This window comes from Planococcus circulans (assembly GCF_020023385.1).
Lineage (GTDB): Bacteria > Bacillota > Bacilli > Bacillales_A > Planococcaceae > Planococcus.
This window is the reverse complement of the sequence record NZ_JAIQCL010000010.1, coordinates 57,672-115,342: the sequence shown is the minus strand read 5'-3', so window position 1 is coordinate 115,342 and position 57,671 is coordinate 57,672. Positions and strand designations below refer to the sequence as shown.

The 57,671-nt window shown below is 46.5% G+C and carries 55 protein-coding genes, 1 riboswitch and 1 other annotated feature (2 of these 57 cut by a window edge); of the genes, 14 read left to right on the top strand and 41 right to left on the bottom strand.

Annotated features, from left to right (window positions below; all coding sequences use genetic code 11):
• The 4 genes from accD to K8U60_RS15810 all read right to left on the bottom strand — a co-directional run.
• On the bottom strand, positions 1-781 hold the 5' portion of the coding sequence (accD, locus tag K8U60_RS15825; RefSeq protein WP_223642314.1) for an acetyl-CoA carboxylase, carboxyltransferase subunit beta. 92 nt of this gene lie to the left of the window's left edge; only the first 781 of its 873 coding nucleotides appear in the window; its start codon is at positions 779-781; its stop codon lies off the left edge, out of view.
• Positions 765-1,415, bottom strand: a complete 651-nt coding sequence (locus K8U60_RS15820; protein ID WP_223642312.1) for a FadR/GntR family transcriptional regulator — start codon at positions 1,413-1,415, stop codon at positions 765-767. The genes accD and K8U60_RS15820 overlap by 17 nt, the downstream gene beginning before the upstream one ends.
• 113 nt (positions 1,416-1,528) lie before the next feature.
• The gene (gene dnaE, locus K8U60_RS15815) at positions 1,529-4,585 is read right to left on the bottom strand and encodes a DNA polymerase III subunit alpha (protein ID WP_263298715.1); all 3,057 of its coding nucleotides are present in this window, start codon (positions 4,583-4,585) and stop codon (positions 1,529-1,531) included.
• A gap of 18 nt (positions 4,586-4,603) precedes the next feature.
• The gene (locus K8U60_RS15810; protein ID WP_223642302.1) at positions 4,604-5,548 is read right to left on the bottom strand and encodes a DHH family phosphoesterase; all 945 of its coding nucleotides are present in this window, start codon (positions 5,546-5,548) and stop codon (positions 4,604-4,606) included.
• A 92-nt stretch (positions 5,549-5,640) separates the two neighbouring features.
• Between K8U60_RS15810 and K8U60_RS15805 the strand changes: the two genes are divergently transcribed.
• A complete protein-coding gene (locus K8U60_RS15805; RefSeq protein WP_223642293.1) occupies positions 5,641-5,946 on the top strand; it encodes a YtpI family protein in 306 nt (101 codons plus the stop codon).
• A gap of 104 nt (positions 5,947-6,050) precedes the next feature.
• Here K8U60_RS15805 and K8U60_RS15800 read toward each other — a convergent pair whose 3' ends face one another.
• Both K8U60_RS15800 and K8U60_RS15795 read right to left on the bottom strand, forming a co-directional pair.
• Complete coding sequence (locus K8U60_RS15800) at positions 6,051-7,358, bottom strand: DRTGG domain-containing protein (RefSeq protein WP_223642291.1); 1,308 nt, start codon at positions 7,356-7,358, stop codon at positions 6,051-6,053.
• 1,123 nt (positions 7,359-8,481) lie between these two features.
• Positions 8,482-9,162 carry a metal-dependent hydrolase gene (locus K8U60_RS15795; RefSeq protein ID WP_223642282.1) on the bottom strand — a complete coding sequence of 227 codons (681 nt, stop codon included), beginning with the start codon at positions 9,160-9,162 and terminating at the stop codon, positions 8,482-8,484.
• A gap of 259 nt (positions 9,163-9,421) precedes the next feature.
• Here K8U60_RS15795 and K8U60_RS15790 point away from each other — a divergent pair, with 259 nt between their 5' ends.
• Positions 9,422-10,519, top strand: a complete 1,098-nt coding sequence (locus K8U60_RS15790; protein ID WP_223642280.1) for a M24 family metallopeptidase — start codon at positions 9,422-9,424, stop codon at positions 10,517-10,519.
• A gap of 45 nt (positions 10,520-10,564) precedes the next feature.
• On the opposite strand, the gene ald is transcribed toward K8U60_RS15790, so the two are convergent.
• Positions 10,565-11,680 carry an alanine dehydrogenase gene (gene ald, locus K8U60_RS15785; protein ID WP_223642278.1) on the bottom strand — a complete coding sequence of 372 codons (1,116 nt, stop codon included), beginning with the start codon at positions 11,678-11,680 and terminating at the stop codon, positions 10,565-10,567.
• Between the two features lie 252 nt (positions 11,681-11,932).
• On the opposite strand from ald, the gene K8U60_RS15780 reads away from it, so the two are divergent.
• The gene (locus K8U60_RS15780) at positions 11,933-12,439 is read left to right on the top strand and encodes a universal stress protein (protein ID WP_223642269.1); all 507 of its coding nucleotides are present in this window, start codon (positions 11,933-11,935) and stop codon (positions 12,437-12,439) included.
• A gap of 48 nt (positions 12,440-12,487) precedes the next feature.
• Here the strand turns inward: K8U60_RS15780 and K8U60_RS15775 are convergent, their stop codons facing one another.
• Together K8U60_RS15775 and K8U60_RS15770 are read right to left on the bottom strand one after the other, a co-directional pair.
• Positions 12,488-13,429, bottom strand: coding sequence for an NADP-dependent oxidoreductase (locus tag K8U60_RS15775; protein ID WP_223642267.1), 942 nt, complete (start codon positions 13,427-13,429; stop codon positions 12,488-12,490).
• A 92-nt stretch (positions 13,430-13,521) separates the two neighbouring features.
• A complete protein-coding gene (locus K8U60_RS15770; protein ID WP_223642265.1) occupies positions 13,522-13,929 on the bottom strand; it encodes a DUF4362 domain-containing protein in 408 nt (135 codons plus the stop codon).
• Positions 13,930-14,070: 141 nt separating this feature from the next.
• A riboswitch (PreQ1 riboswitch) is annotated at positions 14,071-14,114 on the top strand.
• A gap of 6 nt (positions 14,115-14,120) precedes the next feature.
• On the opposite strand from K8U60_RS15770, the gene queC reads away from it, so the two are divergent.
• Genes queC through queE form a run of 3 tightly spaced genes read left to right on the top strand, consistent with a single transcriptional unit; the run spans position 14,121 to position 15,912 of the window.
• Positions 14,121-14,786, top strand: a complete 666-nt coding sequence (queC, locus tag K8U60_RS15765; protein WP_223642263.1) for a 7-cyano-7-deazaguanine synthase QueC — start codon at positions 14,121-14,123, stop codon at positions 14,784-14,786.
• On the top strand, positions 14,783-15,205 hold the full coding sequence (queD, locus tag K8U60_RS15760; RefSeq protein WP_223642261.1) for a 6-carboxytetrahydropterin synthase QueD: 423 nt from the start codon (positions 14,783-14,785) through the stop codon (positions 15,203-15,205). Before queC ends, queD begins: the two co-directional genes overlap by 4 nt.
• On the top strand, positions 15,202-15,912 hold the full coding sequence (gene queE / locus K8U60_RS15755) for a 7-carboxy-7-deazaguanine synthase QueE (protein ID WP_223642253.1): 711 nt from the start codon (positions 15,202-15,204) through the stop codon (positions 15,910-15,912). Before queD ends, queE begins: the two co-directional genes overlap by 4 nt.
• Before the next feature lie 134 nt (positions 15,913-16,046).
• Here the strand turns inward: queE and K8U60_RS15750 are convergent, their stop codons facing one another.
• The 15 genes from K8U60_RS15750 to ezrA form a co-directional block, all read right to left on the bottom strand.
• Complete coding sequence (locus K8U60_RS15750) at positions 16,047-16,388, bottom strand: zinc ribbon domain-containing protein YjdM (protein WP_223642251.1); 342 nt, start codon at positions 16,386-16,388, stop codon at positions 16,047-16,049.
• A 94-nt stretch (positions 16,389-16,482) separates the two neighbouring features.
• The gene (locus tag K8U60_RS15745) at positions 16,483-16,902 is read right to left on the bottom strand and encodes a universal stress protein (protein WP_223642249.1); all 420 of its coding nucleotides are present in this window, start codon (positions 16,900-16,902) and stop codon (positions 16,483-16,485) included.
• Positions 16,903-17,142: 240 nt separating this feature from the next.
• Complete coding sequence (gene nhaC, locus K8U60_RS15740; protein ID WP_223642247.1) at positions 17,143-18,528, bottom strand: Na+/H+ antiporter NhaC; 1,386 nt, start codon at positions 18,526-18,528, stop codon at positions 17,143-17,145.
• Between the two features lie 348 nt (positions 18,529-18,876).
• Complete coding sequence (locus tag K8U60_RS15735; RefSeq protein ID WP_223642245.1) at positions 18,877-19,143, bottom strand: RDD family protein; 267 nt, start codon at positions 19,141-19,143, stop codon at positions 18,877-18,879.
• Positions 19,144-19,185: 42 nt separating this feature from the next.
• Positions 19,186-20,043, bottom strand: coding sequence for a pentapeptide repeat-containing protein (locus K8U60_RS15730; RefSeq protein ID WP_223642243.1), 858 nt, complete (start codon positions 20,041-20,043; stop codon positions 19,186-19,188).
• Between the two features lie 152 nt (positions 20,044-20,195).
• The gene (locus K8U60_RS15725) at positions 20,196-20,381 is read right to left on the bottom strand and encodes a hypothetical protein (RefSeq protein WP_006830008.1); all 186 of its coding nucleotides are present in this window, start codon (positions 20,379-20,381) and stop codon (positions 20,196-20,198) included.
• 73 nt (positions 20,382-20,454) lie between these two features.
• Complete coding sequence (locus K8U60_RS15720) at positions 20,455-21,378, bottom strand: class I SAM-dependent methyltransferase (RefSeq protein WP_223642241.1); 924 nt, start codon at positions 21,376-21,378, stop codon at positions 20,455-20,457.
• A 52-nt stretch (positions 21,379-21,430) separates the two neighbouring features.
• The gene (gene tpx / locus K8U60_RS15715) at positions 21,431-21,937 is read right to left on the bottom strand and encodes a thiol peroxidase (protein WP_223642239.1); all 507 of its coding nucleotides are present in this window, start codon (positions 21,935-21,937) and stop codon (positions 21,431-21,433) included.
• A 35-nt stretch (positions 21,938-21,972) separates the two neighbouring features.
• Positions 21,973-22,551: an RDD family protein gene (locus K8U60_RS15710; protein ID WP_223642237.1), complete on the bottom strand. Its 579-nt coding sequence runs from the start codon at positions 22,549-22,551 to the stop codon at positions 21,973-21,975.
• A 12-nt stretch (positions 22,552-22,563) separates the two neighbouring features.
• Positions 22,564-23,577: a signal peptide peptidase SppA gene (sppA, locus tag K8U60_RS15705; RefSeq protein ID WP_223642235.1), complete on the bottom strand. Its 1,014-nt coding sequence runs from the start codon at positions 23,575-23,577 to the stop codon at positions 22,564-22,566.
• A gap of 76 nt (positions 23,578-23,653) precedes the next feature.
• Positions 23,654-24,571 carry an EamA family transporter RarD gene (rarD, locus tag K8U60_RS15700; protein ID WP_223642226.1) on the bottom strand — a complete coding sequence of 306 codons (918 nt, stop codon included), beginning with the start codon at positions 24,569-24,571 and terminating at the stop codon, positions 23,654-23,656.
• A gap of 222 nt (positions 24,572-24,793) precedes the next feature.
• Entirely contained in the window at positions 24,794-26,368 is a 1,575-nt protein-coding gene (gene mbcS / locus K8U60_RS15695; RefSeq protein WP_223642224.1) for an acyl-CoA synthetase MbcS, read from the bottom strand.
• A gap of 356 nt (positions 26,369-26,724) precedes the next feature.
• Positions 26,725-27,927 (bottom strand): tRNA uracil 4-sulfurtransferase ThiI, encoded by a 1,203-nt coding sequence (gene thiI, locus K8U60_RS15690; RefSeq protein ID WP_223642222.1) that lies wholly within the window; start codon positions 27,925-27,927, stop codon positions 26,725-26,727.
• A 6-nt stretch (positions 27,928-27,933) separates the two neighbouring features.
• On the bottom strand, positions 27,934-29,037 hold the full coding sequence (locus K8U60_RS15685; protein WP_223642220.1) for a cysteine desulfurase family protein: 1,104 nt from the start codon (positions 29,035-29,037) through the stop codon (positions 27,934-27,936).
• A 59-nt stretch (positions 29,038-29,096) separates the two neighbouring features.
• A complete protein-coding gene (ezrA, locus tag K8U60_RS15680) occupies positions 29,097-30,800 on the bottom strand; it encodes a septation ring formation regulator EzrA (RefSeq protein WP_223642217.1) in 1,704 nt (567 codons plus the stop codon).
• Positions 30,801-30,954: 154 nt separating this feature from the next.
• On the opposite strand from ezrA, the gene hisJ reads away from it, so the two are divergent.
• Both hisJ and K8U60_RS15670 read left to right on the top strand, forming a co-directional pair.
• Positions 30,955-31,755, top strand: a complete 801-nt coding sequence (gene hisJ / locus K8U60_RS15675; protein ID WP_223642209.1) for a histidinol-phosphatase HisJ — start codon at positions 30,955-30,957, stop codon at positions 31,753-31,755.
• A gap of 123 nt (positions 31,756-31,878) precedes the next feature.
• Positions 31,879-32,358 (top strand): GAF domain-containing protein, encoded by a 480-nt coding sequence (locus K8U60_RS15670; protein ID WP_223642207.1) that lies wholly within the window; start codon positions 31,879-31,881, stop codon positions 32,356-32,358.
• A gap of 72 nt (positions 32,359-32,430) precedes the next feature.
• Here the strand turns inward: K8U60_RS15670 and megL are convergent, their stop codons facing one another.
• Positions 32,431-33,639 (bottom strand): methionine gamma-lyase, encoded by a 1,209-nt coding sequence (gene megL / locus K8U60_RS15665; protein WP_223642205.1) that lies wholly within the window; start codon positions 33,637-33,639, stop codon positions 32,431-32,433.
• A 329-nt stretch (positions 33,640-33,968) separates the two neighbouring features.
• Here megL and rpsD point away from each other — a divergent pair, with 329 nt between their 5' ends.
• Entirely contained in the window at positions 33,969-34,571 is a 603-nt protein-coding gene (gene rpsD / locus K8U60_RS15660) for a 30S ribosomal protein S4 (protein WP_008429073.1), read from the top strand.
• Positions 34,572-34,851: 280 nt separating this feature from the next.
• Here the strand turns inward: rpsD and K8U60_RS15655 are convergent, their stop codons facing one another.
• Positions 34,852-35,619, bottom strand: a complete 768-nt coding sequence (locus K8U60_RS15655) for an STAS domain-containing protein (RefSeq protein ID WP_223642203.1) — start codon at positions 35,617-35,619, stop codon at positions 34,852-34,854.
• Between the two features lie 420 nt (positions 35,620-36,039).
• Between K8U60_RS15655 and K8U60_RS15650 the strand changes: the two genes are divergently transcribed.
• Positions 36,040-36,846: a cobalamin-binding protein gene (locus K8U60_RS15650; RefSeq protein ID WP_223642201.1), complete on the top strand. Its 807-nt coding sequence runs from the start codon at positions 36,040-36,042 to the stop codon at positions 36,844-36,846.
• Between the two features lie 98 nt (positions 36,847-36,944).
• On the opposite strand, the gene K8U60_RS15645 is transcribed toward K8U60_RS15650, so the two are convergent.
• Complete coding sequence (locus K8U60_RS15645) at positions 36,945-37,526, bottom strand: general stress protein (protein WP_223642199.1); 582 nt, start codon at positions 37,524-37,526, stop codon at positions 36,945-36,947.
• A 154-nt stretch (positions 37,527-37,680) separates the two neighbouring features.
• Positions 37,681-38,946 (bottom strand): tyrosine--tRNA ligase, encoded by a 1,266-nt coding sequence (gene tyrS / locus K8U60_RS15640; protein WP_223642197.1) that lies wholly within the window; start codon positions 38,944-38,946, stop codon positions 37,681-37,683.
• A gap of 75 nt (positions 38,947-39,021) precedes the next feature.
• Positions 39,022-39,210: a binding site (T-box leader), on the bottom strand.
• A 104-nt stretch (positions 39,211-39,314) separates the two neighbouring features.
• On the opposite strand from tyrS, the gene K8U60_RS15635 reads away from it, so the two are divergent.
• Positions 39,315-42,299 (top strand): transglycosylase domain-containing protein, encoded by a 2,985-nt coding sequence (locus tag K8U60_RS15635; protein WP_223642195.1) that lies wholly within the window; start codon positions 39,315-39,317, stop codon positions 42,297-42,299.
• Positions 42,300-42,392: 93 nt separating this feature from the next.
• Here K8U60_RS15635 and acsA read toward each other — a convergent pair whose 3' ends face one another.
• On the bottom strand, positions 42,393-44,111 hold the full coding sequence (acsA, locus tag K8U60_RS15630; RefSeq protein WP_223642193.1) for an acetate--CoA ligase: 1,719 nt from the start codon (positions 44,109-44,111) through the stop codon (positions 42,393-42,395).
• Positions 44,112-44,280: 169 nt separating this feature from the next.
• On the opposite strand from acsA, the gene K8U60_RS15625 reads away from it, so the two are divergent.
• Genes K8U60_RS15625 through K8U60_RS15615 form a run of 3 tightly spaced genes read left to right on the top strand, consistent with a single transcriptional unit; the run spans position 44,281 to position 46,729 of the window.
• Positions 44,281-44,913 (top strand): GNAT family N-acetyltransferase, encoded by a 633-nt coding sequence (locus K8U60_RS15625; protein WP_223642191.1) that lies wholly within the window; start codon positions 44,281-44,283, stop codon positions 44,911-44,913.
• A 23-nt stretch (positions 44,914-44,936) separates the two neighbouring features.
• A complete protein-coding gene (locus tag K8U60_RS15620; protein WP_223642181.1) occupies positions 44,937-45,581 on the top strand; it encodes an acetoin utilization AcuB family protein in 645 nt (214 codons plus the stop codon).
• Entirely contained in the window at positions 45,578-46,729 is a 1,152-nt protein-coding gene (locus tag K8U60_RS15615; RefSeq protein WP_223642336.1) for an acetoin utilization protein AcuC, read from the top strand. The genes K8U60_RS15620 and K8U60_RS15615 overlap by 4 nt, the downstream gene beginning before the upstream one ends.
• Before the next feature lie 189 nt (positions 46,730-46,918).
• On the opposite strand, the gene ccpA is transcribed toward K8U60_RS15615, so the two are convergent.
• The 12 genes from ccpA to K8U60_RS15555 form a co-directional block, all read right to left on the bottom strand.
• Entirely contained in the window at positions 46,919-47,917 is a 999-nt protein-coding gene (ccpA, locus tag K8U60_RS15610; RefSeq protein WP_223642179.1) for a catabolite control protein A, read from the bottom strand.
• 100 nt (positions 47,918-48,017) lie between these two features.
• Positions 48,018-49,103 carry a bifunctional 3-deoxy-7-phosphoheptulonate synthase/chorismate mutase gene (locus tag K8U60_RS15605; RefSeq protein ID WP_223642177.1) on the bottom strand — a complete coding sequence of 362 codons (1,086 nt, stop codon included), beginning with the start codon at positions 49,101-49,103 and terminating at the stop codon, positions 48,018-48,020.
• Positions 49,104-49,272: 169 nt separating this feature from the next.
• On the bottom strand, positions 49,273-49,602 hold the full coding sequence (gene ytxJ / locus K8U60_RS15600) for a bacillithiol system redox-active protein YtxJ (RefSeq protein WP_223642175.1): 330 nt from the start codon (positions 49,600-49,602) through the stop codon (positions 49,273-49,275).
• A gap of 16 nt (positions 49,603-49,618) precedes the next feature.
• Positions 49,619-50,398 (bottom strand): YtxH domain-containing protein, encoded by a 780-nt coding sequence (locus tag K8U60_RS15595; protein ID WP_223642173.1) that lies wholly within the window; start codon positions 50,396-50,398, stop codon positions 49,619-49,621.
• 37 nt (positions 50,399-50,435) lie between these two features.
• Entirely contained in the window at positions 50,436-50,927 is a 492-nt protein-coding gene (locus tag K8U60_RS15590; protein WP_223642171.1) for a DUF948 domain-containing protein, read from the bottom strand.
• A 134-nt stretch (positions 50,928-51,061) separates the two neighbouring features.
• Positions 51,062-52,375, bottom strand: coding sequence for a UDP-N-acetylmuramate--L-alanine ligase (murC, locus tag K8U60_RS15585; protein WP_223642169.1), 1,314 nt, complete (start codon positions 52,373-52,375; stop codon positions 51,062-51,064).
• A 178-nt stretch (positions 52,376-52,553) separates the two neighbouring features.
• The gene (locus K8U60_RS15580) at positions 52,554-55,148 is read right to left on the bottom strand and encodes a DNA translocase FtsK (RefSeq protein WP_223642167.1); all 2,595 of its coding nucleotides are present in this window, start codon (positions 55,146-55,148) and stop codon (positions 52,554-52,556) included.
• 6 nt (positions 55,149-55,154) lie between these two features.
• Positions 55,155-55,763, bottom strand: coding sequence for a YtpR family tRNA-binding protein (gene ytpR / locus K8U60_RS15575; protein ID WP_223642165.1), 609 nt, complete (start codon positions 55,761-55,763; stop codon positions 55,155-55,157).
• On the bottom strand, positions 55,760-56,575 hold the full coding sequence (locus tag K8U60_RS15570) for a DUF1444 family protein (RefSeq protein WP_223642164.1): 816 nt from the start codon (positions 56,573-56,575) through the stop codon (positions 55,760-55,762). The genes ytpR and K8U60_RS15570 overlap by 4 nt, the downstream gene beginning before the upstream one ends.
• A gap of 65 nt (positions 56,576-56,640) precedes the next feature.
• A complete protein-coding gene (locus K8U60_RS15565) occupies positions 56,641-56,958 on the bottom strand; it encodes a thioredoxin family protein (protein WP_223642162.1) in 318 nt (105 codons plus the stop codon).
• A gap of 12 nt (positions 56,959-56,970) precedes the next feature.
• Positions 56,971-57,492, bottom strand: a complete 522-nt coding sequence (locus K8U60_RS15560) for a hypothetical protein (protein WP_223642160.1) — start codon at positions 57,490-57,492, stop codon at positions 56,971-56,973.
• A 53-nt stretch (positions 57,493-57,545) separates the two neighbouring features.
• Positions 57,546-57,671 carry the 3' portion of a DUF84 family protein gene (locus K8U60_RS15555; protein ID WP_223642158.1) on the bottom strand. The gene runs 393 nt beyond the window's last position, so 126 of the gene's 519 nt are visible here — the last part of the coding sequence; its start codon lies off the right edge, out of view; it ends in the stop codon at positions 57,546-57,548.

Here is a 57,671-nt window from a genome sequence, read left to right as displayed (position 1 = left end):
GGCCATGAGCCAACAGGAATTCCGCTGTCTGGAAGTCTTCCGGTAATTTCTCGCGGACCGTTTGTTCAATGACGCGTCGACCTGCGAAACCGATCAATGCTTTCGGTTCAGCGATATTGATGTCTCCTACTGATGCGAAACTTGCCGACACCCCACCTGTTGTCGGATGTGTCAGGACCGATACGAAAAGCAGGCCTTCATTGCTATGGCGCTTAAGGGCTACGCTGGTTTTCGCCATCTGCATCAAAGACAGGACACCTTCTTGCATACGTGCTCCGCCACTTGCTGTAAAAATGATGAACGGCAATTTGCGGTCAGTAGCCGCCTCAATTGCACGCGTAATCTTCTCCCCCACAACTGATCCCATTGACCCCATCCGGAAATGGGAATCCATCACAGCGAGAACGATATCCTGCCCCTGCAATTTACCGGATCCCGTCAAAACAGCTTCGTTCAAACCGGTTTTTTCGCTGTCTGCTTGAACTTTTTCCGTATAGCCAGGAAAACCGAGCGGATTCTCCGATTTTAAATGGTCATCCATCGACTCGAAGCTTCCCTCATCCAGCAGACTGTCTATGCGCTCATAAGCGGTCATCTTGAAATGATGATCACATTTCGGGCAAACTTTATTGTTTTTCTTCAACTCTTTTGTCAAAGTGATTTCCTTGCAGGAAGGACATTTGGTCATCAATCCCTCCGGAACATCTTTGGCAGATTTCGAAGGAATAGTTGCTTCTTTGCTGTCTTTATTGCGTTTAAAAATATCACGAATCATTGCCATTGCGTATTCTCTCCTTTTGCAGCCATTCACTCCAAGCCTTGAACCCATGAATGGCTGTATCTGCGTCTTGTCGTTCAATTGCTGCCAATATATCGTTCATACTGCCAATTTCCTCGGATGAAACGGTCCCGTCGTATGGATTTCCGCTGTATTGCTTCAGCAAGAACCAGATTTTCAATGATAAACGGTTGCCGGACAATACCATCAGTTCCCGGACAAAGTCTTCCCGCAGAAAACTTTCATCTTCAAGACGAAGCCGCAAACTCTCCCAAACTTTCATTTGGCTGGCTGCTTCGTTTCGGCAGATTGCCTGGATGGCCGCGACCTCATGGAGCAGGCGCGTTTCCCAAACATCCTCATGTGACTGATTGTCCTGTAGAACGAAAGTTGACAGGACTTCAACTAATTTTTGGTTTCTGTGGTCAGACAGGAAAGTTCCTTCGCCTCTGCGGGTTTCAATCAACCCTAATAACTCCAAACTGCGCAGCGCTTCCCGTAAAGTCGAGCGGCCGACTTGCATGGTTTCAGCCAGTTCCCTTTCAGATGGAATCCGGTCACCCGGCTTGATTTTTTCCTGCCGAATCATATCACGAATGTCCCGTACTATATCCAAATATCGTTTCGATTGATTCATGACAGTTCCTCAGTTCCCATTTTTTTGAAAGTGGTCTGGCCACTCATATCCTATACCTTACAAAAAAAACAGTGCCACGTAAAGAAAAAACTGCTTTTCTTTTAGAAAAGCAGTCAGGTTTCGATATTTTTGCAGATAATAGCTGTTTTTTGGTTGCGATTTTCGACTACGCCCTGGATTTCAAGGATGGCATGCGGTTCCAGAAGAAGGTTGTATTTGGCATACTCCACCGGAAACAAAGTAATGGAAGCCGGACCTGTTTCATCCATCAACGTCAGAAAGGCCATCGCGTCCCCTTTCTTCGTCCGGATCCGTTTGATGTCTTCCACCATGCCCAGTACCCTCACAGATTCCCGGTCCTTTTTCGTCTTCAGCAGTTTCAGCTCAACGAAGGATTTTTGGCGCTCTTCTTTCTCGCGTTCAATCGGATGCTTGGACAAATAAAACCCAAAGACCTCTTTTTCGAAATCGAGTTTCAGGCTTTCAGGTAGCTCTGCTGCTTTTGTGTATTTCGGTTTCATGAAGCTCGATCCCATATCATCAAACAATCCGGGATCTTCATTCGGCTTGACGAGCTCTGCATGCTTGATGGCGCTATCCAGCGAAGCCAATAAAACTCCCCGGTCATAGCCGAAATCATCAAGCGCTCCTGCTTTGATCAGCGGTTCAAACGATTTCCGGTTAAAATGCAAAGCCGAAATCCTCTCGGCAATATTGAACAGGCTGGTGAACGGACCATCTTCCCGGGCACCCATCAAAGCTTTCACGGTCGTTCCCGGCACGCCTTTTACCGCGTTCAAGCCAATCCGGATCTGGCCATCTTCAACTGAAAACGAATGGCGGCTCCTTTGGACAGAAGGCGGCAGCAGCGGAATTTTCTTTTCTTTTATCTCCTGCAACAGCTGTTTGGTCTTTTCGGCATTGCCTGAGCTATTGGTCAATAGGCCTGTATAGAAGTAGACCGGATAATGGGTCTTCATATAGCTCAACTGATATGAAATGAGGCTGTAAGCGACAGCATGGCTTTTCGGAAAGCCGTAATCGGCAAAACGGACGATCAAATCATAGACTTCCGATGCCTCGGCTTCAGTAAATCCTTTGGCTTTGGCTCCGCGGGTGAAATGCGCCCGTTCTTCATCCAGAATTTCACGTTTCTTCTTGCTGACAGCACGGCGCAACAGATCGGCTTCCCCAAGCGAAAAACCGGCCATCTTCGCCGCAATGTGCATGATCTGCTCCTGGTAGACAATGACGCCATAAGTTTCACTTAAAATCGGCTCGAGAATCGGATGGACATATTTTACAGCTTCCTGTTTATGTTTCCGTCTTGCGTATAAAGGAATGAATTCCATCGGGCCTGGCCGGAACAGCGCGTTGACCGCGACAATGTCCCCAAAGGCTGTTGGTTTGATCTGCTGGAGCGCACGCCGCATGCCGTCGGACTCCAATTGGAAAACCCCGGTCGTATCACCCAAAGCCAACAACTTATAGGTGTCTGCATCCTGGAGCGGAATGCTCCGGTAGTCGACGCGTTTTTTAGTATCCCAATACACCAGACCGCGGATCTGCTCCAGGATCGTCAAATTACGCAACCCCAGAAAGTCCATCTTCAGCAGACCGATCGCTTCCAGTTCCTGCATGGGCCATTGCGTCAAATAAATGCCTTCATGGCCTTTTTCGATCGGTACATGGTCAACTAACGGCGACGGACTTAAAATCACGCCTGCTGCATGGGTGGAGGCATGGCGCGGCAGGCCCTCCAATTTCAAAGCTGTCTTGAACCAGGATTTGCGTTCTTCCCGCTCAATGATCCAATCGTTCAAAGCTGGAGACTCTTTTAAGGCAGAGCGCAGCGTCGTGCCTGGCCGGTTCGGAATCATTTTTGAAATGGCTTCAAGTTCTTCTGCTTCGAAGCCGAAAACACGGGCAGTATCCCGGGCAACTGCTTTGGCTGATAAGGTGCCGAATGTAATAATCTGCGCCGTTCGGACTGCACCGTATTTTTTCGCTACGTAGTCCACCACTTCATGACGTCTGTAATCGGCAAAATCAATGTCGATATCCGGCAGTGTAATCCGCTCCGGATTCAGGAACCGTTCAAACAGCAACCCATGTTCAATTGGATCTACATCCGTGATCTTCAATGAGTAGGCAACCAGCGAACTGGCAGAAGATCCACGGCCCGGACCTGTCAGAATATCCTGGTCTCTCGCATACTTCATGAAATCTGCAACAATCAGGAAATAATCGATAAAGCCCATCGTCCCGATCACCGACAGTTCATAATCCAGTCGTTCCTGGTAGCTTTGTGAATAGCCTGGAACCCGCTCTTCCAACCCTGATTTGCAGAGTTCTGAAATAAAAATTGCTTTATCGGTTTCTGCCGGCAACGGAAACACCGGAAGCAGTTGGCGGTCCATGGGAATCGTCACCTGGCAGCTCTTCAGCATTTGGGCCGTACGCTCCAGCCATTCCGGTTGATCGGCAAACCAGGTTTCGAACTCCTGGCGGCTTGGGACATATGCATGGGTGTGCTCAGGCTTTTTCCTTTCCGGATCATTCATCTTCAGGCCTTGGCCGATTGCGGATGCCACTTCATAGGCAAAGGCATCCTGCTGATGCAGATAACGGCTTTCATGCGATGCGATGATCGGCAGTTCTGCCTGATCACAGAGTTCGGCAAATGCCTGTTCCTGTTCAGATGAAATCCCACCAGGCCGCTCTAAACTTCCGAATGCTGCTGAACCGAACAACTCTTTTATGTATCGGAATACAGGACTGCGATCTGTCAGCAGCCATTCGGGTTTGTTTGGAACCACGCAAATCAAGCCGTTCCGATAGGCTTTCAGCCATTGTTCCGGTATCGCCTCTTTATCTCTTGTCGAAAGGGCGCTGGAAATCTTCAACAGATTCCCGTAGCCGCTATTCGACTGAGCATAGAAAACCACCGGATACTGCTGTTCTTCAAACTCGATAAATGCCGAAAGGCCGATCACCCCATGGATGCCGGCACGGCGGCACGCTTCCCAAAATGGGAGAATGCCATATAGTTTGGTGTTGACGATTGCGGCTGAAGCGGCTCCCTGCTCTTTCAAATACGGGAAAAGTTCGTCAAGGCGCACCGTGCTTTTTAGCAAATCAGCCGATGTGCTTATATGCGGATAAACCATTGACACACTACTCCCTTCTTAGTTTGCAGCAGCACAGATTTCAGCGAGGCGCTCGATTACCCGGTCAGCTTCCTGCCAGGAATAAGCCGTTGCCCCGGAAGCCATCGGATGGCCACCGCCGCCGAATTCCTTCGCCAATGTATTGATGATTGGGCCTTTCGAACGCAGACGCACACGAATTTCCGTATCTTCTTCTATTAAAATGACCCAGGCTTTCATGCCTTTGACATTACCGAGTGAGCCCACAAGTAAAGAGGTATCGGTCGCCGTAACATCAAATTCCTTTAAAATGTCTTTGGTGATTTTGACGTGGGCAGCGCCATTTTCATCCATTTTGAAATTCTGGTACATGTATCCCTGCAAATGCAATAAGTTACGGTTCATTTCATACATGCCATTATGCAATGCATCGCGATCGAAATCGTATTTGATGAGTTCGCCGGCAATCGCAAAGGTCTTTTGCGTTGTGCTTGGGAATAGGAAGCGACCGGTGTCACCGATAATTCCTGCATACAATAAACGCGCCGCTTTTGCAGATAAGGTCCATCCCTCGTTTTCCCGGCCATATGTATAGAGATCATAGATCAATTCAGAAGCGGAGCTGGCTGTCGTGTCGACGGATACAATATCACCGTAGACATCGTCATTGGGATGGTGGTCGATTTTGATGAGTTTAGCGCCTCTCTTATAACGCTGATCGTCGATTCGCTCGGTGTTTGCGGTATCGGTCACAATCACCAATGCCCCTTCAAAGTCCTGATCCGTTACGGTATCAGGAAAATCCAGAAAGTCCATCGTGTAATCATGTGCGCCGGCACCCAAAATACGCTTATCCGGATAATTCTGTTCCAATAGATATTTCAATCCCAACTGGGAACCATAAGCATCCGGGTCTGGCCGTACATGACGGTGAATAATGATGGTGCTGTATTGCTTAATTGTGTCGACGATTTGACTGTTCATTTCCGAGTTCCTCCATTTATAAGGAAATCCATTCGCAATTTTGCTCAGTTCTCAGTACAATGATAATGAGTTTTGGAATTCAGGAGGTCCTTATGTTAATATTCGTTGTTTTAATCATTGTATCATTTGTCATTTATTTTTATAACAAAACAAAGCAATTCCGGACACGCAGCGTCTTGCCAATCCGAAAGAAATGGTATGCCGCACGTGCGTCCATGGCTCTAGGAAGTTTTGTCACCTTTTTTGGAATCAACCAGCTGTTCGTTTTCCAATCAACAATTACGTACATCGTTTCAGCCATTTTCATCGTACTCGGCTTGGCGTTGGTATACTACAACTACAAAGCAGCAAGGCATTACCACGTATTCCTTGAAGAAGAAGCAGACTTGAACCCTTAAACGCCTTTCTTTGCACATAAGAATGCTCAAGCAGGAGCTGGACTCGTTTACCGAGTCCGGCTCCTGCCTTTTTAATGTTATCTATTGATTCCGCTTGATTTAGATTAACGATCCAATAGTTGGAAAGTCAGCATCGCCTTGCCAACGATTTCGTTTTCCAAGGAAACGTCCACTTCGACTTTTGCGGATTTTCGGCTTATGTCCAAAATATTGGGCCTGACGAACACCAGTGCATCCAATTGAACCGGTTTCAGGAAATAGATTGCAATATTTTCCAATACACTATCCTTCCGGTTTCTTGTTTTTAAGGCCGCTCCTGCCGCCTCTGTCAGAATCATTGTATATGCGCCATGGGAAATCGATCCATAGGCATTGGTCATTTGAGGCGTGACACGGAACTCCAGGATCAGCTTATCGCTTGCCTGTTGGTGAAGCTGGCTTTTGATAATATCATCGATTGTTTCACCTTGTTGGGGCTGCCGTTGTGCAGTTTGTATCGCCTTCAGCACATCCTGCCTGCTGATGACGCCTTTCAGTTTGCCGTGATCATCCGCTACCGGCATTAAGTCGATGCCTTCCCAGATCATACGATGCCCCGCCGCCGCCACACTTGTTTGCATAGAAACGGTAATCGGATCTTTGGTCATCGCCTTTTCCACCAATTCAGTAGGCGGATGGCCAATCACATCCCGAGACGTGATGATGCCTACAAGTTTATTGGCTTGATCGACCACAGGGAATCCACCATGCGTCGTTTCTTCATTCAGGTCATGATAGCGGCTGATCGGATCTTTCAGATTCAAATGCGCCGTCACTTCCAATGGAATTAAAATATCTTCAATCAAAAGAATCTCTTTCTTGATCAACTGATCATAAATCGCACGATTGATCATCGTCGCTACTGTAAAAGTATCGTAGCTCGTCGAAATGACCGGCAACTCAAATTCGTCCGCCAGTTTTTTGACCTGTTCGGACGCTTCAAATCCACCCGTCACCAACACAGCTGCTCCGGCACGAAGCGCGTACTCATGTGCTTTATAGCGGTTGCCGACAATCAGCAGATTGCCCGCCTCTGTATAGCGCATCATATCTTCCAGCTGCATGGCTCCGATAACGAATTTGTTGAGGGATTTATGCAACCCGGCTCTGCCGCCCAATACCTGACCATCGACGATATTGACGATTTCCGCGTACGTCAGACGTTCGATATTCTCTTTTTTCTTACGTTCAATCCGGATCGTCCCGACACGTTCAATCGTCGACACCAAGCGTTTGGTTTCCGCTTCTTTAATCGCCCGGTAAGCAGTACCTTCACTCACCTGCAGATCTTTCGCAATGCGCCGCACCGAAATTTTCTCGCCCACTGCCAAAGTCTCAATATAATCCAATATCTGTTCATGTTTAGTCGCCATGATTTCACCCATTCTTTCTACGTTCCTGTACATTATAGTGTAGCATAATTACAAGAAATGTGGAGACGGGCGTTCTGGTCCGACAGGCGTAAGACGCTCTGGCGAAGCGGCGTTTCTTCAGCCGCACAGTCCGAGTGGCTTACGTCCCGAGGACCAGCCCGTCGCAACTGGACAACTAGAAATGTGGAGACGGGCGTTCTGGTCCGACAGGCGTAAGACGCTCTGGCGAAGCGGCGTTTCTTCAGCCGCACAGTCAGAGTGGCTTACGTCCCGAGGACCAGCCCGTCGCAACTGGACAACTAGAAATGTGGAGACGGGCGGTCTGGTCCGACAGGCGTAAGTCGCTCTGGCGAAGCGGCGTTTCTTCAGACGCACAGACAGAGTGGCTTACGTCCCGAGGAACAGCCCGTCGCAACTGGACAATTAGAAATGTGGAGGTGGCCGTTCAGTTCCGACAGGCATAAGGCGAATCGGCGAAGTGGCGCTCTTTGCCACACAGCCGAGTTGACTTATGTCCCGAGGAATTGGCCACCGCAACTGGACAATACGAAAAGTGGAGACGGGCGTTCTGGTCCGACAGGCGTAAGCCACTTTGGCGAAGCGGCGTTTTTTCAGTCGCACAGCCAGAGTGGCTTACGTCCCGAGGAACAGCCCGTCGCAACTGGACAAGTAGAAATGTGGAGGTGGCCGTTCAGTTCCGACAGGCATAAGGCGAATCGGCGAAGTGGCGCTCTTTGCCACACAGCCGAGTTGACTTATGTCCCGAGGACTTGGCCACCGCAACTGGACAAGACGAAAAGTGGAGACGGGCGTTCTGGTCCGACAGGCGTAAGCCACTTTGGCGAAGCGGCGTTTTTTCAGTCGCACAGCCAGAGTGGCTTACGTCCCGAGGAACAGCCCGTCGCAACTGGACAACTAGAAATGTGGAGACGGGCGTTCTGGTCCGACAGGCGTAAGCCACTTTGGCGAAGCGGCGTGTTTTCAGTCGCACAGCCCGAGTGGCTTACGTCCCGAGGAACAGCCCGTCGCAACTGGACAACTAGAAATGTGGAGACGCACAATAAAAACTCACTCTAGAAAACACAAAACCCGAAAAGCCTCGACTCTTCGGGTTTTCTGCCTATTATAATTCGATGCTGCCACCTGGCTGCAGGATGTTCACTTCTGCGCCTTTAATCATTGATTTGAAATGCTCAGGATCCTGCTTGATCGGCGGGAAGGTATTGTAATGGATCGGCACAACCACTTTCGGCTTCAATAATTCCACCGCGTAAGCCGCATCTTCCGGTCCCATTGTGAAAAAGTCGCCGATTGGCACAAATGCCACATCGATATCGTTGCGTTCCCCGATGAGCTGCATGTCACCGAAGACTTCAGTGTCACCGGCATGGTAAATCGTTTTGCCTTCCGCTTTAAAGAGGATTCCTGCTGGCATGCCGCCATATACCACTTCGTCTTCTTCAGTCGTATAAGAAGAACTATGGAAAGCTTTTGTGAACTTCACTACACCAAAATCGAATTCATGGGCCCCGCCCAGATTCATACCGGTTGCATTCAATCCCTGGCTGCCCAAATAATTGGCAAGTTCGACCGGAGCCACTACTTGTGCATTATTGCTCTTTGCCAATTCAACCGTGTCACCGACATGGTCGTTATGGGCATGTGTCAATAGAATGGCAGTAGGCTTTTCATCGGCAACTTTTAAATCTGTCAATTCGTTGCCGTTGATGAACGGATCAATGAGAATCGTGTGTTCTCCAGTTTTGATTTTTACAATTGAATGTCCGTGATACGAGATGTGCATGAAATCCCTCCAATGATTTTTTTAACGATCGATGAAGAAAATGAATTATTCCTTCCTATCTCTATAATAGCAAGCTTGAAGAAATCACTGCAGGCAAGAGTTTGGCTGAATACCGTTAGAAACATGCTTCAGCTATGAAATGACGGTGTCAGCGCAATTTCCTTTATCCACTGGAAGTGATGAAGCTTACTAATTCAACTCACATAGCTGTTTTATACCCTGATTTTTGATATGCTACACATGTAGAGGAGGAATACATATGACCAAAATCAAGCAATTACAGAATTATTTAAAGGAACAATCGATTGATGCAGCGTTCATCACAGATCCCTTTAACGTCTTTTACGTGAGCGGTTTCCAGAGCAATCCGCATGAGCGCCTGTTGGGTGTCATGGTTTTCGCTGAAGCTGAGCCGTTCCTGATCTGTCCGAAAATGGAAATGCCGGATGCGAAGAATGCCGGATGGACCGGCGAAATCGTCGGCCATGAAGACACGCAAAATTCCATGGAGATCTTATACAACACTGCCCAGTCCCGCGGAATTGAATTGAGCACCATGGCAATCGAAAAAGCGCATATGACGGTGGACCGTTACGACGCCATCCTATCATTGTTCAGCTCACTGAAAATTGTCCAGTTGGATGATCAGCTGAATGCGATGCGCGTCATCAAGGACGATGCCGAATTGGAGATTTTGCGTGAAGCGGCGGCATTGGCTGATTACGCCATTGAAGTTGCGGCCAAAACAATCAAAGAAGGCATCACGGAAATTGAAGTGATGACGGAAATCGAATTGGCCTTGAAAAAACGCGGCGTCACCCATATGTCGTTCGATACGACCGTGTTGACAGGAGATAAAGCTGCCTCACCGCATGGCAAAACCGGGGACCGCAAATTGCAGAATGGCGATTTGGTTTTATTCGACCTCGGCGTTGTCCATAAGGGCTATTGCTCAGACATCACCCGCACATTGGCGCTCGGCGAACCCGGCGAAGAACAGAAAGCCGTCTACGATATCGTCTTACAGGCTGAAACGGCAGCACTCGAAGCAGTCAAGCCGGGCGTTACGGCAGCTGAACTCGATCAGATTTCACGCAAAGTCATTGCCGATGCAGGATATGGCGAGTACTTCACACACCGCCTAGGTCATGGTCTCGGTATTTCCGTGCATGAGTTCCCTTCAATCCATGGCGCCAATCCGATGAAGATGGAAAAAGGAATGGTCTTCACTTTGGAGCCCGGCATTTATGTTCCCGGAAAAGTCGGCGTCCGCATCGAGGATGACGTAGCAGTAACTGACAACGGCTATGAAGTTTTGACGAAGTTCCCGAAAGAACTTCAGATCATCAACAATTAATAGCAAAAGCGGCATCGGATTTTTCCGATGCCGCTTTTTTGTTTATCAGCCCAATATGTCGTCGACTGATTTGTATTCCAGTCCCTGGTCGACGGCCACTGCCTGATAGGTGACATGGCCGCTTAAGGTATTGACTCCTTTTTTCAAAGCTTCATTGGCAAGGACTGCCTGTGCAAATCCTTTATTGGCAATCTGCACGGCATAAGGCACAGTCACATTCGTCAAACCGATAGTGGATGTCCGCGGAACCGCTCCCGGCATATTCGCTACGGCGTAATGGACAACTCCATGCTTCACGTATGTCGGCTCATCATGCGTCGTGATGCGGTCGCTGGTTTCAAAAATCCCGCCTTGGTCAATCGCGATATCCACTACGACAGAGCCCGGCTTCATGGATTTGATCATGTCTTCCGTCACCAACTTCGGTGCTTTAGCTCCGGGAATTAAAACCGCTCCAATGACCAGATCCGCATTCTTTACAGATTCTGCGATATTCAAGGGATTGGACATCAACGTTTGGACATCCTGCCCGAACTGGTCATCCAATTGGCGCAGCCGATCCGGATTCAAATCCAGAATCGTCACATTGGCACCCATGCCAATTGCCACTTTTGCAGCATTGGTGCCCGCCACTCCAGCTCCGATAATGGTCACATTTCCGCGTCCGACCCCTGGAATTCCACCAAGCAGAACCCCTGCTCCACCGTGTATCTTCTCAAGGAATTGGGCTCCGATCTGTGTCGACATCCGACCGGCCACTTCGCTCATTGGCGTCAGGAGTGGCAAGGAACTATTAGGCAATTGCACAGTTTCGTATGCGATTCCTGTCACTTTCGCATCCAACAGCGCCTGCGTCAATTCCTTTTCAGGAGCTAAATGCAGATAGGTGAACAGGATCAGCCCTTCCCGGAAGTAACGATATTCATCTGCTTCGGGTTCTTTGACCTTCATGACCATTTCCTGCGCCCACGCCTCATCGGCGGACTCAACGATGACTGCTCCAGCAGCACTGAAATCTTCATCTGTAAATCCTGAACCCAGCCCGGCTCCCGATTGTATAAATACCTCATGTCCATAAAGCTTTAAGTTGACCACTCCAGCTGGAGTCATCGCTATTCGGTTTTCGTTGTTTTTCACTTCTGTCGGTATACCAATTCGCATCTCGAAACCCTCCATTTTGTGTTGGTTGGAATCATGTTCTGGGAATTGAAGTTTTCTGAAATTACTATCATTTTAACAGACTGGACTAGTTTCTGCCCTCATTTCATACTTTTCTCCTCTTCTCAGTCTAGTTTGACGGGAGAATAGTCGCCATTAATTAGACAAAAAATTCTTGAAATTAACTTCAATTCAGCAGGAACTTCAAAACTTATAGCGAATGGTTACAGTGAGAGACAAAAGGAGGAATTTAAGATGACATTAAAGTACAGTCAAATTCTTGTTGCAGTAGATGGATCAAAAGAAGCAGAATGGGCATTCAAAAAATCAGTCGGCATTGCCCAACGGAACAACGCAACATTAAACTTGGTAAATGTAATCGATACCCGTTCATTTGCAGCAATCGAAGCTTATGATCGCTCCATTGCTGACCGCGCTCAGAAATTCGCAGAAGATTTATTGGATGAATACAAAAAAGAAGCTTTAGCCGGCGGTGTTGAAAAAGTGAACATCGTAGTCGATTACGGTTCTCCAAAAACGATGATTTCAAGAGATTTAGCTCAAAAAGTGGAAGCTGACCTTATTATCTGTGGTGCTACTGGATTGAATGCTGTTGAACGTTTCTTGATCGGCAGTGTTTCCGAGCACATCGTCCGTTCCGCAAAATGTGATGTGTTGGTGGTACGTACTGAAGAAGCTCAGAACGATGCACCGAAAGAATATTATTCTGAAGACAAATCAGGCAAACCTGAAAATTTCTAAACCAACTAAACAAAAGCCCTTCACATTCGTGAAAGGCTTTTTTACATATCAGGAAGATTTTACTTTAATGACGATTTTTCCACGTGCATGATGGGATTCACTTAGTTCGTGGGCATCTTTCAACCCCTGTTCGGTAAAATCAAAAACATGGCCGATTGAAGGCTTAAATTCACCTGATACATAGAGATTAGCCAGCTTTTGCAATTGTTCACCGCTGGGCTCGAGCCAAAAATCACTGGCCGTCACGCCATGCTCTTCAGCCTTTTCAGCAGAAGGCTGACCGGCAATCGAAATCAATTTCCCGCCTTTTTTCAGGACTTTAAAACTTTTTTCCAGAATTTCTCCACCCATGGTATCCAATACCGCATCAAAATCCTCCAGCAATTCGCTGAATTCCTCTTCCCGGTAATTGATGACCCGGTTGGCTCCGAGAGATTTCACCAGTTCATCATTTTTATCGCTCGCCGTGGTTGCTACATAAGCTCCAATGCTGTTCGCAATCTGTATGGCCATACTGCCGACTCCACCTGCTCCGGCGTGAATCAACACTTTGTCGCCTTTTTTCAATTCTGCAAAGTCAACAAGGCATTGATAAGCAGTCAACCCAGTCAGTGGAATTGCTGCGCCTTCTTCGTAAGACATGCTCTCCGGCATATGGGCAAGCAGGTTTTCTTCAACCGGAACAAATTCAGCATACGTTCCTTGCCGTGTTGTAGCCGGTCTTGTAAAGACCCGGTCTCCTACACTGAAGTTCTTCACCTTGGCGCCGACTTCGGCAATGACCCCTGCTGCATCCCATCCTAAAATAATCGGGAATTCCCATGGCAGCATCTCTTTCAGGTAGCCTTCACGCAATTTCCAGTCGATCGGGTTTATGGAAGTCGCGTGGATTTCAACCAGCACCTGATTTTCATTGATGGTCGGCTTTTCCACTTCCCGTTCTTTCAATTGTTCACTGCCTCCGTAATTATCGATGACTATCGCTTTCATCTGACATCTCCCCTTCCGTTATTATCAAATATACCCTTATCTCCAAATAGTACTCATCAAAAAAACTGGAGATGTCTGGAGAATAAAACAATTTATTCCGTTTTCATTAAGATGGTATTCATTCCATCTTCAGGATCACAGCCTTCCAGCACATAAACCAGTTCCGTTTCAGAAGTTAATAGGATGATTGAATTGCATTGTCTGGTTATTACTTCTCCTGAACCGAATTCGTCTTCTCTGGAATCCTCCACTGATTCAATCTCATTGCCATTGTATGTCAGATCCTGATAGATCGGATCCCCTTCTGTTGTGTAGGTAATCACCCTAACCGCATCCTCTTCTCCACTTACCGTATTTTCATAGAACTGGTATAAGCGATCTCCATTTGTCACATCTCCATGTGTGTTTTCAATAATGTCCGCTTCATCAAAGGATTTCCGGTCGCATGCAACTCCCATCAACAGCAACATCGATACCAGTACTGCCAGGATTTTTTTCATCTCCACACCTCCCGTTGCAGATTAGACGCTTTTGTCGTAGAAAGATTACAGAATGCCCGTTGCTCGGTGCCCTGGTTCTTCAGTCTTGCGGAAGCCAAGTGCTCCCTTTACGGTCCAATATGTTATCATTAATGCTGTTCGCTAAAAGAGGTTCGCAAACTCCCTCTCTAAAAAACTAAGGAGTGTTTCAGATGAAAAATGAAAAAGCAGTTGTCGTCTTCAGTGGCGGCCAAGACAGTACCACTTGCCTGTTTTGGGCAATCAAGAACTTCAAGGAAGTTGCAACCGTAACGTTCGATTATGGCCAGCGCCATTTAGCTGAAATCGAATGTGCCCGGAAAATCGCTGACGAACTTGGCGTTTCCTTCAAAGTATTGGATATGACTTTGATCAATCAATTATCCGCTAACGCTTTAACGCGCAATGACATCGAAGTCACAGCAGAAGAAGGCGAATTGCCTTCCACGTTTGTGCCTGGCAGAAATCATCTGTTTCTGTCTTTTGCGGCCGTTTATGCAGATGCCATCGGTTCGCGGCATTTGATCACCGGTGTCAGCCAAACGGATTTCAGTGGCTATCCCGATTGCCGCGACACCTTTATCCGGTCATTGAATGTTACTTTGAACTTGGCGATGGATAAGCAATTCATCATCCACACGCCGTTGATGTGGCTGGACAAGTCCGATGTTTGGGAGCTTTCTGATACCTTGGATGCCCTCGATTTCGTCCAGGAAAAAACCTTGACTTGCTATAATGGCATTCCGAGTACTGGATGCGGTGAATGTCCCGCCTGCATCTTACGCAATGAAGGACTAGCCCGCTACCAAACGAAAAAAATGGCAGGTGCTGTTAAGTGATGCAGCAATTTTATCCACAAGCCAGCCATGATTACCAATTCGAGCTCAATAAAGACCTGCATTTTTCTGCAGCTCACTTTATTCCAAGCGAGGATGCCGGAAAATGCCGGATGATGCACGGCCACACCTACCATCTCAACATCACCATTGCCGGAAATGAGCTCGATGCGACCGGATTCCTGATTGATTTCAAATTAGTGAAAGAATTGATCCATAAGAAATACGACCATAGTGTCCTGAACGACCATCCGGAGTTCAGGACTAAATTTCCGACCACGGAGCTTCTTGCCCAACAGGTTTGGCTGTCGATCCAAGAAGTATTGAAAACGAGAAGCAATCAGCCAAATTGCCTGCAGGTCATCGTTCGCGAAACACCGACAAGCTATGTGGTCTACCGTCCGCGCAAGGGGGACTTATGATGAAAATTCCCGTAATGGAAATCTTCGGTCCCACTATTCAAGGAGAAGGCATGGTCATGGGCCAAAAAACCATGTTCGTGCGCACTGCCGGATGCGATTATTCCTGTTCCTGGTGTGATTCGAAATTCACCTGGGACGGGACAGGCACCAGCATCTCCAAACAGCCCGCAGAAATTGTCGAAGAATTGATCCAAATCGGCGGCGAGGCGTTTTCCCACGTCACCATCTCCGGCGGCAATCCCGCTCTCCATAAAGGCATCGGTGAATTGGTCGAGCTGTGCCACGAGCAGGGCTGGAAAGTTGCTGTTGAAACACAAGCGTCCATTTGGCAGGATTGGCTGATCGACATCGACGACATTACTTTATCGCCGAAGCCACCCAGCTCTGGCATGGAGACGGATTTCTCGAAGCTTGATTTCTATATAGAGAATCTGCAAAATGCCAATGTCAGCCTGAAAGTCGTTATTTTCGACCAGAATGATTTCGCCTATGCAGAAAGTCTCCATCAACGTTATCCAGCTGTCCCATTCTTCCTGCAGACCGGCAACGAAGACACCGCGACAACGGATGATGCACAATTGGTCACTGATTTGCTGCAGCGGTACGAACAATTGATCGAGTACCATGTGCGCTCGCCGATTATGAACGATGCGAAAGTGTTGCCGCAATTGCACACCCTCGTTTGGGGCAATAAACGCGGCGTTTAATCCAATAGTTGATTGCTTCTTCTTTCATCTGTTGAAAGAAGAACTATACATCCACGTTTCAAATTGAGCCAGTCAGGATAAATGGAAAGACCCCATCCAAACTTTTCACTAAGTTTTGGTGGGGTCTTTTCATGCTACGCTTTTTTGACAAATTCAGACTTCAGTTTCATTGCGCCAAAGCCATCAATCTTGCAGTCGATGTTATGGTCGCCTTCAACCAATCGGATGCTTTTCACTTTCGTGCCGATCTTCAATGTCGAGGAACTGCCTTTGACTTTCAAGTCTTTGCTGACAGTGACGGCATCTCCATCCTTCAAAGGCGTGCCATTTGCATCTTTGACAAGCTGTTTTTCTTCAGTATTTTCCTTGTCAGCAATCAGGCTCCACTCGTGGGCACATTCCGGACACACCAGCAGACTGCCATCTTCATAAGTATATTCAGAATTGCACTCAGGACAATTCGGCAAAGTTTTCATTTGTTTTCCTCCAGCAGATCTTATGCTCTATTGAGCAATCGGCAGACCGGTCTTTTTTTCCAGTATACCAGAACCAGCTGTTGTCCGGCAGTCATTATTTGACGATCAGCACTGGGCAACGGACCTGATTGACGACTTTATGGCTGACACTGCCCAACACCATTTCAGATATTGGATTCAACCCTCTGCTGCCGATGACCACCAAATCAAAATTCCCGTCGTTCGCCACTTCAATGATGACCGGCGCCGGCCGCCCATGCATAACCTTTGTTTCGTAAAAGACTTTTTCGCGGTCTAAAGCTTCTCTGACAGGTTGGGTTTTTTTCTTCCGGGATAATTCAAACTCTATCGAGCCCCCGTCATGAAATTTTTCATTGCTGTCTTCATCGAAATCGGAAACGTAAAGAACGGTCACTTCCACGCCTTTTATCAAAGACGCCAGTTGTGCGGCTTGTTTGCCTGCCCGCATCGAATTCTCTGAACCGTCTACGGCCACTAAAATCTTTCGATACATATGATCCACTCCTTCGACTGTTTTTTCCGCTCCATGGCGAAAAGTCTTCCATACTTAATACTATTCGACTTTTCTGTCAATTACCCTTTATCTAAATAAGCCGGACTATTGATCTTTCCCTCCCGAAGTTCGATAGCCAAGTCTTTGCGGTGCAGCTAAGGGAAAAGGGATGTGTAATAATTTTTTTCACACAAATAAAAACAGGTGATCATGAGCATCACCTGTTTTTGCTTTAAAATTTTATTTTACCTGCTTATAAGTCAAGGTTTTACCGGTAAATCCGAACAACACTGTCAGTATCGGCGACAGCAGGCAAAAGAATGCGAACGGCAGATAGTCGAGCGTCGAAACGCCGATGACTCCTGTAATGAAAATTCCGCAAACACTCCATGGGACAAGCGGATTGACCACGGTGCCGGCGTCTTCCATGACACGGCTCAAGTTTTTACCGGCCAGCCCCACTTTGTCATAAGGTTCTTTAAAGGCCTGCCCTGTCAGCAGAATCGACAGGTATTGCTCACCGATCAGAATATTGATACCGATTGCCGTCAAGGCAGAAGCAGCGATGACAGACGATACTTTTTTCAGCAAACTTTCCACTTTGGCCAACAAACACTGGACGATCCCCAGCGTAAACAGCAAACCGCCCATGCTGAGCGCCAGCAGCACTAAAGCTACGGTGAACATCATGCTTTCCATTCCGCCACGGGACAGGAGGGAATCGATTTCCGCTATGCCGGTGGTTGATGCGTATCCACTGAACAGAACTGTAAAAAGTTCAGAAGCTGTAGAAGTCTGATGAAAAAAAGAAATAAGGATTGCCGACGCCGAGCTCAAGGCCAGCGTCATCAAAGCCGGTATTTTCATAAGCGTCAAGAAGATCAGCACAACAAGCGGAATGATCGTATACCAATGAATCATCCCAGTGGCCAAGAGCCCTTCCTTAAAGATGGCTACGTCCTGGACACTGGCACCTCCAGTTTCAGGTGACAGAAAAGCAAACAAGATCAAGGTGATCACAAAAGCGGGAATCGTCGTCCACCCCATATTACGGATATGTTCGAACAGGTCCACTCCGACAATCGTCGAAGATAAATTTGTTGTATCCGACAACGGCGACATTTTATCTCCAAAGAAAGCACCGGAAACAATCGCACCTGCCGTGATGGCAAGCGATAGATCCATCGCTGTCGCCATGCCGATAAAGGCTACACCAATCGTTGCGACAGTCGTCAGGGAACTGCCGATGGACAAACCGATCAACGAGGTCACGATGAAGACGATCGCATAGAAGAAGGTCATGGAAATCAGTGTGAATCCTGTAAAGATCAACGTTGGAATGGTGCCGCTGATCATCCAGCTGCTGATCAGGATTCCGATGAAGAAAAACAGGAAAACAGCGCTCATGCCTGCTCCTGCTCCTTCCACCAGTCCTTTTTCCAGCGTACGGTACGAGACTTTTTTCGATAAACCATAGCCGAACAGCAGCAGAATCGAAATCAGGATGGGGATATGCGGAACCGATTCATATTTGATGATGCTGACACTGATCATTAGAAAGATAATGCCAGTTAGAAGGATGGCTTCTGAAAACCTTGGCGTGATGACTGATTTGATGTTGTGCATGACAATCTCTCCTTTTCTATCTATAAAAAAAGAGAAAACCGCCCATCCCCATAAAGGGACGAAGGTTTTCTCCGCGTTACCACCCAATTTGATGCTTCGACTGAACAAAACATCCACTTCTTTACGTGACGATCAAACTGATGGTGTATTTCATCCAATTTGCTGCCTGAATTCACACCTGCCATCCAGTCTCTTGCTGCTGCGCACAAATTGCCTACTAAATCATCGATCGAATTATATATGAACTAAATAGCTGGAAAATCGTTTTTTAAAAACTCACTTGCCTAATCGTTTTTAAAAGTATATTGAAATAGATTCTACCAGTTCCCTCCCACAAGTCAATACTTTTCAAGAAAAATTTGATTTCACCATCTGGGATTTTGCTAACCGGTCATAAAGTGATTGTTTGTTTTTCGTCAAGATGAAATACAGCGACACCGGAAAAGTGACCAACAGGAATCCCGTCAGCTGAGCGATGGGCCGAGAAGCTTGAAACAATTCCTCAAGTGACGGAATCAAAAACAGCGAAACAATCATCACCAACAGCAGATACCCAAAAATCAGCAGATAATCAACAGCAAAAGCCTTAAGGCGAAGCCAGAATCCTGCATACATCAGAGCCCTCCTCACAGACAGTTCATGTCACCGTTTGGATCGTTATCCCGCTTTCCAATGAGCCGGCTTCGACAGTAAAGCAGGAACCTTCGTCTGGTCATCTCCTTTTGCGGAATTCACTTGCATTTGAGTTAAATAGATACTGCCTGTCAAATCGGCTCCAGACAAATCGGCTCCCCGCATATCCGCTCCGATGAAATCCGAGTTCCTCATATCTGCATTTTTAAAATCCGCTCCGATCAGGTAAGCGCCTCTGAATGTCGAGCCTTTCAGATTTCTCCTTTGAAATTTTGCCCCAATCAAATCCGCTCCCTGGTAATGCGGTCCTTTTTTGCGGTTATTCCTTTTGTTGAAGCGTCCGGACGCAAGCCGGACTTCTTCGCTGACCTGACTCAGCAAGTGATTGATATCCATGCGGTACTCAGGCAAATCCACAGCCACTAATTCTTCTGCTGATGCAAACGTCAGTTCATCAACCGCATCCCTGCTTTTAAGCAGCGCATTCTGCAATTCCAGGTTTTCACAGCGTTCTATCGCCTGTGTCAAATACAGCAGCATTTCCTGCAATTGCTGCATGACCGGCAAGAGCTGGAACATCTTTTGGGCTGACTCCGGATCACCTCTCCAACTGATGCCGCCGAATGTTTGCTGCGAAACTTTTTGTCCTGCTCCGAGGCAATCGAATACTGTACAACCGCTGTAGCCCGAGAGCCTTAAATTTCGATGGATACTGCAACGGAAATCCTCATTCAGGTTTCTGCAGGGAACTCCTCCCGCTTTGTCTACAGGAAAATCGGCAGAAGCTGAAAACGCCAGCGCCACACAGCAAAGACCAAAACAATTTGCACAATCGGCTTGAAAAATGGTCGAGTCATACGCACCTTTCTGATTTGCATGCATATCGTTCATTCTCCCTTTTAAGTTTTGAGTACTCAATTAACCCCATTATACAAATAGCCTAAAAAAATTCCACTCTTTTTTACGCAAAGAAAAAAGGCAGGGGATGAATCTCCCTGCCTTTTCGCCAACCACTTTGTATGGGCTGTAGTTCGTTATGTTCCCATTTTCCGGCGGTTATTGCTGACTTTCTTGGTTTGCTGGCTCTTCATCTTTTTAGTTGACAGTGAACCATTGCCCCCAGACTGTTTATCTGAAGCTTGATTTTTCTTGGCTTCCAATTGACGTTTTACAGCTTCCTGCAAACTGACTTTTTTCGGTGCTTCGTTTGACTCGGTCATTGCGCATTCCTCTTTTCATCAAAAAATAGTACCTATGGATGTTTTAGCTCAATTATAGCATAAATCAACCCGTCTATTCTTTGTTTTCTTTAAACCAACCCGTCACTTGAGAAAAGAACTTAGACATGGATTCCGGCTTCGACATATTCGGAACGCGCGCCAATAAGACTTCTTTCGGTGCTTTGAGGCCTTCCTGCTTTTTCTGCAGGACCAGGATCCCTTTTGCGTGAGCTGAGTTCTTGAACAGGCTTTCCGGCAATTCCATCACAGATTGGATATGGGCATGCTTTTTCAAAAAGCTGTGCAATTGGCTCGCCTGGGCAGATTCAAACAAAGCTTTCGGGACGATGAAAAACAGGTAACCGCCTTCAGCCGTATGCTTCAGCGATTGCTCGATAAACAGATGATGGGCAAAAGACATGCCTTCATCTGCCTTCAATTCGTAAGTGGCAGCTGTCTCCTCATCAGGATAGTAACCTACAGGCAAATCTGAAACCACCACGTCCACCGGATCGATCAATAAAGGCTGCAAGGCGTCCTGCAGATAAAAAGTGACGGGCTGTTCCACGAGATTGCCGGCATTTGAAGCCAGACGGATCAGCAGATCATCCAGTTCCACCCCTGCACCTGTCAAACGGCCATCCAGATAATTCATGACCGTAAGCAACAGGTTGCCGGTTCCGACAGCCGGATCCAGAATGACGGCTTGCTCTTTTTTCACGAACAACTCCACCAGGTAGCCGACCAAAAGCCCAAGTGCGTCCGGTGTCATTTGGTGATGCGGTTGAATATGCTCTTTCATGCCTTTCAGTACAGCCAGCTGAAGCGCTTTTCGAATATCTTCCTTGCTGGCCCCTGCTTCCGGCTTGATGATGCCATCCAGCCAATTCTCAGTTGTCGTCAACAGACTTTCCAAATACGCGTTTTCCTGCTCTTTTTGGATTTTTGTCGTGTGGTTATCAATAAAATAAAAGGTCTTTTCCATTGCAGAATTCATACTTTCGCCGTCCTCAATAAGGAAACCCACTCAGGAGAGTGGGTTTCTTGTATTAGTTTGTTAATTCTCTTACTGCGTTCAATGCTTTTTCATAATCGGGGTGGTCCGTACCTTCAAGAACATATTCGACGTAGGTGATTTTGTCGTTTTCATCAATGACAAAAATCGATCGGGCAAGCAGCCGGAGCTCTTGCATCGTCACACCGTAAGCTTCACCGAATGACAAATCCCGATGATCCGACAACGTGGTGATTGCATCGACTTTGTTGATTTCCGTCCAGCGCTTTTGCGCAAACGGCAAATCGGCTGAAACAGCCAACACCTCTACATTGTCGCCCAACGAAGCGGCTTCATCACTGAAACGCTTTGTTTGGTCCGAGCAGACGCCGGTGTCCAATGAAGGAACCACGCTGACCAACCTGATTTTCCCAGCTGTATCCTGCAATGTGACCGGTTTTAAGTCGTTGGATAAAACCGTAAATCCAGGAGCCTGATCTCCAACCTTCACTTCTTTATTGGGCAAGGTAACAGGGTTTTTCTTGAATGTAATTTGTACCAATCCAAACGCCTCCCTTTCATCATATCCCCATCATACTAAAACGCGCTGGTCTCATGCAACCCAGACCCATCCGGGGTTTTTTTCTGCAACAGCTTATTTTTTCTGAAAGATTCTTCGTGGACTACTGTTGTGTCCGCGATGTAATCATGGACGCCCTGTTTTAACGGAGTAAATCCGACAATCCAGTAGAGCGGCCAGATGGTCACTGAAATAAAGCGGCCGATCCACTCGCGGAACAGGAGCGTCATCCATGACAAATCATCAGTCTTCAAGGATACCACACGGATGCCCATTATCATCTTGCCGACAGTTTGTCTGAAGAATTTGGTCATCAGGACAAAGTAGCCATAGAAGATGAGGGCGGAAAGAATGGCATATGGGGCATACCAAGGAACACCGCTCGTCTCCAGTCCGACTAAAGCGAATACCGGTTTAACCAATATCGAAGTGAGAGCCGTAACAACCAACAGGTCGATCAAATAGGCCCAGAAACGCACCCAAAACCCTGCTGGTTTCCGTTCGTAAAAGAGAACTTCCTCGTAGCTCGGTGTTTCAGGACGCTGTCTGTCGACTTTCACTTCTGCTGCTGTTTCATTCGTTTCGTGGTCAGTCATCATGGTCCCTCCTTATTTATCACCGTATAGATACATCATACGAGGAGAACTGTATTCAGTGAGCATTTTCGTGATCATCTGCGTTTCAATATCATTGCCGAAGAACGAATTCATTTTCATCGACAACAGGGAGCCCCATCCTTCTGAAGCACCATATTGGAACACTTCCGCATTGCCCAGGTCAAAATCAGCTTTTACTTGTTCAATGACATCTTCTTCAAAACCAAAATCATCTGCTAAGTTTACTTCTACTGCCTGGCGGCCATTCATGACACGCCCGTCAGCAACAGCTCTGACTTCATCCTCAGTCATACCTCTGCCTTCTTCGATCACATCAACGAATGATTCATACGAATCATCCAGCATTTCTTGTAGAAGTGCACGTTCATCCTCTGTCATGTCACGCGTTGCACTCATGATATCTTTGTACGGACCCGATTTGATGGTCACAAAATCCACACCATAACGTTCTGCCAGTTCACCATAGTTGACGCTCTGCATGATGACACCGATCGAACCGGTCAAGGTTTCTTCATTCACAAAAATCTTTTCTGCGGGTGCAGCAATGTAATAACCGCCCGATGCAGCTGTCGCTCCCATTGAAACGTAGAACGGTTTTTCCGTTTCTTCCTGGATTTCCGTGATCTTGTCGTAAATCTCCGCTGACTCAACAACTCCGCCGCCCGGGGAATTTACGGTAAGCACTACAGCTTTAACGGTGGGATCTTCCTTGACGTTTTCCAATTGTTCCATAAAGAAAGAGTGATTATAGCCCGCTGCTCCGAACAGAGGCGACGCCTCTCCCGTATCTTGAATGACGCCGTCAACATTCAAAACGGCTACACGGTTATCAAAATCTCCATCTTCTAGGACAACTTCCGAGATACTTGATTGCGTGGTCGCCATCAACTCATCGACACCTTCGCCAAATCCGCTTTGAAGAAAAGCGAAGGCTGAGTTGATGACCAATGAGATTCCTAATACGGCTGCGGCCACCACTAAAGCGATCCATCGTTTCGTATTCATTTATGCAATTCCCTCCTTAGTTTCTACCTCTTACTATACGGGAAACACTGGCAAATGTTTCACTGGAAAAGGAAATTTAAACCGAAATTTTTCGGTTTGCTTTTCGAATTCCGCGTGCCTCCATAAACTTAGAGGAAGTGAACAAAATCAAAGCGCTCCAAATCAACGAGAAGGAAATCATGTCAACAGCATCAAAAGCCTCTCCGTAAATCCAAACCCCGATCAGCAGCATCAAGGAAGGAGCGATGTATTGAAGGAATCCGATCATGTAAAGCGGGATCAACGGAGCACCGATGGCAAACAGCAATAAAGGCAGAGCTGTAACCAATCCACTGGCGATCAACAGGACATCCGTCGTCAGTCCCGTTTGCAAAAAGGCGACTCGATCGATCGACATCAAATAGACATAGTAGGCAATCGCAATCGGAAAAACGAACAGGGTTTCGATGGCCAACCCGCGCAGGGCATCCAATTTTATGGTTTTCTTGATCAAACCATAAAATGCAAAACTGAAAGCCATTCCAAGAGCCAGCCACGGCAAGGAACCAAATGAGAAAGTTAAGATCAAAACACCGGCTGCAGCCAGAAGAAAAGCGACTTTAATGGCCGGAGACAATTTTTCTTTCAGGAACAGGGCGCCCAATAACATGGAAATCAACGGGTTGATGTAATAGCCCAAACTGGTCTCGACAATCCGGTCATGGGAAACCGCATAAACGTATAGAAACCAATTGGCAGAAATCAGGAACGATGCCAGCATTAATAAGAAGAATTTTTTCTTGGATGTCCACAACATTTTCAGATCCAGCCAAAGTTGGCGACCGCCATTCAGCAGAAGAATAAAACCGAGTGTCATCAAGAACGACCAAATGATTCGACCTGCCAGGATTTCATCCGCCGGAACATGGTCGATCTGTTTCCAGAAAATCGGCATGAATCCCCATAATGTATAAGTTAAAATAATGACCAAAACACCTTTTTTAGAATCTGTCATCCTGCATCGCGCACCAATCTATTTATATTTTGTATTTCGAAATAATAGTCTCATTATAGGCTGGCTTTACGCAGAATGTAAATAAAGACAAACTCCCATCATTAAAGGAATTTGCCCCATGTAAAAAATGAAAGACTCCAAAAAAATAGCCGGTCCTTGAACCGCACCTTCCTTATCAGTGAATCCTGGCAAAAAAAGATACAGTTCATTTTCCAGCTGTTGTTATTTCTTCACATTTTCCTGTTGGCGCAACTCGACACGACGGATTTTTCCGGATGCGGTTTTCGGCAATTCCGTGCGGAAATCGATGGATCGCGGATATTTATATGGGGCGGTCAACCCTTTCACATAATCCTGCAGTTCTTTCACCAACTCGTCTGAAGCTGTATGGTCCTCTACCAGCACCACAAAGGCTTTGACGATAGTGCCGCGGATTTCATCCGGTGCGCCGATGACAGCACATTCCTGGACAGCCGGATGCTTCACCAGCGCGTCCTCCACTTCGAACGGCCCGATTGTATAGCCGGACGAAATGATGATGTCATCTCCACGCCCTTCAAACCAGAAATAGCCATCATCGTCTTTCGACGCTTTATCGCCGGTCACGTAATAGTCTCCACGGAATTGCATGCTGGTGCGTTCCGGATCTTTGAAGTATTCTTTGAACAGGGCTGGCGTCTCCACATGGACGGCAATATCCCCGACTTCGCCGACAGGGCATGGCTCGCCAAAATCATCGATGATTTCCACACGGTTGCCAGGTGTCGGTTTTCCCATGGAGCCGATGCGGGATTCCATCCCCTTCATCACGCCGACCAGCAACGTGTTTTCAGTTTGGCCATAGCCGTCCCGTACTTCCAACCCGAAGTTCTCTTTAAAGACATTGATCACTTCTGCATTGAGCGGCTCTCCTGCAGACACGGCACTATGCAATGCGGACAAGTCGTATTTCGACAACTCTTTTTGCTTCGCCATCAAACGATACTCTGTCGGCGTACAGCACAGCACATTGATCTTGCGTGTTTCCAGAAGTTCCAAATAAACAGCCGGGTCGAATTTTCCGTTGTAGACAAAGCCGGTAGCCCCGCTTCCCAGAGTTGCCAGGAACGGACTCCAGATCCATTTTTGCCATCCTGGGCTTGCCGTCGCCCACACGATATCCCCTTCCTTCGCGCCAAGCCAATGTTCAGCGGATGTGCGAAGATGCGCATATGCCCAGCCATGGCTGTGGACTGCACCTTTCGGATTGCCGGTAGTTCCCGACGTATAGGAAAGAAACGCCATATCGTCTTTTTTAGTCGGTGCTGCTATGTATTCTGTAGACGCTGCTGCCATTTCATCCAAAAGGGAAATCCAGCTTTGGTCGGATTGGCCGATGACAAACTTGACCACATTATCCATTTCCTTTACGCCTTCAAATTGATCCATAAATGGTTCATAAGCGATGACTGCTTTTGCATCACTATGATTCAACCGGTAAGCAATATCTTTCGCCCGGAGCATCTCAGAGCTTGGTATTACTGCCAACCCGGCCTTCAATGCGCCGATATATGCAACATACGCCTCGATCAGACGCGGCACCATCACCAGCACCACATCGCCTTTCACCAGTCCCGCTTTTTCAAAGCTATTCGCTGCACGATTCGCCCGTTGCATCAACTCATCATATGTAACTTGTAGTTTTTCACCTTTGTCACTTTCCCAGAGGACGGCCAGCTTGCCGTCCCCTTTGGCGTAGCGCTCAATCTCTTCCACCAGGTTATACGAATCCGGCGCTATCAATTCTTCTCGTCCCACGATGATTTCCTCCCTGCAGATGGTGTAATTATTATACTCCTATCATTATACAGGAAGTTTTTAAGTATTCATATTATTTCATATAGTTGGACTATGAGGTGAGGTGAGGTGCGGCGGTTTATTTAGCCCGTCCATAGTTGCCACTGTTCAAAGCACAGGCGCGTGAAATTGCGGGTGATTCCGGGATGAGGTGCGGTTTTTGGTGTCTGAGGTGCGGAAAATGGCCCGTGAGGTGCGGTTTTACCCGTTTGAGGTGCGAAAAATGATCCGCGAGGTGCGGTTATCGCCGTTCGAGGTGCGGTCGCAATAAAATCAACAAAAAAAGAACCGCCTATGATAGATAGGCGGCTCAACACTTACAATAGATCTTCAAATTGATTTACTTTAACACGCGGAAACTTGATGACTTCCCTCTCTGCTACTGCTTCCTCGATTAATCCATCGAATGATACGAAATTTTCGTAGTACTCCACTTTTTCAAGCTTCGGTTTCGTTTTCGGATTAGCCGGCGTGAAGATGGTGCAGCAATCCTCGAACGGGCGGATGGAAATATCATAAGTTCCGATCTGCTGTGCTGTATCGATGATCTCCAGTTTATCCGTCGCAATCAACGGGCGCAGAACCGGCGTATTGGTTACAGCGTTGATGGCCTGCAGACTCTCCAATGTCTGGCTGGCGACCTGCCCCAGGCTCTCCCCCGTAATGATGGCACGGCAATTGGTCTCAGCCAATACCAGATCAGCGACGCGCATCATCATGCGGCGCGTAGACGTCATGGTGATATTGTCCGGCACCTGCTTATGCACTTCCTGTTGAAGCCGGGTGAACGGAATGATGTGAAGATTGATGGACGATCCGAACTGCGAAAGTTTTTCAGCCAAATCGAATACCTTTTCTTTGGCACGCTCATTGGTGAACGGCGGACTGAAGAAATGGATCAGCTCAAGCCGGACGCCGCGTTTCAACATATGGTAGGCGGCAACCGGACTGTCCAAGCCGCCTGACAGCATCAATAAAGCTTTGCCTCCTGCGCCCACCGGCAAACCGCCTGCGCCTTGAATGACTTCCGCCATCATATAGACCGCTTCTTCACGCACTTCAACTTTCAAGTCGATTTCAGGATCCTTCATCTGGACTTTCAAGTCCGGAAAAATCCTAAGCACATGGGAACTGAGTTCTTTCATGATTTCCGGCTTTTCATGCGGAAACTCCTTGAATGGCCGTTTCACGGATACCTTAAAGCTTTTGTCGGTATCCGTGATTTTCGCAATCACCGCTTCCGCTGTTCGCTTCATGGCTTCCAGATCCAATTCACAGGCAGTCACCGGACTGAATGATCGAATGCCGAACACATGCGGCAGACGCTCAATGACTTGTGCCAGTTCCTGTTCATCGTCTGAAGTGATGAACATCCGATCGCGTTCTGCTTTGATGTGGAGGTTTTCTAAATCGGAAAAGGTCTGTCTGACATTGTCGCGCAGTCTTCCGATAAATGAACTCCGGTTTTTCCCTTTAGTTGATAATTCACCATAACGCACAAGAATTTGATTGGTTTTCATAACAGGTTAAACTCCTTTAATTATGCGGTAGACCCGCTTAAATGCGCTCTGCAGCGCGTTGATATCTTCTTCAGTTGTAAACGCGCCAAAACTGATGCGCATGACGCCGTCTTTGAATTCACGCGGCAGGCCGATCGACTGAATCACATGGCTCGTATCCCGGCTTTTAGATGAACAGGCGCTTGAAGTGGAGACGATGATGGACTCTTTCTGCAGCCCCGATACAAGAATCTCCCCTTTAATCCCTTTAACCGCCACCGCCAAAATATGCGGAGCCGCTCCTTCAGGACTGACGATCTTCACGCCATCGAACTCCGAAAAAAACTGGCGCAAGGTTTTATTCCATTGCAGATGCAGCGGATTCGGCTTTGCCAGTCTTAAGGCTTTTGCCAAAGCGACTGCATGCGGAACGGAAACGGTCCCGCTGCGAATTCCCGACTCCTGCCCTCCACCGTATTGGATGGCCTGCAATTCGACGCCGGAATATGCCAGTAGCCCGCTGCCTTTCAGTCCATGGACCTTGTGCCCCGATACGGACAATAGATCCGGCATGCTCGTTGAATCGAACGCCAACTTTCCGATGCTTTGGACAGCATCCACATGAAAGATGATCCGGCGTTTTTTCAGCAGACGGGCAATTTCAGAAATCGGATGAAGGGTCCCGATTTCGTTATTGATGTGCATCAGCGATACCAGAATCGTATCGCTTCGCAATGAATTCTTCAACTCATCCACATCGATTTCCCCGTAATGGCCAACAGGCAGACGCGTCACTTCAAAGCCTTGCTGTTCAAGAGCAGCCAGGCTGTACAAGACGGATGGATGCTCTGTTGCAGCCGTGACAATATGCTTGCCCCGGTGCTGGTAGCTTTTGGCTGTGCCGATCAATGCCAGATTATTTGCTTCTGTTCCACCGGAAGTGAAAACGATACGATCCATGTTCAATAATTCTTTTAGTTGGCTGCGCGCAGATTCCAGCAGGTCTTCTGCCTGATTGCCCATCATGTGCAAAGATGCCGGATTGGCGTAGAACTGCTCACTTGCTTTGACGAATGCATCGAGCACTTCTTTTTTTGGCTGTGTTGTTGCGCTGTTATCCAGATAAATCATTTTTCCACCTCCGAAAAGAAAACCACCAGCTCATATGCTGGTGGTTTTACATGTTGTTTTTAGATGCGCCACGCGTCTTCTTTGACCAGCACTTCGATGCGTTTCATCGAACCGGGTTCAAAGTTTTCGACTGCAGTAGCCGCTTCTTCCAATGCTTTGGTGTAACGAAGCTGGCGGAATGATTCTTCGGCTTCTTCCAGCTTGGCATCCAATTGCAGATTGGATTTACGGTAACGGTTGCCGTATTGGATGATGCGTTCGATCAACAATACATTTTCAACCATTTCGACCGCTTTTGCATGGACATCATCAATGCTTTTCTCAGCTTGCTCCATATAATTATGGACCAATTTAATATTCAATGGCACTTCACGCAAGGACTGAATCACGACAAAAAGTTGTTCTTCAGCTTCTTCGAGACGCACATCCATATCTTCAGGAATGCCTGGGATATTGGCTTTGTGCAGAATGCGATCCGTTTCCTGCAATTTGCGTTTCAGCTGTTCCACTTTAGCGCGTGCATTGTTCTCTTCGATACGGAGACTCTTCAATGCCGTCATGAAATCAATTTGCGTCGAATCGACAATCGACAGATCCTCACGTATATGAACCAATTCTTCCTGAAGGCTTGAATACGCCGATTGATCTTCTTCCAGACGTGAACGGAGCAGATCATACCGTTTCGCTAATTGCTCCATCTTCTCCATACAGGACTTCGGAATGGCCGCTTCGCTTTCGCTGATTTTATAGCTGTGCTGAACGTATCGGCATTCTTCTTCCATCTCTTTTGTATCGCGTGCCACAACTTCCAGATGGCGTTCTGTATCCACTCGATATTCGTCGACGTAATGTTTCGCTTCCACTTCTTTTTCAAGAAGTTCATAAAACGAATCGATCCGGTCCTTCATTTTTTCCACTGCAATTTTCGTTTGGGCAATTTCCAGTTGTGCGATGTTCTCTTTCAGCACTTCCAGCTCTTCTTCCATCTCATCCAATTGAAGCGTCAATTCCAAATGCCCAAGGTAATAGGACTGTTCTTCCATTTCGCTCTTGCCTTGACGCAATTCCGCGATATAAGAAGGAATTTTTGTTTGGACATCCGCCAATAACGGTGGAATGTCGTCAACCAACAGAAATGCTTCTTCGCCTTCAGTTGATAGGCTGATGACAATTTCACGGGCTTTCAAGTAATTGCCTTCGTTGGTCAACTTTTCATATTCATCGAATAATGGAATGAATGACTCGAGTTTCTTCTCGAGCGGGGCAGCTGCAGCACCGTATGAATGCTGGTGAGCCAGCAAATTTTTGCGTGCGCGGCGATATTTTTCCTGGATGAGGTCGATTTCGCTGCGGTTTTTTTCTTCGCTGCCGATCAATTCTTCCAGTTCCACCAAAATGCCATTCATCTGTTGATCGACATTGTCGATCTTGATTTCAGTTTCCTGTTCAAGCTTTGTCGCTTTATTGAATCTGAAACGGTTGATCGCCTCTTCAGCATCATATAAGGAAGCATCAATTTTCGGAATATGCACATCCATGATTTCTGTCCATACGTTGCGCCAGCGTTCAAACATTTCTTCCGTCTGGCCGTTCATGTTCAATTGTTTCACTTTTGTCAGTTCTTCAAGTATCGGTTTATTTTGTATTTGCAGTTTTAACTGTTCCAAGCGCTCAATTTCAGCCAAATGTTTTTTGCGAAACATAAAGCCGATGATCATTATCGCTAATAGAATGATGACCGCAATGATGATATACTCCATCATAAGTCATATAGCCCCCTGTTCCAAAATCACATTACCAGTTATACGTAAATGTATTCATGATTCTTTTATTTTAACATGTATTCTACTCTTTTGTTTGCCAAATTAGAAGAAAAGCGATTATATTTTTTAATAGACGGAAAAGAGGATGTTTTAGATGAAACGAGACGGTCATATTCATACACATTTTTGTCCTCACGGGACAAAAGACTCAACCAAATCCTATATTGAAAAAGCGATAAAGTCCGGGTTTACAGATATTTCTTTTACTGAACATGCACCGCTGCCAGTTAATTTTACAGATCCTACGCCTGATCAGGACAGCAGTATAAGCATGGAACACCTAATGCCTTATGTGGAGGAAATTACCCACCTGAAGAATGTTTATCAAAAGGATATCCGCATCCGTATAGGATTGGAAGTCGACTTTATCGCAGGATATGAAAAAGAAATCCGCTCCTTTTTGAACGATATCGGTCCGAGCCTTGACGATTCCATTTTATCCGTCCACTTTCTCCAAGTGGGCAAGCGTTATTTTTGCGCTGACTTCAGCAAGGAAGTGTTTGCGGAATTGGCAGCGGCAAGCGGTTCTGTTGAGGCTGCCTACCAGCTTTATTATGATACTGTGGAAGCATCCATTCAGGCAGATTTGGGGCCATTCAAACCCAAACGGATCGGCCACCCGACATTGATCCATAAATTCCAATTGGCACATGGGGAGAAGATCAACGACAGCGCACAGATTCGCCATATCCTGCAGTTAATGAAGAAAGCTGGCTGCGAGCTCGACGTCAACGGCGCCGGCTTCTCAAAACCCGATTGCCAGGAAGCCTACCCACCCCTCCCTTTTATCGAATATGCAAAATCACTCGGTATTCCCTTGGTCTTCGGATCAGACGCCCATAATGTCAATGGCTTGCATAAGCATCATGAGAAAATTTATACTTATTTAAGTTGAACCGGTTATCTATAGAATTGCATTTGCGTTACGCAACCGCCTCCGGATTTTCTTCCTAATATGAACAGGTGGTTTTGAATACTAAGATCACATCAAACTCAAAACGAAATGAGGCAATCATCCATGTTTACACAAACCGATTACAGCGGCAGCAGTTTAGAACAATACACGATGCTTTCAAAGCAATTGCAAGCTTTATTGGAAGGCGAAAACAACAGCATCGCCAATTTGAGCAACGCTTCTGCTTTGCTTAACCAATTTCTAGAACGCACCAACTGGGTTGGGTTTTATTTGATGGAAGATGGCGAGCTGGTACTGGGTCCTTTCCAGGGGCTTCCGGCATGCGTCCGTATTCCCGTCGGCAAAGGGGTATGCGGCACTGCGGTTTCCGACAAGAAGACGATACTGGTAGACGATGTCCAATCATTCCCCGGCCATATCGCCTGTGACGCTGCGTCCCGTTCGGAAATTGTCATTCCGTTGATGAAAGAAGACCAAGTGATTGGCGTCCTTGATATCGACAGCCCGGAACTGAGCCGCTTTACGGAAGAAGATCGGCAAGGTCTGGAACTTTTCGCTGAGGTTTTAGCGAAGCATCTTTAATAGCAAGACCCTGGACTCGGATACCTGAGTCCAGGGTCTTTTTTAGAGGCTAAAAGCTGTTTCCGTCCGTTTCTAAATTTCCTGGAGTTTTGGTTTTACTTTTTCAACTGCCTTCTCCAGATCTTCGATCAAGTCATCCGTGTGCTCCAATCCGACCGACAGCCGCAATAAAGAATCGCTGATGCCCATCGCCAGTCTGTTTTCAGGTGGCACGACGGCATGCGTCATCGATGCCGGGTGCTGGATCAGCGTCTCTGCATCACCCAGGCTGACTGCAATCTTAATGAGTGATAGCGCATTCAGGAAAGCTTGTGCTTCTTTTTTGCCGCCTTCGATTTCAAACGAAATCAACCCGCCGCCTTGCCGCATCTGCCGTTTGGCAATTTCAACCTGCGGATGCTGATCGTCGAAAGGATAATAGATTTTCTTCACTATGTCCTGTTGTTTCAGAAAGTGCAATACGGCTTGGGCATTGGCGACATGCCGATCCATCCGCACATGCAGGGTTTTTATTCCTCTGAGCAATAGCCAGGCATCAAACGGTGACATGATGCCGCCGACATCTTTTTGGACCGTCATCCGGATATGCTGCATTTCATCTGCGTCACGCCCCACCAACACTCCTCCGACTACATCCCCATGGCCGTTCAAGTATTTGGTTGCGCTGTGCAAAACGAAATCCGCCCCCATCCGCAATGGATTCTGCAGGTAAGGCGAACTGAAGGTGTTGTCCACTACGACGCGGATGCCATGTCTTTTCGCTACTGCCATGACCGCTTGCAGATCCACCAGTTCCATCGTCGGATTGATCGGTGTTTCCACATAGATGCACACAGTTTCCGGTCGGATTGCCTGTTCCACTTCCTGCTCGGTTGTCATGGACACCAAATCATGCGTAATCCCATATTTTTCTTCCATGATTTCCAGCAAACCGAAAGTACAGCCATAAATCCCCCTCGAGCAAAGGACGTGATCGCCCGCTTTGGTCAAATAAATCAGAGTGGCACTGACAGCAGCCATCCCTGAACCGAAAGCGAGTGCTCCCTCGCCCCCTTCGATTTCCGTCATCCGTTCCTCCAGTACGCGGACTGTCGGATTGCCGAGCCGCGAATAGATATTGCCTTCACAATTCCCTGCAAACCGGTCTTCCCCCTGCTCTGCATTTTCAAAAGAATACGTGGAGGTCTGATAAAGCGGTGTCACTAAACTGTCATGGTGCTTCGAGCTGTCATAGCCCTTATGGATAACCGCCGTCTCGATATTCATTTCTTTTTCTCTCATCAAAATCCACCCCTTAGCTGAAATAGAAAGCGCTTACATACTACCTTGATTTCATTCTACATGGAACGATTTAAAAAAGGAAGCCGGCACTTCCAACTATCTCCCGGCTTCCGGTTGACTTAAGGATCCAAAATCGGTTATACTATGCTTTGTGTAAAATAATCGCAGCAGTTGTATGTGCGTGTTCGTCCATTTTATTCCTCATTGTAGGTGTATCGCGTAACTCTTTGGCTGCTGAGCGAAGGTACAAGAATATAAAATGGCTTGCAGCATGAATGCATCTGGTTTTTATTTTACTCTAAAAACCAAAAACAGAGGAGGAGACTACTATGTCTCGTTATACAGGTCCATCATGGAAACTGTCACGCCGTTTGGGAATTTCCCTTACAGGTACAGGTAAAGAATTAGAAAAACGCCCTTACGCACCAGGTCAACACGGTGCTAACCAACGCAGAAAAGTTTCTGAATATGGTTTGCAACTACAAGAAAAACAAAAACTACGGTTCATGTACGGAGTCAACGAACGTCAGTTCAAAACTTTGTTCAACAAAGCCGGCAAAATGCCTGGTAAGCACGGTGAAAACTTCATGATCCTTCTTGAAGCTCGCCTTGATAACGTTGTTTATCGTTTAGGCCTTGCGCGCACTCGTCGCCAAGCTCGCCAAATCGTAAACCACGGTCACATCCTTGTTGATGGCAAACGCGTTGACATTCCGTCATTCAGCGTGAAACCAGGACAAACAATTGCTTTCCGTGAAAAATCAAGCAACCTTGATGTAGTAAACGAAGCAATCGAAGTAAACAACTTTGTTCCTGAATACGTAACTATCGATACTGATAGCAAAACAGGAACTTTCGTACGCCTTCCAGAGCGCAGCGAATTGTCTGCTGAAATCAACGAACAGTTGATCGTTGAGTACTACTCACGTTAATTGAAAAATTACGTAATGGTAGTGTTGAAAACCCTCGAAACCTTGTTAATTCAATGGTTTCGAGGGTTTTTTTGTTTTTCCGGATTCTTTGTACGGGCCTCGTCCGGGAGGCATTTTTTTCTTTACTGCAAACAAACTCCGGTTTACTGCAAACAAATTCCTTATTCCGCAAACAACAAGCCCGATTCCGCAAGCAAACCAGCGTATTGCGCAAACAACAACACAAAACGCATAAAAAAATCCCCGGAGCCGCCGACCGCTCTGGGGATTTCCACTGTATTTAGACTAAATGGACTCTATTTTGTTTTAATGCTTGAGCAAGTGTGTTGTAGACTTCGATATCGATGAACTTAATGCCCAATTGCACCGCCGTTTGGGCGATGACTGGACTGATGCCTGACAATGCCACTTGCACTCCGATGATTTCCAGCCCTTTGATCAGTTGGAATACCTGCTGGGCCACCATCGTATCGATTAGTGGGACGCCGGATAAATCGATGAACAGCTTTTCCAGGTTGTGCTTGGAGCTTTGCGCCAGCGCTTTTTCGAACATGATTTCTGCGCGGTGCGGTGTGATTTCACCGATCAACGGCAGCATGCCGGTCTTTTTAGCCAGCAGAATGACAGGTGCACTCATTTCCACGATCATCTGCTGCTGGGAATTCATCCGTTTTTCTGCAGCTTTTGAATTCTTGTCGGTGAACTCAACGATGACTTTACCGATGGTTTGAACGACTGCTTTCGTCCATTCCACCAACCTTTCGTGGCTCACCTTATCTTTATGGCTTAAAGCATAGGCTCCAATTTCCTCGAGGTACTGCTGCTGTGTTCGGAAAAACTCCTCGATGACCTCTACAATCGGTGTATCCAAATGCGCTTCATCTTTTGCAATCGTTTCTATCCAATCCTGAAAATCTGCTACAAATTCATGGTTTTCCTTTTCGAACATGGCACAAAACCGCAGATGGAATTCGTGATTCTGTTTTTTCAGCAAAGCGACTTTCTCAGGATCGGTCGAACCGTAAACTCCGGCTTTGCTTTTGTCCAAAGAGCTATACCACTCCTCTGTCATTTCCCAGGTTCGGTTGCTTAAGTGTTCAAATAAGTCTTGATCTTTCAACATTTAACAGCTATTGCAATAAATCGACAGAAGAAACTGAGATGACTCAATCCTCCAGACTCTTCTGCCCCTCCGGCAATAGCTTCACCCCGCTCTCACTTAAAATTTCACTTCAGTTATTTATTTAATCAACATGAATTGCATTTTCTTCCACTCATTATGCCTACCCATCTGCCGGTAAGTTAAACACTCAAAATCACGGTCTCCTCCGCTTTAAAAACAGGATATGTATCGGCACCGGTTAATTCACCGTCTCCTTTATCATACTTTGTTTGTATAATTTCATCAATTGAGAAGAAACTTTTTCTTGAGACATGTTAAACTAATGAAAAATGGAGGTGGAGCCGGATGCGAATTATTTCAATTTGTCCGAGCAATACAGAATTACTGGCGTTTTTGGATGCTGAACACCTGCTGGTCGGCATCGATGATTTTTCTGACTGGCCAAAAGAAATCACGGCATTGCCGCGGTTGGGGCCTGACCTGTCAATCCGGATGGATGAACTCGAGGCATTGGAACCTGACCTGGTTTTGGCGTCCCTGAGTGTTCCAGGTATGGAAAAGAACGTCGACGAACTGGTTCGAAGAAAAATCCCCCACCTTGTACTCGATCCCCAAACACTGGAGGAAATCGGGCAAGATCTGTTGACGGTGGCTGATGCCTGTGGAATAGACGCCAATGCTGTACATGCTGAATACCTGCACGTTATTGAAGACATCAAATCACGGGGACAAAAAGCAGGGTCCCGCCCTTCCCTTTACTGGGAATGGTGGCCAAAGCCTGTCTTCACTCCCGGCAACATCAATTGGCTGACGGAGATCAGCAGCATGACCGGTGCCCGCAACCTATTCGATGGGACCGATTCCGCCAATATCCAAACAGATTGGGCTGATGTACGCGAACGCCAACCTGATTACATCCTGCTTGCCTGGGTCGGCGTCTTGAGCTCGAAAGTCAAACCGGAACTTGTCAAAAAACGTCCCGGATGGAATGAAATGAAGGCAATCGACCACATTCATGTCATGGAGGAAGAACTCTATTGCCGCCCTTCTCCAAGACTGATTGAAGGCGCTATCCGCCTGGGTAAATTAATTCATCCTGAGGAATTCCATGATATGGAACTGCCGCGCTTCATAAAAGAAAAGCAGATTTAAATTTATAAGTTGATTGACGGAGCCGGCCGCTAGAGTGACCGGTTCCCAATCGAAAAGGCCATCCAATCGAGGATGGCCTTTTTTTCTATCGCTTCACTTTACAATCCAGCTTGCCCGCGACGTCCACCGTCCAACGGATCATTATCCACCCGGCTCCGGTCGCCTCTTATCGTCGTCGTACTGTCATTGCCGATAAGCGGATCGCGCTCTCCTGTGAATGTATCGCGGTCATTGCGGTCGGGTATCGAACTTCTGTCATCCTCGACCAGCACCAGTATTTTTCCTTCATTAAAATGCGTTTCGTACCGTTCCGCTTCATCGTCCGGTATTCCCATGCCGATGAGAGCACCGGCAAGCCCACCTACTCCAGCGCCTGCAGCAGCACCTGTCAAGCCAGCAGCTATCGGACCAGCTGCAACAATAGGTCCAATCCCAGGAATGGCCAAAGCACCGATACCTGCCAGCACTCCGCCGAGGCCGCCCAACACGCCGCCTGTCGCTGCACCTGCAGCAGCGCCTTCTCCTGCCTGTGTTCCGGTTTCTTCCGCAACAGCTTCGGTTTCGCGCTTATCTTTACTCAAAACTGATATTTCCTCACTGTTGTGGCCTTCCCGCTGCAACTCTTCAATCGCACGGATGGCTTGGTCTTCTGTTTCATAAGATCCAACTACTCTTGACATTTCTAACGCCTCCCTGAAGTTTTAGTAAAGTCAATCGTCGTTCATTTCCCATGTTACCCGCTGACTTGCCGAATAAACCCCGATTCCACATTTTTCAGTTAACTAAAAAACAGGACACCCCAGAAAAAATCCGGCTGTCCTGTTTGAATGCTTCTTACTGGAATTGCACCATATGGTATTTCTTTTTGCCCCGACGGATAATGGCAAAGGCATCTTCCAACCGATCTTTTTCATCAACGACATATTCCAAATCCGTCACTTTTTCCCCATTTACAGAAATCGCTCCATTTGTAACGTCTTCACGCGCCTGTCTTTTCGATGAAGAAATTCCGGCTTCTACGATCAAGTCGACGATGGATTTGCTTTCTTTTGCCATTTCCACTGACGGAACATCCTTAAATGCCGCTTTCATCTCAGAAGACGACAATGCTTTCAAATCTCCACTGAAAAGAGCTTTTGTGATGCGCTGTGCATCAGCCAATGCGTCTTCCCCATGGATCAATTTGGTCATTTCTTCGGCCAGCGTTTTTTGCGCTTTCCGCAAATGCGCTTCCGTTTCCACTGTAACTTCCAATGCTTCAATTTCTTCACGGCTGATGAAGGTGAAGATCTTCAAGTATTTGATGACATCCGCATCTGCTGCGTTGATCCAGAACTGGTAAAACTCATAAGGCGTTGTTTTTTTCGGATCCAGCCAGACAGCACCGCCGGCTGATTTGCCGAATTTTGTGCCATCCGCTTTTGTGACAAGCGGAATGGTGATACCGAATGCTTTAGCTTCCTCATCATGCGTTTTGCGGATCATTTCAAGGCCGGAAGTGATATTGCCCCATTGATCGGACCCGCCGATCTGGATGCGGCAATTGTGCTCGTTGTACAAATGGTTAAAGTCGATTGCCTGGATCAGCGTGTAGGAGAACTCCGTGAAAGAAATTCCAGTTTCCAAGCGTGTGGCCACTGAATCTTTAGCCAGCATGTAATTGACCGAAATCAGTTTACCGTAATCGCGAAGGAATTCGATGACACTCATCTTGCCGACCCAATCGCGGTTGTTGACCATTTTCGCTCCGTTTTCCGATTGGAAGTCGAAAATCTGTTCCATTTGAACTTTGATGCCTTCAACATTGCGGTCGATCTGTTCTGTCGTCTGCAGTTGGCGCTCTTCGTTCCGTCCTGAAGGATCTCCAATCATGCCGGTCGCGCCGCCAACCAATAAAATCGGCTGATGGCCGTGCATCTGAAAGCGGCGCAGCGTCAACAATGGAACAATATGCCCGATGTGCATGCTGTCCGCAGTCGGGTCCACTCCACAGTATAAAGAAATCTTCTGGTCGTCGAGCAATTTCTCCATGCCTTCTTCGTCGGTTTGCTGGTATAAAAGCCCCCGCCATTGTAAATCCTGAATTAATTTGTTAGTCATTCCAATTCCTCCTTACTAGTTTGAAACGATGGGAGCGATAAACATCCACATAAAAAGCCCCTGCATGAAAAATCATGCAGGGGCGCAATTGCGCGGTACCACCCAGCTTGGAGAATAGATTCTCCCTCTCATCATGTGCCGAACGGGGCACTTCCGTAAACTCCAGGCCTGTAATTCGATCCATGCATTTTGACCGGTTCACACCACCCACCGGCTCTCTAAACAAAATCACACGTTCTACTTCGGACTCTTCATCGTTTTAATATGAAATATACTAGTAGTTTACTTTATTATATGGCATTGTCAATAAGTTTAGGTACAGTTATGAGAATATGATATAATATAATGGATTTTAGGAGGGCGATAACGTGCGTGATAAAATGAAAAATTGGATAAGTAAAGCTGAGGAAACAACCGATAGATGGACCTCGACAAAGTGGTTCAAACGACTGAGCATCACATCAGGAGTCATCTGGAATCTTGCATTGATCCTGGCGATTGTGCTGGTGACAGGCGGAGTTTTCGCCGCATCAGTCGGGGCGGGCTATTTCGCTTCGCTGGTGGATGAAGAAAAGCTTCGGACTCCCGATGAAATGCGTGGGGAAATCTACAGCTATGAAGAAACCTCCGAAATGTTTTTCGATAATGAAGTGTATATCGGGAAAATCCAGACAGATCTGGAACGAAAAGAGACATCACTTGATAAAATCTCCGATGTAGCCGTTGATGCTGTCCTTGCGACCGAGGACGAATACTTCATGGAACACGAAGGAATTGTGCCGAAAGCCATTCTTCGCGGTTTGCTGCAAGATGTCTCGAATTCCGACAGCCAAACAGGTGGATCGACGCTGACGCAGCAATTGATCAAAAATCAGATTTTGACGAACGAAGTTTCCTATGAACGAAAAGCAAAAGAGATCCTGCTTGCCATGCGCCTTGAAAAATTCATGACAAAAGACGAAATCATGGAAGCGTATCTCAACATCATCCCTTACGGCAGAAACTATACCGGTGCTAACATCGCCGGGATTGAAACTGCGGCCAACGGCATTTTCAATGTGTCAGCAAGTGAATTGAACCTGCCGCAAGCAGCTTTCATCGCAGGAATTCCAAAAGCCCCTTTCCGCTACACCCCTTACACTTCAAGTGGTGAACCAAAAGAAGCTGAAGGATTACAACCCGGAATCGACCGGATGAAAACAGTGTTGTATCGGATGAAAGAAACCGAGTACATTACTGAAGAAGAATACAATGAAGCCCTTGCCTACGATATCGTAAAGGATTTTCGTCCACGAGAATCCCGTGCACGTGAGAACTACAAGTTTGTCACCGTAGAAGTCGAAAAACGGGCGGCTCGGATCATCATGGACATTCTTGCTGAAAAAGATGGTGTCGACCCGACAACGCTTGAAGAAAATGACAAGCTTTATGAAGAATACGCAATTCTAGCCGATCGGGCCGTCCGATCGAACGGTTACCGCATACACTCGACCATCAATAAAGAGCTATTCGATGCACACGAAGAAGCAAAAGACGCCTACACGCGCTACGGCACAACATTAACCGTACCATCAACCAACGAAGACGGCGAAGAGGAAATGAAAGAACTTCCCGTCCAGGTCGGAAGCATGATGCTCGAAAATAAAACTGGGCGCATTTTAAGTTTTGTAGGCGGCCGTGACCACGAAATAGAAGAATTGAACCATGCAACTCAAGCATACCGTTCAATCGGTTCTACCGTAAAACCTCTACTCGTTTACGGACCAGCCATTGAATATGGAAACATCGGTGCCGGAAGTCCAGTTGTCGATGTACAGTTCACCTTAAATGATAACGGCACACCTTGGACTCCGGCCAACTTCATCGCCTCAAGTGAACAAGGCATCATGCCTGCACGCGATGCATTGGCACAGTCACAGAACTTGCCTGCCCTTCGCCTGTTCGGCCAAATCAGAGAAAAAATGCCGATCAATTATTTGATCAATGCCGGCTTCTCCCAAGTTGAAGAAAAAGAAAATTACTATCCTTCAACGGCCTTAGGCGGCGGAATCGAAGGCTCTGTTGAAGAACTTACCAGTGGATATGCTACCATCGCCAACGGCGGCAAAAGAATTGAACCGTATATGATCCAACGCATTGAAGATGCGGATGGCAATATCGTTTTTGAACACCAAACCGAAGAACAGGAAATCTATACACCCCAAACAGCCTACGTTCTGACAGACATGCTGCGGGATGTCTTCAAAACAGATAGAGGTACAGCCAACCGTGCCAATGACATGCTGAATTTCAGCGCTGATTTTGCCGGTAAAACAGGAACTACACAAGAAACAAGAGATGTTTGGCTAGTGGGATATAATCCGAACATCACAATGGGCCTATGGCTTGGATATGACCGTGAAAAGTATTCACTCGACAATTTCCAAAATGTCAATTTGCCTCCTTCCCTACGCGTTAATCAGTTATGGGCGAGCCTGATGAATTCGACATACCAAACTACACCGGATTTAATTGGAGCCAATGAAACATTCAAAACTCCGAAAGGCGTCGTAACCCGGTCGTTCTGCAGCATTTCAGGTCTTGCTCCAGGCGGCGCCTGTTCAACCGCTGGTCTCGTGACATCTGATTTGTTCAATGCGGATGCCATGGTTCCTACAAAAGCGGATGACAGTTTAACAAGTGGTTCGTTTACCACAATCAATGGAAAACGTTACGCTGCTTTGTCCAGCACGCCAAGTGAATTCACTTCAGGCGGAGGAATTGCTGTTTCACAGAAATACATTGATCGCATGATGGCACCATTCGGTGGAGACGCCGGCAAATTGTTCCCGGGCAACTCCAGATTCTCTTCAGTTGTCTCAGGTGCAAGTTTCGAAGCTGACAGTGTCGCTCCTGGAAGTGTCGGAGCTTCCATCAGCGGAAATACAATTACTTGGACCAATTCCGGTTCAAATGACGTAGTCGGATACCGTGTTTACAAAAACGGTTCACGTGTCGCTTCCATCTCAGAGTCGAGCAGCAATTCATATACCGCTTCTGGCGCAGGAAGTTACACCGTAGTAGCAGTGGATATTACAGGCAAGCAGTCGGCTGCTTCAAACAGTGTCAACATCGCTGCACCGAAGTCAAAGCCTGTACCAAAACCTGAACCGAAGCCGGAACCAACCCCGCCACCGGAAGAGAAAGAGCCGGAACCGGAAGTTGAAACACCTGCTGAAGAAGAAGTTGAAACGCCTCCAGCAGAGGAAGAAGAAACTTCTCCCGAAGAAGAACCTGAAGAACCAAAAGAAGAAGAACCGGCTCCTGAAGAGCCAGAAGAACCAGAAGAGCCAGCTGAAGATGATGCGGCCTAACACATTAAGACCGACTCGCATAACCCGCGAGTCGGTCTTTTTCTCTACAAAAAAGAGCAGCAAGCGAAATTTCGCATGCTGCTCTTTTTGCTTTCAATCTTCCATTGTAGACAAGTCACCTGTCGGCAAGTCCAACTCCCAAGCCTTCAGCACCCGGCGCATAATCTTACCGCTGCGTGTTTTCGGTAGTTTATCCTTAAATTCGATTTCACGTGGTGCTGCATGCGCAGCCAAGCCTTTTTTGACGAATTGGCGGATATCCTCTGTCAATTCGTCAGAGGGTTCGTAGCCGTCAACCAAAGCGACAAAGGCTTTGATGATTTCTCCACGGACCGGATCCGGCTTGCCGATAACCCCAGCTTCTGCAATCGCCGGATGTTCCAGCAACTTGCTTTCCACTTCGAACGGTCCGACACGCTCACCTGACGTCATGATGACGTCATCCACACGTCCCTGGAACCAGAAATAACCTTCTTCGTCCATATAAGCTGAATCTCCTGACACATACCATTTATCCTTCAGGAAATAGGAATCGTATTTGGCAGGATTGTTCCAAATCTGGCGCATCATCGCTGGCCAGCCTTTTTCAATCGCCAAATTGCCCATTTGGTTAGGCGGCAATTCATTGCCCTGGTCATCCACGATTGCGACTTTGATGCCCGGTACCGGTTTACCCATAGATCCAGGCTTTATGTCCATCGCTGGATAATTACAGATTGTCTGTGCACCCGTTTCCGTCATCCACCAAGTATCATGGATGCGTCGATCGAATACCTGTGCTCCCCATCTGACCACTTCAGGATTCAATGGTTCACCTACTGACAACACATGGCGAAGTGTCGATAAATCATATTCTTCCACTAACGCGTCCCCCGCGCCCATGAGCATACGGAACGCCGTCGGTGCACTGTACCAGACAGTGACGCCATAATCCTCGATGGCTTGATACCAGCCGTCCGGGGAGAAGCGGCCTCCCAGAATAACAGTCGTTACCCCGTTCAGCCATGGAGAGAACACGCCGTACGCTGTCCCTGTCACCCAGCCCGGATCCGCCGTACACCAGTAAATATCGGTTTCGTTGAAGTCCAATACCCATTTCCCGGTCTGGTATTGCTGCACCATGGCATACTGTGCATGCAGCACACCTTTTGGTTTACCGGTAGAACCCGAAGTATAGTGAAGGACCAAGCCATCCTCTTTATCCAACCATTCAAGTTCGAATTTATCTGAACGGGAACGCAGATGCTTCAACACATCGATCTGCCCTTCCTGTTCCGTGATATCATCTCCAACAAGGAAAATGGTTTCAAGATTCGGCAACCGGTCATAAGGCACCCGCTCCAGCAGATCTGGCGTCGTGATGATCGACTTAGCTTCACTGTCATCCAATCGGTCATAGATGGCGCCTTCCATGAATGCCTCAAACAACGGCCCTACAATAAGGCCCATTTTCAATGCCCCGAACATAAGGAAATACAATTCCGGAGAACGCGGCATAAAAATAAAGATCCGGTCTCCTTTTTGCAATGTCGAATTCTCCTTCAACAAATTGGCTGCACGGTTTGTCATACGTTTCATCTCATAGAATGTATACGACTCATTTCTGTTCTGATCTTTGTAATACAGCGCTACTTTATTTTTTCGATCGGAATCGGCATGGCGGTCAATCGCTTCATGAGCCATATTCACTTTTCCACTTTCATACCAACTGAATTCTTTCTCGACTTCAGCCCAATCGAAGTTTGCAGCTATCTCTTCATAATTATGTAATTGATGCACCCCTGCTCTTGCTGGTAACGCTTCCACTTTCATCCTGATCACCCTTTCATTATCGATTACCTTATATTCTACAACATTGTCACAATTGAATGCGAATTATTTTAACTTTTTAGAAAATTATAGTTTATTTCGCCAGACTTTTTCCAAATCCACTTTTGTTCATGTATAATGTAGCTAATTGCATCCTACAGGCGGTGAAATGATGGAACATAAAAAAACGTATAATTCCATGGAACTGGAAACCAAACATGGTCTTCTGATCATTGAAGGGCCTCTTCCCGGAAAAGAATTGAGCAAACTTGATTTTCATGAAGACCTGGTCGCTTTCAGGCCACCGGCTCAACAGCATCAAGCTATTGTGGAAATTGCTGATTTGCCGGAAGGGCGGATTCTCATCGCACGAGAAGAGAAGATGATTGTCGGTTATGTCACCTTCTTATATCCTGATCCTTTAGAACGCTGGTCAGAAGGCAAAATGGACAACCTGATCGAGCTAGGGGCGATTGAAGTCATCCCGAAATATAGGGGCAGCGGGGTTGGGAAATCATTATTGAAAATTTCGATGGAAGATGACGCTTTTGAAGACTTCATCGTCATTACGACCGAGTACTATTGGCATTGGGATTTAAAAGGGACCGGGTTGAATGTTTGGGAATACCGAAAGATCATGGAGAAAATGATGCAGGCTGGCGGCTTGGAATATTACGCCACCGATGATCCCGAAATCAGTTCCCATCCTGCCAATTGCCTAATGGCCAAAATCGGCAGCCGGGTCGATAATGAATCGATCCAAAAATTTGATCAGCTGCGGTTCATGAATCGCTATATGTATTGATTTAACTCAAAAGGGGTGTTCATATGTTAGTGGAAGAAATTATGAAAACCGATGTCTATACATTACGTTCCGATCAGACTGTACAGGACATCATGGACTTATTCAAAGACAAGCGGATCCGTCATGCTCCAGTTTTGAAGGATGGCAAAGTGGTCGGCATTGTGACCGACCGCGACCTCAAAGACGCTGTCCCTTCAAGATTTACGGTGTCTCCAAAAGGTGAACCTTACAAAAAGAAAGTCGAAGAAATCATGACACCCAATCCGGTGACAGCCCATCCCCTCGACTTCGTGGAAGAAGTGGCGATGATATTTTACGAGCACAAAATCGGCTGTATTCCGGTCGTCAGCAACCAGGTGCTTGTCGGTTTCCTGACAGAGACGGATCTTTTGTATACCTTCATTGAATTGACGGGCGCACACCAACCCGGATCCCAAATTGAAGTTCGGGTGAAGAACCGGTCCGGTATCCTTTATGAAGTTTCGAAAGTATTTCATGAACAGAATGTTAATGTGCTGAGTGTCCTCGTTTACCCCGACAGAGAAAACAAAAACAATAAGATCCTTGTTTTCCGAGTTCAAACGATGAATCCACTCGCCATTATCAGCGATCTGAAAAAAGAAGGATTCGATGTCTTATGGCCAAGCATGCCTCAAGTGAACGAATGAAACATGCAGTATTCATCTTTTCAGAAGATCAATTGGGGTATAAATTTTCTGAAACACATCCATTCAACCAGAAAAGACTGGTTTTAACGATTGATTTATTAAAAAAAATGAATGCGCTTCCAGATGATTTAATCGTTCCTGCGCGTATTGCGACTGATGAAGAATTATTATTGGCACACGACGAGCGGTATATCGATATCGTTAAAAAAGCAAGTATTGGTCAAGTAACTCCGGAAGCCGGTGAAAGCTACGGAATCGGTACGGATGATACACCCATTTTTGAAAACATGCACGAAGCCAGTGCCCGCTTAGTCGGCGGGACATTGACTGCCGTCGATTATGTCATGGAAGGCAAGGCACAACATGCTTTGAATTTAGGCGGTGGCCTCCATCATGGCTTCCGAGGAAAAGCTTCCGGATTTTGCATCTACAATGACAGCTCGGTGGCCATCAATTACCTGAAAAGCAAATACAATGCCCGTGTCTTGTATATTGATACAGATGCCCATCATGGAGACGGCGTTCAATGGAGCTTTTATGATGATCCCGATGTCTGCACTGTCTCCATCCATGAAACGGGCCGCTATTTGTTCCCCGGAACCGGCAACATCAATGAGCGTGGCAGTGGCCAAGGATATGGCACTTCTTTTAATTTTCCGATAGATGCCTTTACGGAAGATGAGTCTTTTCTTGAAATCTATCGTACTTCCATGAAGGAAATCATTGAATTCTTTAAGCCAGATGTCATTTTGACTCAGAACGGAGCAGACGCCCATTATTTGGACCCTCTGACCCATTTATACGGTACAATGAATATTTACAAGGAAATACCCAAGATCGCCCATGAACTCGCTCACGAGTATTGTGAGGGCCGCTGGATAGCTGTCGGAGGCGGCGGTTACGATATTTGGCGCGTTGTTCCCCGTGCCTGGTCATTAATCTGGATGGAGATGAACAATCTTCCCCTCCCTTCAGGCAAATTACCCGAATCGTGGATGGAGAAATGGCAACCGGAATCTCCAGTCAAGTTGATCGATACCTGGGAAGATCCGCCCAATATGTACAAAGCCATTCCGCGCAAAGCGGAAATTACGGATAAGAACCTTCAAATGCTGAACAAGGCTCTTTATATGATCCGCAATAACTAACCAGGGTTATCGACAAAGTAAAAGAGCCAGCGGGATTAATCCCGCTGGCTCTTTTAATTTCAGGCGATTGAACTTTAACCACCACCTACATAAGTCAGCTGAATGAAAAAGAAAACCTGCCTGGATAGGCTCTATCCGGACAGGTTTTCCTGGTTCTGATCCCATTTTTTCTTACAATGGAATCGGCTGTTAATCGTTTTTGGTCGATTGTCTTTCTTCGATCCGGTATGGAAGAATTACTTGTTTTTCTTCGATTTCTTCATTGTTCATATATTTGGTCAGTAAACGCATAGAAACAGCCCCAATATCATAAAGCGGGAAAGCTACTGATGTCAGCATCGGACGAGCCATACGGGCCAGCTTGGAATTCTCATAGCTGATGATTTCTGCATCCGCTGGAATTTTCTTCCCTTGCTCTTCCAATCCATGAATGACCCCAATAGACATTTCGTCGTTGCTGACAAAATAAGCAGTCGGTTCGAAAGGAGCCAATGTTTGGACGGCTTCAATCCCCTCATCATACGAATTATTGCATTCAATGACCAGATTCTCATCATAGTCGATGCCTGCTTCTGCCAAGGCTTCTATATAGGCTTTCAACTTGTACTCTTTATTGATCATCGAAGTCATCGGGCCTGAGATAAAGGCGATTTTCTTATGGCCATTGTCTGTAAATTTCTTAACTGCTTCAAAGGCAGCTCCGTAATAATCGATGTTCACTGAGGCAATCGCCGCAGATTCATCGATTGAACCAGCCAAGACGATTGGCGTCGGAGAACGTTTCATTTCGTAAAGAAGTTCTGTTGAAATTACATCACTCATAAAGACTATTCCATCCACCTGTTTTCCAAGCATAGTCTCCAACAACTGAAGTTCCTTATTTTCGTTCTGGTCTGAGTTGGACAAGATAATATTGTAGCGGTACATTGTAGCGATATCTTCAATTCCACGGGCTAGTTCAGCATATAGGCTATTGGAAATATCGGGTATGATGACGCCGACCGTCGTTGTCTTCTTACTTGCAAGTCCACGAGCGACAGCATTTGGACGATAGCCCAATTCTTCTATCACTTTCAGTACTTTCTTTCTTGTGGCAGGTTTAACGTTTTGATTGGCATTTACTACACGTGACACAGTAGCCATGGAAACGTTCGCTTCTCTTGCCACATCGTATATCGTAACGGTCATTGTGCGCCCTCCTTTTCCAGTCTTTCTCTAATCATACGACAAAATCTTCAATAATATCAACTAAAAAAAAGAAAAGCCGGAGTTAACCGGCTTTTCAGCTTCACACTTTCATTTCATATTGTTTCATGAACTTCATCAAAGCATCGTAGTATTCGTCAAACTGGCCTAAATCCATTTGCTGTTGAGCATCTGATAATGCTACTGCTGGATCTGGGTGAACTTCAGCCATCACGCCGTCCGCTCCGATTGCGATTGCAGCTTTAGCGGCTGGAAGCAATAAGTCACGGCGACCTGTCGAGTGAGTCACGTCAACAAATACTGGCAGGTGCGTTTCCTGTTTCAGGATTGGCACTGCTGAGATATCGAGTGTGTTGCGTGTCGCTTTTTCGTATGTGCGGATACCGCGTTCACATAAGATGATGTTTTCGTTTCCTGAAGCGATGATGTATTCAGCTGCGTTGATGAATTCTTCAATAGTCGCTGACATTCCGCGTTTCAAGAGAACCGGCTTATTGATCGAGCCGACCGCTTTCAATAGTTCGAAGTTCTGCATGTTGCGTGCGCCAACTTGGACAACATCCACGTAATCAAGTGCAGCTTCCAAATGTCCTGGAGTTACGATTTCTGAAACAACAGCTAAATTGTATTGATCAGCCGCTTTTTTCAGCATCTTCAATCCTTCTAAGCCAAGTCCCTGGAAATCGTAAGGCGATGTACGCGGCTTGTAAGCTCCACCACGAATCATCTTCAAGCCTTTTGCTCCGATGGCTTCAGCAACTTTCGATACTTGTTCCTGCGATTCTACTGCACATGGGCCAAAGATGAAAGAAGGTTCTCCAGCGCCCACTTGTTCGCCGTTGATCGTAATAACCGTGTCTTCTGCTTTCTTTTTACGCGAAACCAACAATGCTTTGCGTGTATCTTCTTCTTGCATATTCAAGGCTGATTTGAAGATTTCCTTGAAAATATGATCAACGGTCTTCTGTTCTAACGGACCGTTATTATTATCTTTCAGCAAGTTCAGCATATGGCGTTCCCGCAATGGATCGTAACGGTCAACTCCTTGCTTCTCTTTCAATTTACCGATGTCTTGAATTACGGAAGCTCTCTCATTGATAAGAGACAGAATCTGCAGGTTGACTGCGTCCACTTTTTCTCTTAGTTGCTCTAACTCTAAATTACTCATTCTATAACTTCCCCTTTCGCGAATAACCTTTATCAGGTGACTCATATTAACATGATAGGACTATTATAAGCAAACTATTCGGTAAAGTCACGGAATTTATTTTAGCGATTCAACGCGCTAAAGTATTTTTGGCATGAAAAAGCCGAAGCATCAAGGCTTCGGCTCTTTTTTAAGCTATAAATTCCTGCATGGATTCTCTTTTGATATCATTGTGGGAAGCGTGCCAATCCACTTTTTGACTAGTGAAATGGAACAATTGGGGCGATTCGTGCTTAACTCCCGTAATCTCTTCAATCGCTTGAGAGAATTCCCGATCTTCCTGTACGACTAGATAAAGGAAGATTTGGTTTGGGTGCAGTGAGCAATACTCGTTATACTCATTCCACGCCTTAGCGGATACCGGACATGTACTGCTGTGTTTAAATAGCCAGTAATGCTGATTATGCCCCACTGCCTGTTTCAGACTGTCCAGATTGTCTACATGCACTAAATTTTTCATCTAAACCGCTCCCAGATTAATTCTTTTTGTTTTGGTTGTTGCTTGATGAATTGTTTGTTGATTTATTGCTTGGATTCGACGATTTATTGCTGTTGTTGTTGCTGCTGGTCGTATTTGGACCTTTGCTCGTGTTTGCTGTGTTGCTGTTGGTACTGCTGCCTGTATTGCCGGCTACTGACGAACTTGAACCCGATTTCTTTTCTTCTTTCACCTCTTCAACTGCTTCTTTTAATGCATTGGCAGTGGAAGTGAAAGCATCAGAACCGTTGCTGTCTGATTTATTTGCTGTATTTTGCACAGTTGAATGGATGTCGATGGATTCTTCACCTTCTGACGAAGCCGTTCCATCGTCCATAGGCGAACTTCCGCCTTTTATATTTTTCACTTTATCGACCACTTTGGTCGACTGGTCTTTCAATTGTTGGGCAAAGCCGCCTGAACCATCATCGCTTGAATCTGACTGCTGCGATGCTTTTTCTTTTAAAGTGGTCGCCTGAGTTTTAAGGTCAGCTTGGAATTCTTTCCCGGATTTAGGCGCCAGGAATAATGCTGCAGCAGCCCCGACGATTCCACCGACTAAAATACCAACTAGGAAACTTGAGCCCCCACCTGATTCTTCGTAATCGTACAGGTCGTCATAACGGTTGGAAGCTCCATAAGATTGAGGTACATAATCACTTTGCTGGTATTTTTGGCCGCTGTTCTGGCTGTACTGTCCACCCTGTGTATAGTAGTCCTTATTGTACTGTGAATCGTTGAAGTTGGATTGATTGTTAAAGTCTTTGTTTCTGCTCATTGATATTCCCTCCAATTAGTTAGTGGTAAAACAATTTTTAGTATTGTTCGTTATGAGGCAACTTTTTTTGTCCGGGTACTGGTGTATAAGTTGAATTTGCGCGAGCTTCATAGATCTTGCGCTCATTCCATTTATCACGGATGCCCATGACCACATTACCCCATTGAACAACTTGAGCAATCTTGTCTTCATTCTGTTCAACCTGCACACCTACACGTGAAGTGATATGGCGGACAGTAGAGTTCAAATCAGTAACAGAGTTGCCGACGCCTTTTACCGCGTCAACTACACCATTCAATTTTTCTGATTTTACTTGAATGTCTTCAGCTAGTTCATTTGTCTTATGCAATAGATTCGTCGTCTCCAACGTTACCCCCTGCAATTGATTTTCAAGACCAGCTACGGTGCCTGAAACTTCTTTTAATGTGTTTTTCAGCGAATTTAATGTCATTGCCAACGCTACGCATAGAATTAAGAATCCAATAGCGGCTACGATCGCGGCAATGTAAAGCAAGATTTGCCAATCCATCCTGTTTCCTCCTTTAAGCGAATTATGTTATATCCTTTTTCTACCCTTGATGAGTTTGGATTAAACACGGTCTCTATTATTATTCGACAAAAACTATTGCATACCTGCATAAAAAAAACAGTTTAACCCGAAAGTTAAACCGTTTCTCCTGTATTTAATGTCGTTTCGAAAGCTTCCTGGAATTTGGTGACGTCTCCTGCTCCCATGAACAGATAAACGGCATTGCCGTGCGCTGCTAAGGAACCTACCTCATCCAATTGAAGCAACTGGCTATTTTCGATTTTTTCCGCTAGATCCTGGATTTTCAATGTACCTGCTTTTTCGCGTGCAGAACCGAAAATATCACATAGATACACATGATCCGCTTCAAGCAGACAGTCGGCAAACTCCTGCAGGAATGTCTGGGTCCGCGTAAATGTATGCGGCTGGAAAATCGCGATGAGCTCCCGCTCCGGGTACTTCTGGCGCGCAGATTGCAAAGTCGCACGAATTTCCGTTGGATGATGCGCATAGTCGTCAATCAAAATCCGATCACCGATTGCGGTTTGTGTAAAACGTCGCTTGACGCCTTCAAAATCCTCAAACTGCTGCTGGATGATATCAGCTGGTATGCTTTCATAATGGCACAGAGAAATGACCGCCAATGCATTCAGAATGGCATGGTCGCCAAACATCGGAATCGTGAAAGTATGGAAAAATTCGTTACGAATCACTACATCGAAAGTAGTCCCTTCCACAGTTTTCACGATGTTTCTCGCCTGGAAATCATTTTCTTCCCCAAATCCGTAGTAGACGACCGGAACGGGTGCCTGGATCTGTTGAAGAAATTCATCATCTCCGCAGGCAATGATGCATTTCTTTACTTGTTGGGCCATTTCCTCGAACGCTTTGAAAACATCATCAACACCCGTAAAATAATCAGGATGGTCATAGTCGATATTCGTCATGATAGCGTAATCAGGGTGATAGGCCAGGAAATGGCGGCGGTATTCACAGGCTTCTGCCACAAAGAAATGGGAGTCTGCCTGGCCTACGCCTGTTCCGTCTCCAATTAAATAAGAGACAGGTTTATATCCGCCCAATACGTGGGCCATCAAACCGGTTGTCGAAGTTTTGCCGTGTGCACCTGTGATGGCGACTGATACATATTGCTTCATCAGGTCACCAAGGAACTGATGGTACCGGATAATCGTCGCACCCAATTCACGTGCTTTGACCAATTCAGCATGATCATCACCAAAAGCATTGCCTGCAATGATTGTCATGTCTTTTTCAATATTATTTGCGTCGAACGGCAGAATGGTTATGCCTCTTTCACGAAGACGGTCTTCAGTAAAGAAGTGCTGCTCGATATCAGAACCTTGTACTTGTTCGCCCATATCATGCATGATTTGTGCAAGTGGACTCATACCGGAACCTTTGATTCCGGTAAAATGTAAAACTGTCATAAATGAACCTCCTGTGGGAGTTGAAAATTAGTCTACATAAATCGCATAGCGAATTCTATAGCTGATGTGGATAAACACAATACAAAATTATATCACAAATTTATCATTCGCTGAAATGAGCCAGTATTCTTTCTATTTCTTTAGTTGGCAAAGTATTTGCGGAAAGCAGATATACGGTTTAATGGAATACTTCTTCAATATCATTTTCAGTAATCAAAACCGAACGGGCTTTGCTGCCATTCTGCTCGGATATAAAGCCATGCTGTTCGATCAGATCCATCAATCGGGCTGCACGATTATAACCGATATGGAATTTCCGCTGCAGAAGGGACGTCGAAGCACTCCCCTGTGCCATGATAAAACGGCAGGCCTCTTCAAAGAGATCATCCTGCTCAGCCGGGGACTCGCTTCGCTTGATTAATTCCTCTTCTTTAAAGAAGTATTCGGGTTTCCCCTGCAACCTCACATGCTCGATGACTTTTTCAATCTCGTCGTCGGTGACGAACGTTCCTTGCAGACGGCTGGGTGCCGACATGCCATTTCCAAGATACAGCATGTCCCCTCTTCCGAGAAGACGCTCCGCTCCCTGGGAATCGAGGATCGTGCGGCTGTCCACCTGTGAAGAAACTGAGAAAGCAATGCGTGTCGGGATATTGGATTTGATCAACCCGGTAATAACGTCAACAGACGGCCTTTGCGTCGCAATCACCAAATGGATTCCGCAGGCACGCGCTTTCTGCGCAATCCGGCAAATTGAATCCTCGACGTCTGATGGAGACATCATCATCAAGTCTGCCAACTCGTCGATCACTATCAGGATATAGGGCAGATGCTGCGCATGATCCCCTTTTTCTTTCACCAGCTTATTGTAACGGCTGATATCGCGGACGCCACTGTGGGCAAACAATTGGTAGCGGCGCTCCATTTCTTCCACTGCCCATTTGAGCGAAGCGGTTGCCGCTTTGACATCTGTAATGACTGGGCTGACAAGATGCGGGATATGATTATAAGGTGCCAGCTCGACCATCTTCGGATCGATCAACAGCAGCTTCAGATCTCTTGGCGAGGATTTATAGAGCAAGCTGACCAACAGTGAATTAATGCAGACGGATTTACCGGAGCCTGTAGCCCCAGCAATCAGGCCGTGCGGCATTTTTCGCAAATCCAATGTGACCGGCTTGCCTGTCAAATCCAATCCTAGTGCCGCTTCCAGCGGAGAATCCGACTCTTCGAAAACCGGGCTGCCGATAATCTCCGAAATGCGTACTGCACGGCTTGTCCGGTTCGGTATTTCGATGCCGATGGAGCTCTTGCCGGGAATCGGTGCCTGAATCCGGATATCCCTGGCAGCCAATGCCAATTTCAAATCATCCGCTAAGTTGCGGATTTTGCTGACTTTAATCCCTTGAGCGACCTTCAGCTCGAATTGTGTGACGGCAGGTCCTTGGACAGTGCTCAAAATTTCAGCTTTGATCTGGAAATAAGATAAAGCTTCAATCAGGCGCTCACCCTGCTCCTCCATCCACTCTTCGTCTTTCCGGTCATTTTCAGGAGGCATTAAATATTCCGGCAACGGAAATTCATAGGCTTTCGATTCAGCTTCAGATACTGAATTCAGTGCTTGCTTCGGCTCTTCAACTGAATCTGCCGTTTTTTTTTCCGCTTGCACAACTGAATTTTTAAGTTTTGGTGTGACGATAGGACGCGATTGCGCCTTATTTTTCAATAGTTCTTTATCAGATTTGAGCATCAGCACATTGAATGGCACGGTTTTTTCACGCTTTGGCGCCGCTGATGGTTTTGTTTCTGTATCTTGCTTTAATTCCGGAGCCGCCTCTGCTTCTGTAGCCGAATCTAATTCCGGGTTCGATTCTGTCACTAACTCATTCTCCGGTTCAGGTTGTGGATCTTGATATGATTCTGGTTCTTGGTGAATTTCCGGTTCCAGTTCCGGTTCCGGCTCTTGATATACTTCAGGTTCTGGGATTGCTCCTGACTCCAGTTCCAGCACTGTTTCACCAATAGGAGCCGATTCTTTGACTTCTGTTGTGTCAATCGATGGCTCCCTATGTACATGGCCAGTATCGGGTACAGCCTGCTCTTCGACAAATTCCGATGTTACAACTTCCGTGTCTTCAGAAGCTTTGGATGCACGTAGATCCGTTGGTGCTTCCCTTTCAGCTTTCGGTGTTTCTTCTATCGTTTCACGAACCGTCTGCTGTGTCCGTTCTTCCTCGAAGATCGGTGCAATTTCATGTTCCACTACCGGTCTTGGCTTATGCCAGCCGGCTCTTGCTCTTTCCTGAATCGCTTCATCATGCAATTCGCGGTTATACTTGCTTTCTCTTTCTTCCGTCATTTTTTGGGTAGGCGCAGGACGTGCCGTATTATAGCCATAGACCGATGAAACGGAGCGGCTTGGTTCGAAACGGCGCGCAGCAGCAGGAAGTTCGGGTGTTTTAGCTTTTCGCTTCGCTGCCGTTGGGCGGACTGGCGCTTCTTTAGGCCCCATAATTGGCTTCTCTGCAGCCGGCATAGATTCTTTTCGAAGAATCTCTCTTTCCTGCTCATCAAAAATAGGCATTTTCGGACGGTTTTCTGCCCGTTTTACGTCATGGATAAAATCGTCTTTTTCTTCATCCGGAATCAAGGGGAAACGAAAAGGCGCTTTTTCCTTCTTTTCAGCCGGGGGTGCTTCATAAACTGCCTCTTCTTCGATTTCATCAGTGTCATCAGTAAACATGCGGTTCCATACATTTTTAAACCAGCTCATAATGCGTCACGCCTTTACTTCAAAAGCTGAACCGATTTCTGCATCTTCAGGAAGCACAAGAATCCCTTTTTCCTGAGGTGCATCCGGCAAAGCCAGTTCTTTTGCTGAACAGATCATTCCGGACGACGCCACTCCCCGAAGTTCCGCATCACGGATGACCATACCTGAAGGCATGACAGCCCCCACTTTTGCCACTACTACTTTTTGCCCCTGTTCAACGTTCGGAGCTCCGCAGACGATCTGCAATTGCTCGTCGCCGACAGCAACCTGGCATACATTCAATTTATCGGCATTTGGATGCTTGTCCTTAGCCTCTACAAAGCCGACCACAAATTTCGGTGAAAAATCCACTTCCAAAGTGAAATCGATCTCGTTTTTCGCTAAAGCATTCTGCAAAGAAGTAACAAGCGCTTCCGATAGCTCCACTTGCTCGCCTTCTGCCAATTCTGCATAACTTGAAGCATTGAACAAGTTGAACCCGGCGATTTTGCCGGCCTCATCTTTGATCAATGTTACATCCCCTGACTGCTCAGGATGGATTTTTTCTGGAGTTTCTGTTTGCAGTTGAACCAGCAGTACGTCGCCAATTCCCTGTTTATTATAAAATACATTCATTTTTTATCGTTCTCCTCGTTAGGTCTATTTTTCGCCATGATGAAAATTGGCTCCAGTTCGTCATTTTCATAAATGAACGATAAGGAAGTGATCGGCACTTTGCCATTGGTGAAGAAGTGCATGGCCATTTGCGCGAGCACGTCGTATCCCGTTTCATTTTGGATATCACCGATGATCAATACATCCTGATGGGGCACTGACACGGTCATATCGCCGGTGATTTTTGTTTTCATTTCTTTTAGGAAAGATTCATTCAGGATTCTTGATGCATCATAGCCATCATTTTCATTCAGAAAATAAAAGACATTTCCTGCAACATGGTCTTCTTTTACAGCGGTTTTCAATTTTCTCACTTGAAACTTCGCAATTTCCTTTATCTGCTCTTCTGTCAGACTTAATGAATTTACCACATTTTCGTCAATTAAGCGATAGGTAGTCCCCACGTCCAAAGCAAAATAAATGCGTGTTTCCGCTGTGTGTTCAGACGTTATGAACTTATGGCCTTCATTGGATTCTGTTGGAAAAGAAGTTGAGCGGATAACCGGAAAAATGTGTTCGGTCGATTTCATTTCGCCTTTCGCTTCCCGTTCCATTGCGTCGAAGGTTTCTGTTATCGTATAGACGATTTCCTGGATGGCCGCATCGCCTTTCGATTCAAATCGGTTGATCACCTGTGGCAAAGAAATGCTCATGCCTTTGCCAAGTTCCTTGTGGCGGATATGTGCAGTTTCTTTTTCACGGTCAAAGCGCCATTCCAATTGAGGACTCGGCATCCGCTCTCTAAGTATATTAAAAAGTTCAGTAGATTTCATCGTTGTTTGGCCTCACTTTCATAAATAAACGGTTCAGCCAAAGTCTAGGCGAACCGTCTGTAATGTTATTTTGGCAGATTCGAAATAAACCCTTCGATTTCTGCTTGTGTTTTACGGTCTTTGCTGACAAAGCGCCCGGTTTCCTGCCCATTTGAATAAGCAAGGAAACTTGGGATTCCATAGACATCCTGTTCGATGCACAAGTCGATAAACTGGTCGCGATCCACTGATACAAAAGTTTGGTCCGGAAACGCTTTTTCAACATCAGGCATTATCGGATCGATGACGCGGCAATCCGGGCACCACCCTGCTGTAAACATAAAAATAGCCGCAGGTTTTTTGGTCAATTCTTGAAATTCCTCAGTTGATTGTAAGTTTCTCATTTAGGTAATCTCCTATTCATCGGTATCTATGGAACGGACGGTTTTCATCATCCAGTCCATATTTTTCGGAATATCACTTTCTTTTGTAATAGTCGTCAATTTAACGCCGCCAGCACTGACTACAAGTTCCAGCTGGTCTTCCGCGATTTCCTTGACTGTAGCAAACCCGAAACGCCCGTTTTGCTGGAAAGTTTCATCGGCTACCCATTGCTGTTCAGGATCAGCTTTTTGCAGATCATAGAACAGGGTGCTCGTGGCTTTTTCATTCGGATTAATGAATAAAGCAAAAGACTCGCTGCCTTTTGTAATCAACCGGTTAAAATCGTCCGCAGGTTCTTCAATTTCATAGCCGCTAGGCATATACAAATCGATTTCCCCTACCGTCTCATTTGCACTTTCCGGCTGTTCTTCAAACGCTTCACGTGCGTTCGATACCCCTTGTACAACCCGTTCTTCCGGTGTTGCCATGCAGCCGGCCAACATACCCGACAGCAAAAGCGTTCCAAAAATCAATCTATATCGAGGCACGCTCATTCCCCCTAACGTTACTGCTATTTATTTTAAAGGTGTTTACAGGCACATGCAACTTAATCGCTGTCCCTCTGGTACTGTCCAATCAATAATTTGACTACATGGCTGAACATTTCCCCTCGATTGACGAGGCCATCCGTTAAGATGCCAATGGCGCCTTTATGCTGGCGGATTCCGCTTTC

Coding starts and splice junctions, on each gene's coding strand:
- K8U60_RS15820 (WP_223642312.1), bottom strand. CDS start 1,415: ATGAATCAATCGAAACGATATTTGGATATAGTACGGGACATTCGTGAT.
- dnaE (WP_263298715.1), bottom strand. CDS start 4,585: ATGGTTTATCCGCATATAAGCACATCGGCTGATTTGCTAAAAAGCACG.
- K8U60_RS15810 (WP_223642302.1), bottom strand. CDS start 5,548: ATGAACAGTCAAATCGTCGACACAATTAAGCAATACAGCACCATCATT.
- K8U60_RS15805 (WP_223642293.1), top strand. CDS start 5,641: ATGTTAATATTCGTTGTTTTAATCATTGTATCATTTGTCATTTATTTT.
- K8U60_RS15800 (WP_223642291.1), bottom strand. CDS start 7,358: ATGGCGACTAAACATGAACAGATATTGGATTATATTGAGACTTTGGCA.
- K8U60_RS15795 (WP_223642282.1), bottom strand. CDS start 9,162: ATGCACATCTCGTATCACGGACATTCAATTGTAAAAATCAAAACTGGA.
- K8U60_RS15790 (WP_223642280.1), top strand. CDS start 9,422: ATGACCAAAATCAAGCAATTACAGAATTATTTAAAGGAACAATCGATT.
- ald (WP_223642278.1), bottom strand. CDS start 11,680: ATGCGAATTGGTATACCGACAGAAGTGAAAAACAACGAAAACCGAATA.
- K8U60_RS15780 (WP_223642269.1), top strand. CDS start 11,933: ATGACATTAAAGTACAGTCAAATTCTTGTTGCAGTAGATGGATCAAAA.
- K8U60_RS15775 (WP_223642267.1), bottom strand. CDS start 13,429: ATGAAAGCGATAGTCATCGATAATTACGGAGGCAGTGAACAATTGAAA.
- K8U60_RS15770 (WP_223642265.1), bottom strand. CDS start 13,929: ATGAAAAAAATCCTGGCAGTACTGGTATCGATGTTGCTGTTGATGGGA.
- queC (WP_223642263.1), top strand. CDS start 14,121: ATGAAAAATGAAAAAGCAGTTGTCGTCTTCAGTGGCGGCCAAGACAGT.
- queE (WP_223642253.1), top strand. CDS start 15,202: ATGATGAAAATTCCCGTAATGGAAATCTTCGGTCCCACTATTCAAGGA.
- K8U60_RS15750 (WP_223642251.1), bottom strand. CDS start 16,388: ATGAAAACTTTGCCGAATTGTCCTGAGTGCAATTCTGAATATACTTAT.
- K8U60_RS15745 (WP_223642249.1), bottom strand. CDS start 16,902: ATGTATCGAAAGATTTTAGTGGCCGTAGACGGTTCAGAGAATTCGATG.
- nhaC (WP_223642247.1), bottom strand. CDS start 18,528: ATGCACAACATCAAATCAGTCATCACGCCAAGGTTTTCAGAAGCCATC.
- K8U60_RS15735 (WP_223642245.1), bottom strand. CDS start 19,143: ATGTATGCAGGATTCTGGCTTCGCCTTAAGGCTTTTGCTGTTGATTAT.
- K8U60_RS15730 (WP_223642243.1), bottom strand. CDS start 20,043: ATGCATGCAAATCAGAAAGGTGCGTATGACTCGACCATTTTTCAAGCC.
- K8U60_RS15725 (WP_006830008.1), bottom strand. CDS start 20,381: ATGACCGAGTCAAACGAAGCACCGAAAAAAGTCAGTTTGCAGGAAGCT.
- K8U60_RS15720 (WP_223642241.1), bottom strand. CDS start 21,378: ATGAATTCTGCAATGGAAAAGACCTTTTATTTTATTGATAACCACACG.
- K8U60_RS15710 (WP_223642237.1), bottom strand. CDS start 22,551: ATGACTGACCACGAAACGAATGAAACAGCAGCAGAAGTGAAAGTCGAC.
- sppA (WP_223642235.1), bottom strand. CDS start 23,577: ATGAATACGAAACGATGGATCGCTTTAGTGGTGGCCGCAGCCGTATTA.
- rarD (WP_223642226.1), bottom strand. CDS start 24,571: ATGACAGATTCTAAAAAAGGTGTTTTGGTCATTATTTTAACTTATACA.
- thiI (WP_223642222.1), bottom strand. CDS start 27,927: ATGAAAACCAATCAAATTCTTGTGCGTTATGGTGAATTATCAACTAAA.
- K8U60_RS15685 (WP_223642220.1), bottom strand. CDS start 29,037: ATGATTTATCTGGATAACAGCGCAACAACACAGCCAAAAAAAGAAGTG.
- ezrA (WP_223642217.1), bottom strand. CDS start 30,800: ATGATGGAGTATATCATCATTGCGGTCATCATTCTATTAGCGATAATG.
- hisJ (WP_223642209.1), top strand. CDS start 30,955: ATGAAACGAGACGGTCATATTCATACACATTTTTGTCCTCACGGGACA.
- K8U60_RS15670 (WP_223642207.1), top strand. CDS start 31,879: ATGTTTACACAAACCGATTACAGCGGCAGCAGTTTAGAACAATACACG.
- megL (WP_223642205.1), bottom strand. CDS start 33,639: ATGAGAGAAAAAGAAATGAATATCGAGACGGCGGTTATCCATAAGGGC.
- rpsD (WP_008429073.1), top strand. CDS start 33,969: ATGTCTCGTTATACAGGTCCATCATGGAAACTGTCACGCCGTTTGGGA.
- K8U60_RS15650 (WP_223642201.1), top strand. CDS start 36,040: ATGCGAATTATTTCAATTTGTCCGAGCAATACAGAATTACTGGCGTTT.
- K8U60_RS15645 (WP_223642199.1), bottom strand. CDS start 37,526: ATGTCAAGAGTAGTTGGATCTTATGAAACAGAAGACCAAGCCATCCGT.
- tyrS (WP_223642197.1), bottom strand. CDS start 38,946: ATGACTAACAAATTAATTCAGGATTTACAATGGCGGGGGCTTTTATAC.
- acsA (WP_223642193.1), bottom strand. CDS start 44,111: ATGAAAGTGGAAGCGTTACCAGCAAGAGCAGGGGTGCATCAATTACAT.
- K8U60_RS15625 (WP_223642191.1), top strand. CDS start 44,281: ATGGAACATAAAAAAACGTATAATTCCATGGAACTGGAAACCAAACAT.
- K8U60_RS15620 (WP_223642181.1), top strand. CDS start 44,937: ATGTTAGTGGAAGAAATTATGAAAACCGATGTCTATACATTACGTTCC.
- K8U60_RS15615 (WP_223642336.1), top strand. CDS start 45,578: ATGAAACATGCAGTATTCATCTTTTCAGAAGATCAATTGGGGTATAAA.
- ccpA (WP_223642179.1), bottom strand. CDS start 47,917: ATGACCGTTACGATATACGATGTGGCAAGAGAAGCGAACGTTTCCATG.
- K8U60_RS15605 (WP_223642177.1), bottom strand. CDS start 49,103: ATGAGTAATTTAGAGTTAGAGCAACTAAGAGAAAAAGTGGACGCAGTC.
- ytxJ (WP_223642175.1), bottom strand. CDS start 49,602: ATGAAAAATTTAGTGCATGTAGACAATCTGGACAGTCTGAAACAGGCA.
- K8U60_RS15595 (WP_223642173.1), bottom strand. CDS start 50,398: ATGAGCAGAAACAAAGACTTTAACAATCAATCCAACTTCAACGATTCA.
- K8U60_RS15590 (WP_223642171.1), bottom strand. CDS start 50,927: ATGGATTGGCAAATCTTGCTTTACATTGCCGCGATCGTAGCCGCTATT.
- murC (WP_223642169.1), bottom strand. CDS start 52,375: ATGACAGTTTTACATTTTACCGGAATCAAAGGTTCCGGTATGAGTCCA.
- K8U60_RS15580 (WP_223642167.1), bottom strand. CDS start 55,148: ATGAGCTGGTTTAAAAATGTATGGAACCGCATGTTTACTGATGACACT.
- ytpR (WP_223642165.1), bottom strand. CDS start 55,763: ATGAATGTATTTTATAATAAACAGGGAATTGGCGACGTACTGCTGGTT.
- K8U60_RS15570 (WP_223642164.1), bottom strand. CDS start 56,575: ATGAAATCTACTGAACTTTTTAATATACTTAGAGAGCGGATGCCGAGT.
- K8U60_RS15565 (WP_223642162.1), bottom strand. CDS start 56,958: ATGAGAAACTTACAATCAACTGAGGAATTTCAAGAATTGACCAAAAAA.
- K8U60_RS15560 (WP_223642160.1), bottom strand. CDS start 57,492: ATGAGCGTGCCTCGATATAGATTGATTTTTGGAACGCTTTTGCTGTCG.